Origin of the sequence: Brevibacillus sp. TJ4 (assembly GCF_044627595.2) — a bacterium.
GTDB lineage: Bacteria > Bacillota > Bacilli > Brevibacillales > Brevibacillaceae > Brevibacillus.
On sequence record NZ_CP185865.1, the window covers coordinates 519,044 to 575,372 of the forward strand.

The following is a 56,329-nucleotide window of genomic DNA, read 5'->3' on the forward strand; positions in this document are numbered from 1 at the left end:
AGCTGGCAGAGCAATCCGCCCAGTCGGCAGAGGAGATCAAATCGATTATTGAAAGCATCATGGAGCAATCCGAACGCAGCCGGGAGACAGTGAAAAACGGCAGTGTATCCGTCCTTCAGGGTACCGAAGTGGTAAAAGAAGCAGGGGAAGGCTTTGACAGAATCCTCTCTTATGTGACACAGGTAGCGGAGGGCATCGGCACGGTGAATCAGACCGTTCGGGAAGCCAATATGGGTGCGCAGGAGATCGCCAAATCGGTTACGGAGCTGGTGGCCTTCAATGAACAAATGAATGCGCACACCCAAAATGTCGCGGCGCTGATCGAGGAACAGACAGCGATGGCGAAGGAAATGCATTCGGCGACGGAAGCCTTGCACGAGCAGTCAAACGGACTGGAAGAGGTTGCAAAAGGTTTCCGGGTGTAATCGTCCAATCAACGAATTGCCTGCACCATCAATAACCCGCATGGAATGCTGCTTGTGCAAAGCGGCTTCCGGCGGGTTCTTTGTTTGCGCATTTGTCAGAAAGTATCGTTTAATCATACAATCATACATAAGAGCAAGGAGCCGAAAGAGGGAGGTCACGTTTTGCCGATCAAAAAGACACTGAACAAAATCAGAAAAGAAGAATCGACGCCGCGCCCCGTCCTGCACAATATCGGACAGGCACTGCTTGCCCTGGGCATCGGGATGCTGTTCGGAATCATCGCCAAATACAGCGACACCGTCCCGTCGAGCGAGGGCATCGGACGTGTCTGGAACATCGTCAGCAGTATCACCACCGACCTGGCGATATGGGTCTTATTGGCTACGATCATCGCCGCCTGGAGTCGCAATCCGCGAATCGGGGCGCTGAAGGTGTTTCTTTTTCTGGGGGGAATGTTGCTCTCCTACTATCTCTACTCGATGTGGCTGTTCGGTTTTTTTCCGCACTATTACTTTACCCGTTGGGGTATTATCGCGGTTGCATCACTGGTAGCAGGGTACCTCGTCTGGTTCAGCATGGGCAAAGGCTGGGTCGCTGCGCTCTGTGCCGCCACGCCAATCGGGTTTTTGATCACGACCGGATTTTCGTTCTGGTACGCGTACGACATCACCAAGGCGTTCGCGATTTTTTCAGCAATCATCCTGTTTTTTCTTCTGGCAAAAGACAAGATACAGCGGCTGCGCGTCTTCCCGCTCGTCATTCTGGTCGTGCTGTTCCTGCGACACTTCGACGTCCTGCCATACCTGTTCGGGGGAATGTAAGCAGGCTATCGTTTAGTTTGCAAATAAAGCAAATCAACACCGCAACCTTGTCACATTCCGACGGGGGAGCGGTGTTTTCGATTCAGGGAAGTCCGTTCGCAAAAATAGTCCCCATAACCCTAGTCCGAAACTAGAAAAAAATGGTATATTGCTGTCAAGCAGTATGAAATATGCGATTGACAAGGGAGGTTGTTCGGGATGTATCAAATGGACAAAGCCTTGTGTCAACACCTTCACAAATGCGACGACCCGCTGAAAAAGCATCTTTCCCAAGCGACAGGGGACGACCAGGAGATCACCGTTCTGCTGCAGCGCAAGACTGACCTCGACACGATGGGAACGGCTGCGCTGGACGAGTTCGTGTCCAATGTCGGCTGCACGGTCGTCAAGGAGCTGCCCATTATCGACGCCAAAGTCGTACGCGTGCCGCTCGGTGCATTGGGGCAGCTTGCCAGCCATCACCACATTCACCGCATTCACCTCGACCGCACGATGCATGCCTTGCTGGATACAGCGGCTCCGACGATCGGAGCCATTCCGGAGTGGGAATCCGGTCTGACCGGCAAGGGAGTGACCATCGCCATTCTCGATACCGGCATTTACCCTCACAGTGATTTGAAAAGCAGACTCGTCGGCTTTTACGATGCGATTCAAGGAAAAAAAGACCCTTATGACGATAACGGACACGGCACGCATGTAGCAGGCTGCGCCGCCGGCGACGGTAAAGCGAGCGGCGGCAAATACAAAGGCCCCGCCTACGAAGCATCTGTAGTCGGCGTCAAGGTATTGGACGCCAGCGGACAGGGCTCCGTCTCGGACATTATCGACGGCGTGCAATGGTGCCTGCAATCCAGGGACACGTTTGGCATCCGCATCCTCTCTCTTTCCCTGGGCGGTCCGGCCTATGAGTCGTACCGCAACGATCCGCTGTGCCAGGCATTGGAAAAGGCGTGGAAAGCGGGGCTGGCTGTCTTCGTCGCAGCAGGCAACGAAGGACCGAGTGCAGGTACGATCGGAACACCTGCCATTCATCCGCTGCTGATCACCGTAGGCGCTACCGATGACCGCAACAGCATCAGCGACAAAGACGATAGTATCGCTACATTCTCCAGCCGTGGCCCGACGATCGACGGTCTGGTCAAGCCGGATATTGTCGCGCCGGGCGTCAACATTATCTCGCTGCGCTCCCCCGGATCAACAATCGACAGGGCTTATCCGAGTCGAAGGGTCGACCAGCAGTATGTTTCTCTCTCCGGCACGTCGATGGCCACTCCGATCTGCTCAGGTGCGGCAGCTCTCCTGCTGCAGGCCAAGCCGAGCCTGACGCCAGACGAGCTCAAGGCGGCACTGCTGGATGGAGCGCGTGATCTGTTCCAATCTCCGCAAGACGCCGGAAAAGGCTACGTCGATTTGCAGGCGGCGCTGGAACTGATCGGGAGAGAGGGCAAACAGCCCCGAAGCACGCCGGTTACACCTCGACGTACCGTCGTCGCCTACACGCCGGCGATTGCCAGTCTTCTCTGGCAGGAGCTGGACGGGGCTAAGGAGTCGATCGAACTGGAAGTTCCACGCCTGACCGACATTCAGACGATTACCGCCGTAGCCAATGCAGCGCAGCGCGGCGTCCGCGTACGCCTCCTGATCGATGCGGCTGCTGCCGAGAATCGGGAGACGGTCCGCTTTCTGGAAGCAAAAGGGGTCGAGGTCGAGTCATTCAACAGCGTCAGCAGCCACAGCGGACAGCTTCACACGGCGATTGCCATATTCGACCGCACACGCGTCCTGATGGGCAGCGGCGCCTGGACGTACGAGGAATTGTTCGTAGCCCGGGAACACGCGATTTTGACCGACGACCCGCAAGTTACCGCTCCGGTTATGACCGTATGGCAGGAGGATTGGGAACAGGCCGGACAGTTCGTGCCATCTTCCGTCGCCGCAGCGGGCGGATGAGCAAAAACATAGGATCAAGATGGCCGAGTGCATGGCAGTCCTGGAAGTAACGGCACCCGAGCCGGATCGCATGATCAATGATTTCGATGAGATGGTAAAACGGGAAAGCGCCTCTATCGCTGGGTGCTTTCCTTTTTGTCATGCCGGAAAGGGAAGGGAGTGGCCGAATGATGGTGGAATTCTCCTACTACGAGCGAGACGAGTTGAATACGATTGTGGGAGAGGCGCTGTGGTGGGTGTGAGCATGACCAGCAGAGAATGCGTCTATCAAAAAGACAGGAGGCGTGGAGGCATGAGCGTACAAGCAGGTTCGTTTGCGATCAACCAGGAGCGGCTGCAACAGCGGATCAAGGCATTGGCCGAGATCGGGAAACTCGGGGAGACGGGCGTATGTCGGCTGGCCTTGTCGCCGGAGGACCGGGCTGGCGTGGAACTGGTCCGGGGCTGGATGGAGGAGGCGGGACTGGAAACGCGGATCGATCACTTTGGCAATCTGATCGGACGGTTTGCAGGAACGCACCCGGAGGAGCCGCTCCTGATGATCGGCTCGCACATTGATTCCCAGCCCTACGGTGGCCGCTACGACGGTCCGATCGGCGTCCTGGGCGGGCTGGAGGTCGTACAGACGATGAAAGAGCGGGGGATCACTCCCCGGCGGACAATCGAGATCGTATCTTTCTGCGATGAAGAGGGGTGCCGCTTTCAAAAAGGATTGTTTGGCTCACGAGGCATCCTCGGCCGTCTGGAACCGGAAGAGCTTGAGCGAGCGGACAAACACGGCGTGACGCGCAGGCAGGCGTTGCGAGAGTTCGGTTGCGATCCGGAAAAGCTGGAGGAGAGCCGCTACCCGGACGGCAGTATCGGTGCGTACCTGGAAATGCACATCGAGCAGGGACCGATCCTCGACAAGAGCGGGGAACCACTCGGAATCGTCACGGGAATTTCCGGTCCGCTATGGTGGACAGTAGAGATGGAGGGCTTCGCCGGCCATGCCGGTTCCGTTCCGATGAACATGCGGCAGGACGCGCTGCTTGGCGCAGCCAAGGTGATCACCGCGCTGCATGAGATTGCCGGCACCGATCCGTCAGCTCCGACTGTGGGGACTGTCGGGCACCTGGAAATTTTCCCGGACTCGCGCAACATCATTCCCGAACGCGTGAGGTTTACCGTCGATCTTCGCGATATTGATCTGGAGCGGCGCAATCAGCGGGAGCAGGAGCTGCGGGCAGCCATCGAGCGGGCGGCGCAGGAGGGCGGACTGACCTATACGATCACCGAGGATACGAACAGCGATCCCCGCTACTGTGCAGAATGGATCAAGGCGATCATGCGGGAGGAGTGCAGTGCGCTCGGAGTCGCAGCGCCCGAGCTGATGAGCGGTCCATTCCACGATGCACTTGCCCTCTCCTATGTCTGCGACTACGGAATGATCTTTGTCCGCTGCCGCGACGGAATCAGCCATAATCCCCGGGAATATGCTGCACCGGAAGACATCGCGCTGGGAACAGAGCTTTTGTATCGTACAGCTTTGCGCATTGCGTCGAAGGAGGCACGCTGACTGTTGGGAGCATCTGCCAAAATACCGGGACTAACGAACTAGTTAATAAGGAGTGCATTTTTCCGTAGGGGCAAAAACGGAGCGTACAGAGCGCCCCCTTTTTAGCTTGTCTGTACGCTGTTTTACTCATAGGAAAAAACGGCAAGAGTGAGCCGGCTAGTTCGCTTCGCAGGCTTGAGATTGTCGTTGCCTAAGCGAAGTTCTTCAATTGCCGTATGGGACAGGATATGCAAGACAAATAACCGCAAATGAGTTGGCGAACAACTGCTGCCGCCCGTCCAACTAAAGGACGGGCGGCAGGTTTTGTTTACAGAAAGTAAATGAAATTTTATGGAAAATTAAGACTAAAGTTGGGTTTTCTTTATTAATTATAATGGTAGAATGATGCAGTAACTGTAATTATATGGTTTGGAAGGAGGTGTTTTGGCATGCAATGGTTTCTGAAAGTCGTTAAGGATTATGCGGTTTTTGGTGGTCGAGCACGACGTAAAGAGTATTGGATGTATACATTGTTTTACGCAATTGGTTATCTGATTCTGTACATTTTGGAAAGCCTGATCGGTCTTACACAAGTTTTGACTGGCATTTATTCCCTTGCTCTTTTGTTGCCTTCTTTGGGGGTTACGATTCGCAGACTGCACGATACCGGCAGAAGTGGATGGTGGATTCTGATCTCGCTGATTCCACTCATCGGTGCGATTATTTTGCTCGTATTCTTGTGTCAGGACAGCAAAGGTTCGAACCAGTACGGCCCAAATCCAAAAGAGGAAGAAGCGGGCGCGCTCGTGTAATCGGATTGAAAAAAGCCTTTACCCTGTCAGCAGGGCAAAGGCTTTTTTCGCTTGTAGGCGTGCATGGCATCTCTTACACCATAATCTCGCAGATGTCGTTGGTAAACTGCACCGGGTCTTCCACAGGCAGCCCTTCGATCAGCAGTGCCTGGTTGTAGAGGAGAGCGGTATACAGTTTCAGCTTCGCCTTGTCGTGTTCGAAAGCGTCCTTGAGCGACTGGAATACTTTGTGCTGAAGGTTGATTTCCAGGACTTTGTTCGCTTTAACATTCTGGTTCGTGGGCAGCGCATTCAGGACTTTTTCCATCTCGATCGTCACTTCGCCCTCCGTCGACAGGCAGACGGGATGGCTGCGCAGCCGTTTGGACGCCTGGACCTTTGTAACCTTTCCTTCCAGCAGGCTGTGCATGTAGTCGAACAGTTCTTTGTTCTCGTTGTTCTGCGCCTCGGTATCCTTCTTCTCTTCCTCGGATTCCAGCCCCAAGTCGCCGCTCGATACGGAGTGGAACTCCTTGTCTTTGTAGGTACGCATCATCTTGATGGCGAATTCATCGATGTCTTCAGTCAGGTACAAAATCTCGTAGCCTTTTTCCGCGACGGCTTCCGTCTGCGGCAGCTTCTCGATGCGCTCAATCGACGCGCCGGTCGCATAATAGATGTACTTTTGCTCTTCCGGCATCCGCGAGACGTACTCATCCAGGGTAACCAGCTTTTTCTCCCTGGAAGAGTAGAAGAGCAACAGATCCTGGAGCACGTCCTTGTGGCTGCCAAAATCGTTGTAGACGCCGAATTTCAACTGGCGGCCAAACGCATTGAAAAACTGCTCGTACTTGTCCCGCTCGTTTTTCAGCATGGTTTGCAGTTGGCTCTTGATTTTGCTGGCGATATTTTTGGCGATCAGCTTCAGTTGGCGGTCATGCTGGAGCATCTCGCGGGAGATATTGAGCGACAGACTCTCGGAATCTACCATCCCTTTCACGAAGCTGAAGTGGTCGGGCAGCAGATCGCCGCACTTGTTCATAATCAGCACGCCATTGGCGTACAGCTCGAGCCCTTTCTCATACTCCTTGGTGTAGTAGTCAAACGGGATGTTTTCCGGGATAAAGAGAACAGCCTGATAGACGACAGCCCCGTCTGCGCTGATGTGAATGGACTTCAATGGCTTGTCAAACCCGTAGTGCTTTTCGCGGTAAAAATTCTCGTAATCCTCGTCGGTCAGCTCGCTTTTGTTTTTGCGCCAGATCGGAACCATGCTGTTGATGATCTGTTCCTCCTGGTACTGTTCGTACTCGCTGTCGCTGCCTTCCTTGAGCCGGCTTTTCGTGACATCCATTTTGATCGGGTAGCGGATGAAGTCGGAATACTTTTTGATAATCGCCCGCAGACGGTATTCGTCGAGGAATTCGTCGTAGTTCTCTTCTTCGCTGTTTTCCTTGATTTTCAGGGTGATCGTCGTGCCGACGGAATCGCGCTTCGCCGCCTCGATCGTGTAGCCGTCTGCGCCGGAGGACTCCCATTTGTACGCGCCATCGCCATGCAGCGCTTTGCTTATGACCGTAACCACGTCTGCCACCATGAAGGCGGAGTAGAAGCCGACGCCGAACTGACCGATGATGTTGTGCCCGTCCTTTGCCTCATTTTCCTGCTTGAATGCGAGCGAGCCGCTCTTGGCGATGACCCCCAAAAGGCTTTCCAGCTCTTCCCGGGTCATGCCGATCCCCGTGTCGAGGATGGTCAGCGTGCGGTTTGCCTTGTCGGGAATCACCTTGATGTAGTAACGATCTTTGTCAAAAACGAGACTGTCGTCGCTCAAGGCCTTGTAGTAGATTTTGTCAATCGCGTCGCTGGCGTTGGAAATCAGCTCGCGAAGAAAGATTTCTTTCTGCGTGTAGATGGAGTTGATCATCATCTCCAGCAGTCGCTTGGATTCGGCTTGAAACTGCTTCTTTTCCATAGAAAAACATTCGCTCTCCCTTCCAGAATCGAGATTGGGGTATGAATGGACAGGTATAGCAGCATGGTTAGCACTCTGTCTCCTTGAGTGCTATTCTTTCTTTTTTATAGCAATAACCGCTTTTTGCTGTCAATATCGTCTGCTATGCAGGGAGAGGACTATTTTGCCTGTGGGACTTTCCGCTTGCGAGTGGCGATGCGGATGACGAAAAAAACAATGCACAAAAAGATGCCTGTTGCCACTGCATCGACTGCCAGAGCTTCAAAATGAGTGGCAGATGTATCCCGGTAGAGCAGGGAGGCTGCCATGCCGCAGGTCTGAACTGCGAGCAGGATGAGCGTATCCAGCAGCGGACGGTACCATTTCGTACGTTTTCGCCAGTACGACTGTGAGCACACGATCAAAAAAATATTGGGCAGCACGATCAGGAAGGTCGGGGCATTGTCACTGAATACGCCGTCTTCAACCGGCCAGTGCGGCATCCACAAGCAAGCGACCAGGAAGTTGCATACGATCGTTGCGAGAAAGACCGGACGGAAGAATTTTGCATCGTTACGCGCCTGCTCGACGGCCTCCTGTTTTCTCATTCCTTCGCTTTGCCAGTCAGCCGCCGTATCATTCGTACGGAAGTCGGTACGAAAGAACGGCTTTCCACTGTGCGCGTCCTTTGGAATCTGTTCATATGCCTCCGGCAGGTGGGTGTGCTGGACGCGGTTCAGATTTTCCTCGGTGGTATACACCGGTATCTGCTGTTCGTAGAAGCGATGGATCCATTGATCCAGATAGTCCTGTCTGTTCTCGGAAAACATGGCATACTGCGTCCGGCCTTGCTCGTCGCGCCAGACCATGATGATTCTCGCGCCATTGGCGTAGTATCCTCGGTGATGTTGACCAGCGACGGAAACATAGCGAGTCAGCCTCCCGATCAGCACCTCGCTCATTTGCGAAAAGGAAATCAGATTTTCCTCTTTTTCTCCGGTCTTGCGGTTTATGACCAGCGTGTAATAGCCGTCTTCGCGCAGTTCCGTTTGTACGAGAAACGTATACTGAAGCTTGAGAAAGCGGGAGCCGAACCAGATCACCCAGATGAAAAGTACGAAGCAAAGGAAAAACACAAGAGAGACCGTCCAGTTATCCTCAACTGTCAGCATGTACAATCCTGCGCCCAAAAAGGCCAGACAGACGAGTCCCAAAAAGGCAAACAGCGCGGCGTGCGCATATTTGCTCCACGCCGGCAATTCACTGGAATACTTGAGGTCTTTCCCCCCGCGCATCTCAATCACTGCAATCTCTCCTCACCCTTTTTGTATGGAACTGTATACGATCTGCAAGGGCGGCGGGTTTCATCTCATCCCGCGGTTTCCGCCTGCCGGGGGAGAGTGAGGATGAAGGTGGTTCCGGCGTTTGGCTTGCTGTTCACCGCGATCTGTCCGCCCATCAGGTGGATCACGCGGTACGAGTAGGTAAGTCCGAGACCTGTGCCGGACGTTTTCGTGGAAAAGTAGATGGAGCCGAGGCGTTTGATCTGCTCCTGGTCCATGCCGATTCCGTTGTCCTCGATTTCCAGAATGATGTCGGTATCGACGGAGTGCAGCGTCAGGGTCACGCGACCGAATTGGGTATCCGAACAGGCTTCGATCGCGTTCTTGATAAAATTGACGAGCACCTGCTTGAAGGCGTCCGGGTTGGCTGTCACGTACAGGGGTGTATCTGGTTTGTAGAGCATCAGCTCGACGTTGTTCATATTGGCAAAGGGTATCATCACTTCGCGTATCAGCACGAGCTGTTCCGACACGTTCACGCGTTCGCTCCGGGCGGTGATCGGTTTGGAAATGGAGAGATATTCCGACAAGATGGACTCGGTTCTTTGCACTTCATGCAGGCAAATGGTGATGTACTGGCTGATCTTGGCCGTATCGTCCGGCGTTTCCTTAATCAGGGTGAGAAAGCCTTTTACGGTCGTCAGCGGATTGCGCACCTCGTGAGCGAGAGAAGCCGCGACATGACTCATCGTCGTCATTTTTTCGTTCTGGGCATGTTGCAAAAACACGCTTTTCTCTTCTGCTGACTTTTTGAATAGCGTGAGCAGCAGACAGGTGCCGAGACAATTTTGCACAGGAATGACCGAAATGTGGAACAGGAAATGTTCCATCACATAGTCCGGGAAGAACAAATAGGTCAGAATCAGCGGCTCGATGGAGAAAAAGATGCCTACCACAAGCGTCACCATAGCCCCGCGATGCTGCCGGTACAGATTGGCGATGGGAATGGAGAGGAAAAAGTTGTAGATCACGATAAGAATACCTGCCAGAGCTCCTTCCCCGCCCAGGTACATGCGATACGCGATAAATTCCGCCATCACGATCAGTCCGATTTTGATGCCGCCGAAGACGAGCGCAAAGAACAGCACGACGTAGCGAATGTCGAAGATGATGCCTTCGACAACGCTGGCAGAGAAGCTCATCGCCAAAAACAGGCAGAGAGTACTGGTGCCGAGTATGAAGCGCCGGCTGTAATTGGTGGCCTTGTCGCGGTAATAGAGGTGGAAAAAGACAAAGGGAATAAGGGTGAACGATAGTTGCAGGATCACTTCTTTTACAATTGGCACGAGGCATCACCGTTTTTTGCGCAGAATATAACGATTTTCCAATTTAGTTCAACACAAAACAGGCAATCTCTTTCTGAATATTGTAACTAGTTGTTAAAATGAAGTTAGCCGTTGACAGCGGGATACGCTTTCCCTTATATTCTGTATAGATTGGTATGAAGGTTCAAAAAATACTGTTTCTCTTATCCAGAGAAGGCTGAGGGACTGGCCCTATGAAGCCCGGCAACCTAGCACGTGCGGTCGACGACACTGCGTGCCAAGGTGCTAATTCCTACAGGTGAGCGTATGACTTGCCTGGCAGATAAGAGGTGAAGATCAAGCTGATTGAAGCCTCTTTCTGATATGAAAGAGGCTTTTTTGCGCGGTACTTTCCCTTCCCTGCGGTACAGAGAACGAATAATAGGGGGTAAATCGATATGAAAAAGCGTTTTAGTGTGATTAGTTCCTTGGTCGTCGGGCTGTCCCTGTTGGTGACGGCTTGCGGAAGCGGCGGCAGCGGAGGCAGCAGCACCGGAGCAGGCGGGGATGGCGCCGCGCCAGCCGAAGAACAAGGCAAGCGAATCGCGCTGGTCATGCGCCAAAACGTGGGTACTTTCTCCGCCCAGTACATCAACGGCGTGAAAGCAGAAGTAGAGAGAAACGGCGGCCAACTGACCGTATTCAATGCCGATACTGACTTGTCGAAAATGGCTTCCAATCTGGATGCAGCAGTCAACCAGAATTTTGACGGCATCCTGATCGACCACGGTACGGCAGAAGCGCTGCAGCAAGGTACACAGAAAGCGGTTGACAAAAACATTCCGGTGGTCCTCTTCGACACCGACATCGATATTCCGGGCGTACCTGTCGTAGAGCAGGATGACCAGAAGCTGGCAGAGCTGAGCCTCGAAAAGATGGCTGAAGATATCGGCGGTCAGGGCAATATCGTAAAAATCTGGGTCGCAGGCTTTGCCCCGATGGAAAAACGTCAAATTACCTATGAAGCATTCCTGAAGAAATATCCGGACATCAAGGAAATTGCCGCATTCGGCAGCGCGACAAACAACACCGCCCTGGACACGCAATCGCAAATGGAAGCGATCCTGCGCCAATACCCGAACAAAGGGGATATTACTGCGGTGTGGGCAGCCTGGGATGAATTCGCCAAAGGAGCTACTCGCGCGATCCAGCAAGCTGGACGCACCGAGATCAAAGTATACGGTATCGACCTGAGCGACGAAGACTTGCAGTTGATGCAGGAAGCCGATTCCCCGTGGAAAGCGACAGCAGCCGTAGACCCGTCCAACATCGGCCGTGTACACGCAGAAACCGTGTTCAAGCTGATTAACGGGGAGCAGGTGCCGGACAAAGTGCAGTTGAATCCGGTGCTGGTGAAGCAGGATGACCTGCCGACCGACAAAAAGGTTACGATGGGCGACTTGTCGGAATACGTGACCGAATGGGGTAAATAAGCAAGGCGCGTGCAAAACTGGAGATTCCCGCCGTTGTCGTCAATGGACGGGAATCTTCCTATTATAAGGGGGTGTATCCATGTCCCACTTGAACATGACAGGAATCAGCAAACAATTCTCAGGAGTCCCGGCGCTTCGCTCTGTTGATTTTGAGGTGAAGGCGGGCGAGGTACACGCACTTCTCGGAGCAAACGGGGCAGGCAAGAGCACGCTGATGAAGATTTTGACCGGCGCCTATCAGGCGGATGAAGGGACGATCTCCATCGAGGGCCAGCAGGTGCGCATCGAATCTCCGCAGGACGCCAAAAAACTCGGCGTGCAGTGCGTCTATCAGGAAGTGGATACCGCTCTGATTCCGTATCTGAGTGTCGCGGAGAACATTTTGCTCGATCAGATGGTCGCCTCCAAGGAAAAAGGCTTGATCCGCTGGCAGCAGCTCTACGACCAGGCGGAGGCGATTCTCAAGGACTTTGACTTTGTCATTCCGGTCAAAAAGCAGGTGGAGGAATGTACGCTGTCGGAAAAGCAGTTGATCTTGATCGCCCGAGCCGCTGCCCAGCAGGCCAAGTTCGTCATCTTTGACGAGCCGACCGCGCCGCTGAGTACACGGGAAAGCGAGCGGCTGTTTCGCATCATCGATCAATTGAAACAAGCAGGTGTAGGGATTATCTACATTTCTCACCGCCTGCCGGAGATTTTTCAAATCTGCGACCGGATTACAGTGATGCGTGACGGACAGCGCGTGTTTACAGGGGAGACGCAGTCGACCGATATGGACGAAGTAATCTCGCATATGCTGGGCAAAAGTTTTTCCGAGGAGTTTCCCAAGCTGGAGGTGCCGATTGGCGAGCTGCTGCTGGAGGCAAAAGGTATCCGGGGCGGCAAGGTTCGCGGTGCAGACTTGAGCGTGCGCGAAGGGGAGATCGTGGGTATCGTCGGCCTGGTCGGTGCAGGCAAGACGGAGCTGGCACGGCTGCTGTTCGGCGCGGACCCGCTGGAGGCGGGCGAGCTGGCGATGAAGGGCAAGAAGCTGCAGGTGCGCTCTCCCAAGCAAGCAGTGGAATCGGGCATCGTACTCGTGCCGGAGGAAAGGCGCAAGGAAGGCATTTTTGTCGAGGAGTCGGTCAAGCACAACCTGTCCGTCGCGACGCTCGCCAAATGGTCGGTATTCGGGTTCGTGCGCAACAGCCTGGAGACCTTGCAGGCGAACGAGCTGATCAAACGGGTAGGCGTGAAGACAGCCGACAGCAATTTGTTGGTCGGTTCGCTCAGCGGCGGAAACCAGCAAAAGGTCGCGATCGGAAAATGGCTGGATACCGAGGCATCGCTGTTTTTGTTTGACGAGCCGACCAAAGGTGTGGACATCGGGGCAAAAAGCGACATCTACCGGCTGATCGGCAGGCTGGCGGAACAAGGCAAGGGCGTCTTGTATTTTTCCTGCGAGTTCCCAGAGGCAATCGGGATCGCCGACCGGATTCTCGTCATGTGCGAAGGGAAAATCGTCAAGGAATTCGCGCGCAACGAGGCGACACAGGAGAAAATCATGTATTACGCCAGCGGAGGTGAGTAATGTGGAAACAGCAAAAAAATGGAGTTTGTTCGATCTCGTCTACAAATACGGAACTGTCGCCGTCATCGTCATTGTCATTTTGTATTTCAGCCTGACGAATCCGTACTTTTTTACCTATGACAACATTACCGATATTTTGCGTTCGATCTCGATCGTCACGTTTGTCGCGATTGGCGTCACCTTTTCGCTGATCGTCGGGGGCTTTGACCTGTCTGTCGGTTCCACCGTATCGCTGACTACGGTAACGGTCGCTTCGATGATGGTCTGGTATGAGCAAGGACCGTTCGTCATTTTGGCTGTGCCGATTTTGCTCAGTCTGCTGGTCGGACTGCTCAACGCCTTTCTCGTCGTGAAAGTCCGCATTCCCGACCTGCTGGCGACGCTGGCGATGATGTACATCGTCAACGGAATTCACATGACCTATTCGAAAGGCTACTCGATTTATACGAACATGCCGATGCAGGACGGGACGATGGCGCCGGGCAAATTTGCCGACTGGTTTTTGTGGCTGGGCCAAGGGAAGATTTTGTCCCTGCCTGTCCCTGTGATCCTGACGTTTTTGCTCGTCGTCATCACCCATATCTACGTGACGTACACCAGACAAGGACGGATGCTCTACATGGTCGGGGGCAATCTGGAGGCGGCTCGCCTGTCTGGGATTCCGGTCAATCGCTACCGGACGCTGGCGTATGTGCTGTCCGGACTGTTTGCCGGGCTGGGCGGACTGTTGCTCGCTGCGCGGATCGGTACGGGGCAGGTGAGTGGCGGCAGCACCATGCTGATGGACGCTGTCGCGGCGGCCTTCGTCGGTTTCTCCGTCTTTGGCGCGGGCAAGCCGAACATGTTCGGTACGTTCGTCGGGGCGATTCTGATCGGTGTGCTGCTCAACGGGATGACGATGCTCAATTTGCCCTATTACGCCTACGACATCGTCAAAGGGACGGTACTTGCGCTTGCTTTGGCGGTAACGTACTACCAGTTGCGGCGCAAGCGGAACGGGTAGGCTGTCCCGGGTTGCACATGAATTTTTGATAGTGAAATAAGCTGCCATCTCTTCAGGATTTGCTGCGCGTGCAGCAGGTTGGATGATTGGCAGCTTTTTTGGGGTACTGGCGTGGAAAGCGAATGTTTGCGTGATACGTTATAATGGAAGGAATGATGCGTACGGCAGATGAACGGAGGAAGAAGGCGGATGGCCAGAAGAGAGATACAAGTAAAACGGATGCTCCAGTATTTTGTCGATGCCACAGTCGAGCTGATCGAGGAGGAAGGCCTGGCACATGTGAGTGCCCGCAAAATCGGTGATCGCGCCGGCTATACCAGCTCGACCATCTACAACTACTTTGAAGAGCTGTCCCATCTTATTTATTTCGCTTCCATGCGGCTGGTGAAAGATTATTTGCAAGAGCTGCCCCTGTATCTGGCAAAGGGCGACACGTATGTGGAGAAATACGTCCTGAGCTGGGAGTGCTTTTGCAAACACTCTTTTGCCAAGCCGGACATTTATCACGCCCTGTTTATTGCCGACTTGGGGAAAAAGCCGCAGGAGATGCTGGAGCACTACTTTTCCATCTACTCCAGCGATTTGATCGGCTTTCCCGAGGAGATCAAGCCGCTCTTGTACGATCCGGACCTGACCTCTCGCAGCAAAGCGCTGTTGGAACTGGCGAAAAAGGAACGCTCGCTTTCCGATGAACGGATCGAAGAAGTAAATGAAATGGCGGTATTGATCTGGGAAGGAATGATGACAACCGTACTGAACAAGCGGCGTGATCCTGACCCGGATGCAGCCGCGGAAAAGACGATGAAGTATATCCGAACGGTAATGAACACACTATAACTAGCGATGATAGGGGCTTTCTGCCGCAGTTTTTGGCAATTGGGGAGAGTGCCCTTTTTTCGTCTTGACCCTGCTATCGATTCGCGCGATACTGTTGTTATGAACGCGTTCATTTTATGATCGTTATCATAATTTTGGCTCCATGAAGGGGTGATCCAAATGGTATCGCAATCCAGAAGAACAAGTGGATTGATCGACTGCGACATCCATCCGGTTTTGAGCAATTTTGACGAACTGGTTCCGTACCTGGATGAATCGATTCAGCAGTATATGAACATCGGCAAGTTTGCCAAAGGCGCACTGGCCAAGCAAAACAGCGGTTCGTTCAAATTTCCGGCTTCTCCGTACGCCAATCCGCTGCCTGTTCCGCTGCGTGCGGATGCGTTTCCGCCCAATGGCGACATTCCCGGAAGCGATCCCGCATTTTTGGCCCAGGATTTGCTTGATCGCTGCCATGCCACATATGGTATTCTAAATATCGGCCACGGGACGATGGCTGCCTTTCACAATGTTGAAGTGGCGGATAAGTACACATCGGCTGCCAATGATTGGCTCTATGACAAGTGGATCAAAAGCGATCCCCGCTACCGCATGACGATGGAAGTCACACCGCTTGATCCGGTGGCGGCGGTCAAAGAGATTGAACGCATCGGCAAGCGGCCGGAAATCGTCGGAATCAATCTGCACTGCGTCAACATCCCGCTGGGCAAACGCCATTACTGGCCGATCTACGAGATCGCCGAGGCTTACAACTTGCCGATCGTGCTGCACCCGGATGCGGAAGGCACAGGGGATTACGCCGCTGCTGCGGGAGTAGGACCGGCTTCGACCTATATGGAATGGCATACCGCACTTTCGCTGATCGGTCAGCGAAATGTGATCAGCCTGGTATGTGACGGGGTATTTGAGCAGTTTCCCAACCTGAAGGTAAACTTCATCGAGTACGGATTTTCCTGGGTTGCCCCGACGATGTGGCGAATGGACAAGAACTGGAAGGCGCTTCGACACGAAGTACCGTGGCTGAAGCTTTTGCCCAGCGAATACATCCGCCGCAATATACGCTTCGGCACACAGCCGATCGAAGAACCAAGCCGCCCCAAGGATCTTGTCGAGCTGATCCACATGATCGGAGCGGAGCACATGCTGCTGTATTGCAGCGACTATCCGCATTGGGACGGGGACGAGCTGGATCGGGCATTTCTCCACTTCCCGGAAGAACTGAAGCAAAAGATTTTTTACGACAATCCGCTGGAAGCGTTCCGGTTTTAGGGAAAAGGGGGAGGTCCGGATGAAAATGAAAGAGAAGCATCGCCTGCTCGTCTGCCCTGTAGAGGAATTGCCCGAGGGAGGGCGAAAGCTCCTGGAAGTAGACGGAGTGGAGATCGGCCTGATTCGCGCAGAGGGTGTGTGCTATGCCTTCCGCAATAGCTGCCCCCACCAGGGAGTGCCGATGCTGTACGGATCGGTTGTGGGTACGATGCTGCCGTCCAAGCCGCATGAATACGTGTACGGCCACCACAATGAAATCATTCGTTGCCCGCTGCATGGCTGGGAGTTCAATTTGAAAACAGGAAAAGCGGTGTTTTCTCCTGACGTTTCCCTCAAGACGTATGAAGTGCGCGAAGAGGAGGGCTTCGTCGTCCTGATGCTGGACAGACAGCCTGCCCAGTTTGCACACAAAGCGTTTTCCTGTATTCTCTCGGCTTCTTCTTGAAAAAAAGATTGACGGTTCAACGAAAGATGGAGATAATAAAAGCCGTAGTAAACCAATCGGATATAAAGATAGATAAGTGGAGGAAAAACATGAAAAAATCAATTCTTACCCTCGTTGTAGGACTCGTCACGGCTCTGACTGTGACTGCTTGCGGCAGTGGTCAGCAAGCCGCTCCGGAAAATACATCTGGCACTGGAGCAGAAGGCCAGACAGAAACGCTGAAAATCGGCGTTATGGGCGGTGCCGAAGAAGAGATCTGGAAAGTAGCCAAGGAAGTGGCGGCAAAAGACGGTCTGGAGCTGGAACTGGTTCCGTTCAACGACTACGTCCTGCCGAACAAAGCGCTGGATAACGGCGATCTGGATGCCAACGCATTCCAGCACGTTCCGTACCTGGAAGAGTTCAATGCCAACCACGGTACCAAAATCGTGAAGCTGGCTGACACGATCAACTTCCCGATCGGGATGTACTCCGAGACGATCAAGGACGTCTCCGAACTGAAAGAAGGCGATCTCGTAGGTCTGCCAAACGACCCGAGCAACCGCGCACGCGCACTGATCCTGTTTGAGAGCGCTGGCCTGATCAAGCTGAAAGAAGGCGTAGGCGTAAAAGCGACGGTTCTGGACATCGCAGAAAATCCAAAAAACCTGGAATTCAAAGAGCTGGAAGCAGCTTTCATTCCGAAGTCCCTGGGCAACATGGCAGCAGCCGTCATCAATACGAATTTCGCGATTGATGCAGGTCTGGTTCCGACCCGTGACTCGATCTTCATGGAGCCGAAAGATTCTCCATGGGTCAACATTATCGCTGTTCGCGAAGGCGAGACAGACAAACCAGTATTCCAAAAACTGGTTAAAGCATTCCAATCCGATGAAGTGAAGCAGTTCATTACGGAAAAATACGGCGATTCCATGGTCGCAGCCTGGTAAGCGCCAGCGAATAGCATGACATCTACAGGTCTCTTCCGTTTTGGAGGGGACCTGTTTTGTATAATAGACAGATGAGGAGGGGGAGCAAGGATGAAGCGTACATACGATGTTATCGTAATCGGCGCCGGTTCCATGGGGATGGCAGCGGGCGCGTTTTTGGCCAGGCAGAATGCCGACGTATTGCTGATCGACGCTTTCGATCCGCCGCACACGAACGGCAGCCATCACGGGGATACGCGCATGATCCGGCACGCTTACGGGGAAGGAAAAAAGTACGTCCCGCTCGTGCTGCGTGCGCAAAAGCTGTGGCATGAACTGGAGGAAGAGACAGGCAGCCGCCTGTTTGAGCGCACAGGGGTACTGGGGCTGGGAAATGCCGAGTCCGCCTTTTTGCAGGAGGAAATCGCGAGTGCCAAAGAATTTTCGCTGCCGCTTGAGGTGCTGTCGGCCGATGAAATCCGCCGCCGCTGGCCGGGGATACACGTCAGCGACGAGATGATCGGGGCATTTGAGCCGGATTCGGGGTTGCTTTACAGTGAAGCGTGCATCCGTGCCTACCGGGATGTGGCCTTGCGTCACGGGGCCGAGCTGTTGACTCATACCCGCGCCGATGCGATCGACTGTCATGCCGACAGTGTCACGGTACGCACGACAAAAGGAGAGTTCCACGCAGCCCGCCTGATTGTCACGGCTGGTGCCTGGACAGGTACACTTTTCCCGGAACTTTCCCTGCCCGTGCGTCCCTTCCGCAAGACGGCTGTCTGGTACGAAGCGGACGAGTCGCAGTACGGTCTGGGGAAATTGCCGTCTTACTTCATGGACTTGCCGGGTCAGCGTTTCTACGGATTCCCGAGCATTGCCGGGTCAGGTCTGAAGGTGGGCAGCCACGATGCCGGCAAGGATGTCGATCCCGATCAGGTGGATCGGCGGTTCGGCGCGGAACCGGATGACGAGGGGGAACTGGCGGGAATCGTCGAGCGATTTTTCCCTGGTGTTTCCCGGCGGGTGAAAAAGGGGCAGGTCTGCCTCGTAACCTGGACGCCGGATCACGATTTCATCATCGACCGCCATCCTGAGCACGCACACGTCTTGCTGCTCTCTGCCTGCTCCGCGCACGGCTTCAAGTTTGCCAGCGCGATCGGAGAAATCGCCATGCAGATGGCGTTGTTCGGCAATTCGCAGATGGATATGTCCGCCTTTTCGCTGCGCCGGTTTCGGTAGGCGCGATCAGGAAAGTAGCGTGAATCGACGAGCAGACACGTTTTTGCATGCGTGTCTGCTTTTTTCGTTGCATCCCCTTTTTGAAAAAGATGCGGAATGTTGGTGGAAAACCATGTATAATTGGTAAAATAATGAAAACCTCACGGGTGATTACATGAATCTGCATTTTACCAAAAAAGAGCGGTATACATTGTCAGCGCTGCTGGCGGTCCCTGTGCTGCTGACTACTCTTTTGACCTATCCCAGCTACCATGCTTTCAACGCGACCGGCGACATCGTGCCCATCAGCGAGCTGGGAATAGACGGACATGTGTATTTTACGTATATCCAAGGGGGAATCACCGCGAACAACCTGGAAAAGATCGCGGTGCAGATTCGCTATCTCGGTAAAGACGTGCATTTCGAGCCAGTCAGCAGGGAGTACGCGCAAAGCGATGACGAACGGGAGATGATCAGTGGGTACTACAAGGATATGGTCGTCTCCAATGCGATCGAAGTAGCCGGCTTTTCGCCCGATGAGACGGCCGATCAGGATGAGAAGTACGAGCATATTCTGGAGTTGGCCAGCGAATACCACGGCGATTCGTTCGGGCTGATGGTGGCGATCGGACTTGTCGAGGAGGAGCTGGGCGAGGACTTTTCCCGGGGAGGCAAGTACAAAATTGCCGGGACAGGCACGATGGAGTTCGACGGTATGGTCGGCTCCATCGACGGAGTCCATGAGAAGCTGCTGACAGCGGAAGAGCACGGTGTCACACACTTTTTGCTGCCCAAGGACAAGGAGAGCTACTACGAGTATTACGAAGGTGTGAGCAATCAGGAGGAAGCGGAACAGTACCAGCGCAGCCGCAACCCCGACATGCAAATCGTTCCGGTGGAAACGCTGGACGAGGCACTGGACTATTTGAGACGATTGCCGTAGCGGCGAGAAGAGAAGGGGAAACAAGCAATGCAGGAAAAAGTGGAGGCATCAGGCAAGTATTTGTTCGTGTTTTTGCTGGTACATGCAGCAGCGACTTTTCTCAGCTTTTTGTTTAGCTGTATCGAGACGTTAGCCGAAGACGTCTATCTGGAGTACGTGCTGTCTATCGACATCGTGGTTGATTTGTTTGCGTACATCGTCTATTGGATGATGCTCATTCTCTATCTGGTCTGGATCTGGCGCCTGCACAAAGAGTATCGCCAGCTCGCCCCCAACTACCCGGTTACTCCCGGAGGGGCACTCGCGCGAATTTTGATCCCGTTCTACAGCATTGTCGGCATGTGGACGGTCTATTCCATCATGGCCCGTTTTCTGCGCGGCTACGATGAAATGACGGCGCGTTACGGGATGCGGATTCGTTTTCTGATCCCGTTTTATTACTTTGCGCATGTGCTCAGCAGTCTCGTCACCCGTCTGGCAGCGAGTCAGGAAGGAGCCATTTGGTACGTTTGGATGACGGGTAGTGATCTGCTCGCCACTTTGTCGTACCTCGCGATGTTTGTAGCGGTTTCAGCCGGATTGCGGGCAGTGCGGGAGCATCAGCAGCAGATGCAGAGTAAGGCGGAGGAGAACACGACAGACACAGGAGAGCCAGGCATCACGAGCGCAACGCCCGGCGAGACGACCAGAGCGTAGCGGAGTACCGGCTTTTGCGGGGATACCCAGGTTTTGGAAGCGGATGAAAAACAGGAGGTCAGGCGAATGGAGTGGAATTATTACAATACGTTTATCGCAGTCGCACCCGACTGCCCGGTCGACTGCGGGACCGTTCCGCCCGATCGCCAGGGTGGAATGACCAAGCCGCGCATCGAGTTTGAGCTGCTTTCGAAGCAGCCGTATACATTTACGCAAAAAGAGCTGTTGTTTGAAGTGTACATGCGGCACAAAGGGTTTGTGCCAGCAGATGAAGCGGAGGCCGTTCGTCTGCGGGAAGAGTTTTTCGCCAAACCGAAGGCGTGTATGCGCGCGTCCATGCTGCCGAAAAAATACGGCTGGGGCATCCATTTTGACGAGGCGGGGAAAGCGGCGCTGTTTCCCGTGGAATCGCCTGCGTACCGGGAATTTGCGGAGGGCGAGAAAAACGGTGTACAAGTAGTGGCGGCGATGCGCAACAAGCGGGAGAGTGTGCGTGAAGCGTAGCAGGCGCCAAATGAGCGGCCATCTCCATCAGCAAGGACAACATCGCACAGGGAGGAAAAAAAGAGTGAAAAAATGGCTTTCGACCACCATGATGATCGCGCTGCTTGCAGGCGGGAGCCCGTCGGTATTCGCCAATGAACAGGCGGAGTTCGCGGCACAACAAAAAGCAGAGTACGAACAGCGCATCTCCCACCTGTTAGAAAAAGGCGAATTCAAGCTGGCATTGCAGTTGCAACTGGAACTGCTGGAGCGTTTTTACGACAAGGAAGACCGCACGCAAATCGACAGGCTGGGCAAGCTTTTGGTCGAAAACGATGTAAGCGGAATTACCACATTGGTAGATGGAAAACTGTTGGAGGCGGACGCCGTGCCGTTTGTTCAGGAAGGCCGGACGATGGTGCCGGTTCGCGCGATCAGCAATGCGCTGGACGCCGAAGTCACGTGGAATGAGGCTGAGCGGTCCGTGTTGATCCAAAGAGGCGAAGATAGCATCACGCTCTACGCCGATAAAGCGGAAGCCCTCGTCAACGGTCAGCAGGCAAGGCTGGACAGCGCTCCGCTGATACGAGAAGACCGACTGTACCTGCCGCTGCGCTTTGTAAGTGAGCAGTTGGATGCACAGGTGCAATGGCAGGAAGAGGGCAAGGTCGTCATCATCGACGACAAGAACACTGCGCCACAAGAACCGGATACGCCGGACGTCGCGGATGCCCCTCCCGCCGCCAGTGAACCGGAGAGATCGAACAGCTACGGCTTGAGCTGGCCGGGTCTGGGTCAGGGGACTGCGTATTTGTTTGCACAAAACAGAGAGCTCTTGTCCATGCTGGGTTTGACGGCGGATGAGCTGCAAGCCGAGCTGCGGGCAGGCAATACGATTGCGGACATTGCCGATGACCAGGATGTGGATGTCGATGACGTGATCGATCTCTTGCTGGAGCAGGCGGAGGAGCGGGTCGCCGACCAGGTGGAAGACGGCAGGCTGACCGAGGATGAAGCCGAGAAGATCAGGAGAAATTTGAAATCCGATATCGAAGACCTGGTGGAGCGCGGCTTGTAGACCAGTGAAAAAGAGGCTCTTTTCCTTACCGGGAAAAGGAGCCTCTTTCTTTCCACGCTCTGAAAGATTACAGTCTCGTCAGCATTTTGGCAAAAAGTGCAGCACGGACCGGCAATTGGTCGATCTGAATGTGCTCGTATTCGGCATGCGGTCCTTCGCCGACGGCCCCCAGACCGTCCAGGGTGGGGATTCCGAGCGCCGAAGTAAAATTGCCATCGCTGCCCCCGCCTGCCGGTTCTTCCTGCAAGGCAAAGCCGAGCTCTTGAGCACATTCGGCAGCGAGACGGAAGAGCTGTTCGGTCTGCGCGGTACGCACCATCGGCGGGCGGTTCAAACCGCCGGTCACGTTCAGTGTAATCCCCGGATGATGCGGTTTTCGCTCCATGATCGCCTGGGTGATTCGTTCGCCTTCCTCTTTGCTGGTGACGCGCAAATCGATCGAGAGGGTGGCGTGGTCGGCGACGACGTTGGAACGAGTCCCGCCCTGGGCGACGCCGACGTTGAGCGTCGTGCCCTTGGCGTAATCGGTGAGGCTGTGCAGGAACAAAATCTGGTGTGCCATCTCCTGGACAGCACTGATGCCATCCTCATGGTGATTGCCGGCATGGGAGGCTTTCCCGGTGATCGATACGGTGAAACCGCCGGTGCCTTTGCGCGATGTTTTCACGGCACCGCTTTTCGCTGCGGCTGGTTCCGGGACCAGGACGACCGCGCTTTTTCGGGCTTCTTCTTCGATGAGTGCACGCGATTTTTTGCTGCCTAGTTCCTCATCTGTAGTGCAGAGGAAGACTACTTTTTTCCCCAGTGAAACCCCCAGATCGTGGCACGCCTTGACTGCCCACAACGCCTGGACGATACCGCCCTTCATGTCCAGCACGCCGGGACCGTATGCCTTGCCACCCTCCACGCGCCAGCCGATCCGGCCGATATCCCACACCGTGTCCATATGCCCGATGACGAGAATTTGTTCGCTTCCTTCTCCATATGTAAAACGAAGCGGATTGCCCACTTCCGCATGCGGGATTACTTCGGCAGATAGCCCCAGATGCTTCTGAAACAGCGACTGAAAGACAGCCCCGCATTGATCGACGCTCGCTTTGTCGTGCGTCGGCGACTCAGCCTTGACGACACGTTCCAGATCGAGCAGAATGTTCTCTTTTTGTTCTTGCAAATAACGGTAAAGGTCGGGCATACAGATGATTCCTCCTCGTTGCTGGGTAGTAGCAAAGTATCTGTCATTTTCAGAATAATTCCTTTATTGCATACAATTTCGCTGTAAGTGATGCAATTCCTCTTTAGCCAGAGTAAGATGTGGAGCGCCAGCCGCGAGCCAAGGCGGCTTTTTGTTTTTTTCTGGAAGAAAACAGACTTGAATTGGATGATTTTGTATGAGATACTTGTGCAACAACGAGAACAAGTGTTCTTATTTTGGCAAGGAGGGAAGCACATGTCTTCACATGCGACAATGAACACCGATCTGCTCCGAGAGATGGTGTGTGAAAACTGCCCGGCGACTGGTTGGGGAAAACGTACGCGCTGCCAGGTGCACGACCAGCACGTAGGGAACATTCAGGCTTGCCCAGAATGGGACAAGTATGTTCGAGAGCAGCAGGAAAAGGAGAAACAGGCAAAAGGCGGAAGGACGGACATCCGCGAACGCGAACAGGAGCCTGCGCTGTCACTGATGCAGCGGACGGAGGACGACATCCGCGATTACCCATATATGCAGATTGAAGTCATGCGGATACAGCGCTATTTGCAGGAGAGTGGACAAGCAATGGTGGCCAGCTACGGATTGGAAGCGGCTTTGCCCAAGGGACAGGGACGACACGGGGACAGCACCTACGTCGAGGCCTTGCGCCGGGAGCGAAAGTGGAAGCGGCTGCAGAGCCTGCAGCATAAGATCGAGCGGATCGACAGGGCCTTGGAGCAAATCGGCGACGAACAGGAACGCCTGGTGCTGGAAGCGTTGCTCGACGGCGACAAGAACAATCTGATCGCCAGGGAAATCGGCGTCTCCCGACAGCGGTACTACGAGATCAAGCGACGTGCCGTGATGAAGCTGGCGGAGGCGATGGAACGGCAGGAAGGCGATCTGTACTGAACACAAGTTGACACAACTTTACACGAACATACGTTCTGCACAATGCGAACACGTTTCGGTTATACTTGAGCCAAGCGAAACGAATAGCGAGACAAACCAAAAGCCATCTGGTGGAAAACCAGGTGGTTTTTCGTTGTCCAAAGTGGAGGTGGGTGTGATGTACAAGTCCGGCAAACAGATAGTCGAGCGCAAGCAGGCGCAGCTCCCCCGGTGGCACAAATGCCACGGCTGTGTATGGGGCAGCGTGCTCCAGCAAAAAGTGCTGTGCATGCGACTGCCCTGTGTGCGCGACAGGTCAGCAGGCAAGCAGGGGTGTCTGTCGAGCAGGGAAGGATGAGGCCAGGCATGACGAGGCACAGACAGCGAGCCGCAGGAACATCGCGCTCGCTCCCTGCTCGACGGGCACTGCTCGTCAACAATCAGCGAAGGGTGATCGGAGGTGGAAGGCATGGTACATCCGCAAAAGCGAGTAGCACAGACAGGGAGAGGCTCTCCGCGACAAGCAGGCTGGAAGCATGGCGAGGCCAGGAGGTGGCGAAGTGGAGCGTGAGCGCGCAGTTCTTCTGGAGCTGGTAGAGGAGGCGTTTCCCGAACTGGATATATTGGTCAGCCTGGATCGCTGGATGGCGCACGATTTTACCGCTCCCATCGTCTTCGTTTCCGCGCAAGGCGTGATGGAAAAGGAGCACACCCCGGATTGCTATCAGGTAGTGGCTGATGCCGGACTTTCCCTGCATTATCCCCAGGCAGACGGGGCGTATCAGCCGATCTCGGCGGAGCCGCTGCGCCAGTTGCTGAGAAGCCGCGGCTACAGCTTCCGCAGCAGGTCAGGCGATACCTTTATCGAGATCGACAGCAGCACGCTGCGGATTTGGACAGACCGCAGAGACCGGACGGACATTACCTTCCGTTTCTCGTATTACGCGGATGTTCCCAAAATCGCAGTGCCCAAAATCAATTATTTTGACATCCAGAAAAACTAGCATGCCCAAAACGAAAAAATAGACAAGAAAGAGGCGGTGTAATAGCATGACGATTCAACGTGAACGGCCGGGCGTAACGGTCGAACTGATTGCCAAAGCAAAAGAGCGCGTATTGCCAAAAAGCGGTGTCGTACTGGTACCGTACCAGGCTGAATGGGGAGCGCCCGACACGCTGGTGACGATGGCTTCCTACGAGGAGCGCGTAGCGGAAACCTTTTCCGAAGTAGACACGGTAGAGCTGGCAGCGGAAGGAGGAGCAACGATCCTCGGCTACCGCATGACCAATGGTGCCGCAGTCGCCGCTTCCTACGAACAGCCGGAAGCGGTTCGCATCGAGGCGCTGTACCCGGGCCTGCGCGGCAATGATCTGGAGATTTCCATCACGCCTTCGACAGCAGAGCCCGGCAAGCAGGAGCTGCAGGTGTTCGGTCCGATCTCCACGGAAAAGTTTTCCTTTGCCGATGCCGACGAACTGGAGGCAAAAACAAAGCAATCGATGTACGTCCGGGCGGCGAAAACGGGCGATGCGGCGATTAGCCCGACACCTCCAGTCGCGCTCGTGGGCGGAGTGAGCGGCTCTGCCGACCTGACTGCCGCCACAGCCACGAAGCTGTTTGCAGCGGTGGCCGGTGCCGACTTTGACACGATGTACCTGCCGTTTGCCGATGCAGCGGTACAGGCGGCGGCGAAGCAGTTTATGAGCGATCGCCGGACGTTGAGCAAGAAACTCGGCACACTCGTCATCGGCGGCAGCGAAGAGAACGACGACAACATGGACGCGCATACGGAGCGTTCCGTCGCGCAAAATGCCCGCTATGTCGTCAACACGGCGATCGCGGGTCAACACAACAACGGCAAAACGTACAGCAGCCTGGAGTGGGCGGCTTGGGTGGCTGGCATGATCGCCGCAACACCGGCGCATGAATCGCTGACCGCCGTTGTGGTGCCGCTGAAAAAGGCGCGCAAAGACTGGGGTCACAGCGAAATTTTGCAAGCACTCGGCACAGGCACACTGATCGCCACCCGCGACGGCAATGTGTACATCGTGGAAAGCGCGGTCAATACCTTGTCTGTGATCGGCAACGGCGAACGCGAGGATTACGGCAAAATCCGCGTCAGCATGACCCTCGACCAGATCGTCAACGACATTACGAGCGTCGGCAAAAAATACAAAGGCAAGCTGAGCAACAACGATTTGGGCGGAGCCGTCTTCGTCTCCGCTGTCCATTCCTACCTCGCTGAGCGGGAACAGCAGGGCGCGATCGACAGCGGCTGGAGCTTTGTCGACCAAAAGAATGGCGTCGGCGACCGCAGAGGCTTCTTGCTGTCGGCAAAACCGCTTGATGCAATTGAATACTTTACGATTGACTGGGAGGTGCTGTAAGTGGCGATTGCACGTGATATCAAACTGAAAAACTGCCAAATTTACGACGAGAATGGCGATCCGATCTACGGAACGATGGAAGGAAAAATGGTCCTGAAGGTGGAGTACGGCGATACCAACCGCCTGCAAAAAGGAAAAATCCAGACGATTAACGACTGGCATGTAGAGGTGACGCTGAAAATTACCGCGACCAACGCTGCGCTGAAATACTACTGCGTCGAGCAGTTGACCCAGGGCAAGACCCCGGTGCTGCCTTTCTTGATCGGCGAAATGCTGGACAAGGAAGCGGGCAATTACGAGCGTGTGCGTGTCTCCAACATCGTCCTCAATCCCGAGGAGATCACACTGTGGGAGGCAAAAGCGGACGGCACCGACCACGCTACGTACGATCTTCGCGGCATGTCCAACGAGAAGCCGGAGTACCTGGACGCATTGCCGGAATACAGCGAATAGGAGGAACTGCGCGTGAACAAGCTGGAAAAATACTTGGCGAAGGCGAATGAGCAGGCGCCGCGCAAGGAGATTACCGTCGTCGTCGACGGCGAGGAGTGGAAGGTCAGACAGCTCAACCTGTCCGAGCTGCGCGAATGTGAGCGCATCGCCGACAAAGGGGAGCAGACGGACTGGTTTCTCTACAACGACGCTCGCCTGGTCAAAGCGACCGAGCACGATTTCCCCTGGAATCACGATGAATTGAAACGAGCCTACAAGGCGGGAACCAAGTACGAGCTGGTGGAAAAGCTGTTCCGCGACAGGCCTGCTGCCTACGCCCGGCTGCTGCAGGCAGTGCGTGAAGCAAACGCAGGCATCACCGAAGAAGAAGCGGTGGAAGAGGCAAAAAACTGATTCGCACTGACGGCGAGGCCTGGCATTTGTGCCGCGCCTTTTTGATGGGGCGGGGCCGGCCGTCAGAGCTGTTGGAATATGACGTGGATCGGTACAAGCAGAAGCTGTTTCTGTTTGCGTGCCAGCTCATCGAAAGGGAAGAGCAAGAGCGGGAGAAGGGATAGCTTCTCCTGCCCCTTTGCTTGCACGCACATGCAATGCGCTCGGGCATCATGGAGGAGCCTCGAGAGAGTTTTCTTCGTGAGAACGAGCAACGAGGAGGTGAGTACAGATGCTTACCATTGATACATTTCGCACGGAGCTGCGCCAGTTTGACAGCGCGTTTCGCCAGTTCAACCAGCAGCTTTCCAGGCAGAGCAGTCAGGCGGCCACCAGCCTTTCTAGGATCAAACGGGAGATGCAGGCCATCCGCGCAGAGGCCGACCGCATGTACGGCAAGCAGATCAAACTGCGGATCGATCTGGACGATCGGGCGTCGCAAAAACTGTCGGAGGTCAAGCAGACCCTCCAGGGACTTCAGCAGTCGGGACAGTCAGGCGGCTTTGCCGAGAGCGTGGACAAATTTTTCGATTCCGTCAAAAGGCTGCAAGGGGTGGCCAACACCTTCGCTACGATCACCGTTGGGGGAAATATCGGCGGGATTATGACCGATGTCGAGGCCAGCTACAAAGAGCTGGGGCTGTATGCGGCGCGTGGCAAGGACCAGCAGGAGATCGAGGCGTTCAAGACGCTGGCGAACGAACTGACGACGCGAAATCCGTACCTGAGCAAACAGGAAGCGATGGCTTTGATTGCGCGAAGCGAGCAGCTCGCTCCCGAAGACGGGGTGGCCTTTGCCAAACAGGCGGCGACGCTCGGGGTCACGACCCGGCTTACTTCTGCGGAAGCGGCGAAAATGATGGGGACGCTCAGCAAGACGACCGGGGTCGAGGATGCAGAGCGACTGGCTGACGCGATCCAGTACATGAGCAACAATCTCCCGGAATTTACCGGCAAGCACATGGATGTGCTGCTTTCGTACAGCAAGCAGGCGGCCGCGGACCCGGACAAGGCGGTGAAGCTGGACACGCCGGAGAAACTGGCAGCCATGGTCGTGGAAATGGAAAAGCGCTTTGCGGGGCAAATGACGGGTCAGGACCAGAGCGAGGAGTTCAAGGCGATCGCGAACAACATTGCCGCAGGAGCGATTGCGCTCCCGCAGCAAGGAGCGACACAGACGGCGTATCAGTCGGCGTTTGACGCTGATTCGCTGCTTGCCTACAAGCAGGCGCAAAACGAGGCCCGACAGTCCCTGATCGATCTGGGCATGACGGTGGCCGACGATGTGGCTCCGGTGTTGAAGGAGTTATCCAGCGGCGTCAGGTCGTTCACAGATTTTCTCAACGGAATGCCGGATTGGGCGAGAATAGGTCTTGAGCTGGGAGTCGCGGCAGTCGGAGCAGCGGGTGCACTGACCTACCTGGCGGCACGGGTCGTTACCTTGGGAAGCGAACTGCGAAATATCGGGCAAATGATTGGCAAAGGCAGGGGTACTGCTGCTGTTCCAGACACCTCGCCAGCGCCTTCCGTCGGCGGGAACAGCCAGGGCAAAGGCAAGGGGAAAGCCACAGGCAAGGGCAAAGGGAACATCGCCCAGCCACCGAAAGCTGCTCCTTCCTCCTACGGGGGCAATGAAGCAGGTGGGGGACATGCCAGCTCAGGAAAATCAAGCACCAAGACGAGTCCATCTGTCTCAGGAAAAGCAGTTGCGACCGGTCCCAAGCAAGGCATTGCGCTGGAGACCGATCTCGCCAAAGCGGCGAGCGGGTCGGGAGGCTGGCTGCGCAAAGGGCTGAGAAGATTGCCGTTTGTCGGTGCTGCTTTGGGCGGCGTGGACATCTTGCAGTCGGAAAACAAGCTGGAGACGGCTGCCCGCGTCGGTTCGCAAGCGATTGGCGGCTGGGGAGGCACAGTGGCCGGTGCCGCCGTCGGAGCTGCGGTCGGTTCCGTTGTACCGCTGGTCGGCACAGCCGTCGGCGGCGTGGTTGGCGGGCTGATCGGCGGAATCGGCGGTTCGATGGCAGGGGACTACCTGTTTGACAAGGCCAAATCGTGGTGGCAGGACGAGCCGAAACCATCCGTCGCGAAGGCGCCCGCACGCGTCTCTTCCCCGGCTTCGCCTGTCGGTTTGACCGCGCCCCAGATCTCTCCAGCCGCGAGGACGCAGGAGACGCCGCGCAGCGTCTCGCTCACGATTCCCCAGATCACGATTCCGCTGCATGTCGGCGGTGTGCTGCAAGACGTCCCGACCATGCTGAAAATGCTGAATGACCCGACAGTGGGACAGCGGATTCAGAGAATCGTGGAAAAGGCGCTGCTGGACGCGCTGGAGACGAGAGGAGGAGTGGCGACATGATTCGCATGCAAGGCAAGTACACCTTGACCTTCCCCGTTACCCCCGCGGAAATCCAGTTTCGCGGGTATGGCAACGACACGGAAAGCACGACGTCGATTACGTTGGACAGCTACAACCGGATTTCCGGGAGACGTCCCAAGGCAATCGCTTTTGACTTTTTCCTGCCGGGGGATATAGAAGCTGGCTTCATTGAGGTGCAAGGCTACCAGGGACCGCGTCCGTGGCTGGCGGGGCTGGATCGTCTGACCGGCTCTGAGGTGCTGTTGACGATCGACGAGCTGGACCTGGCCTGGAATGTGCTGATCGGCCCTTGCGACGGGCGTTTTTCCGGGAAACAGGTGGATTACTACGGCTCCATCGAGCTTCCGCTTTTTAGCAAGGACGAGTTCGTAAGCTGGAGCAACCAGACGCAGCTTCTCAGCCCCAGCTCCGTCGTGGTCAAACAGCAGGCGGCACGCCCGAACACGAGCGGGAAGACGGCGCAGAAGACAGCCAGGCAATCGGCACTTCACGTCCCTTCCGAGCAAGTGCAGGAGGCAAAGCGGGATGCGATTTCCCGCAAGCTGGCCAGTACGAACCGGGCGATCGGGGCATAAGGAGTGGGTGGCATGAAAGTCATTTACGGGAAAGAATCGACCCGCTATGAATTGACCCCGGCCGTGAGCGAGCTTTCCTGGACTTCGTCGCGGGGACAGGTCAGCCAGTCCTGCGAGGTTCGAGTGAGGGCAGCCCCGCCGTTAGAGGCGGCGGGGTTTCTCATGCTGTTTTCCGGTACGGAGCTGAAAGAGTCGCAGCAGTTTTTTCACGGGCCGCTGGTCAATCCGAGTCGGGATGACAAAACGGGCGACCTGACCGCCACCGCATATGAACTGAGCTGGTTTTTGCAAAAAAACGAGTTCTCCCGCATCAAAGTAGACGGAGATGCAGGGGACGAGCTTCGACGCATCATCCGCTCGACGGGCATTTCCTTCGATTGTCCGAAACTGGGCTTCGTCGTCAAGGAGCGTCTGTCCCCGCAGTCGTACACCGCTTTGTTCACGCAGTGGATGGAGCAGGCGTACGAGAAAACGGGTGTCCGCTACTTTCTGCATCACACACGGGACAAGCTGAGCGTCGTGCCAGAGGGAGGCAATGGTACTGTTCCGCTGTTTCAGGCGAGCATGCTGGACAGCAGCACGACCGGGGAGAGCATTGAGGATGTGTACACGGTGGTGACGGTGGAGCGCTACCGGGACGACAAGCTGATGAGAAGCGTGACCAGGGAAGAGGCGGGATTGATCCGCAAGATCGGGCGGATGCAAAAAGTAATCGACGCCGGTGAGGAAACCAACCTGGACGCGGTCGCAACCAAACAGTTGCGCGAGCTGTCGAAGATCCCCAGGACGCGCTCGATTACCGTCAAGCACAGCGACGATCAGGCTGCCCGGCTGCGCGCAGGCTGGCTCATCCGCATCCGGGAACGCGACGCGAGTACGACCGAGTGGATTGTGACCAGCAGCCAAAGCCACTGGAAGGGTGGCCTTTATACAGTAAACCTGCAGTTGGAAAGGAGGAGCTGAACATGTATTCCGTACTGGCGAGATTGCGGCAAGCGGCCCAGGAAGGGATGACGGATACGCAGTGCGAGTTCGGCCAGTTGCTCTCCCTGTCGCCGCTCTCCGTTAAACTGGACGAGGACCCGGCTCCATTGGAGGAGTACGAACTGGAGGTCTTGCGCTCGGCCAACCTGACGAGCGAAGACATCGGCAGTAGGGTAGCCCTGATCCGCTGCACCAATGGGCAGTACCTGTTGTGCGGGGTGGTGAGATGATGTTTCCGCAACTCAATGGGCAGGAGGCCGGGCTGATCCAGTCGCCCGACTCTCCCATCCCGTGGACGTACCGTTTCGATTGGCAGACCAGGCAGTGGAAGCAAGGCCCGGACGGCAGGTATGTTCGCACGGCGACCTACGCGGAATACCTGGCGGAGACGGCCAAAAAAATCCTGAACACGCGCCGCTTTCGCTATGCGATCTACTCGGAGCGCTACGGCGTCGATTTTCTCAGCGAGATCGGCAGGGTCAAGACCGGACTGTCGCTGGCCGTCATCCGCACCCAGGCCGAGGAAGCATTGGAAGCGCACAGCGAGATCGAGCGGGCGCAGGTGGTCGACATGAAAATCGAGAACAACCGGATCACGTTTTATCTGGAGCTGCTCGGAAGCAGAGGCAGCACGAAAACGGAGGTGGACGCATGGCAACGCTAACCAAACCGGAAATGCCGATCCTGCGGGAGACGCCGGACCAGATTTATCAGCGGATGGCAAACCGGATGGCACAACTGGCGAACGAGCGGGGCGACACCCCGCCCGCGACCGAAGAGGGCGAGCTGTTCTACGACCTGCTCTACCCGTTGGCAGAGGAGATCAGCGAACAGCAGCAGCTTTTGGAGTACGCCTTTTTGCAGGGCTTTTTGCCGTGGGCAGACGGGGAGTATCTGGATGCGCACGGGATGTTTTTTGGGCTTGAGCGGCTGGAAGAGGAGAGCGATGACCAATACCGGGAGCGCCTCGTCGAGCGCGCGCGTTCCGAGCAGGGCGATGGACGCCGGATCGACTACGAACGCTGGGCGCGCAACATCGAGGGTGTAGGTGGTGCTATAGCGATCGAAAAAGCACGGCATGATCTTTCTATCGATGTCTACATTACCGACCTGAACGGGCAACCGGCAAGTGTCGAACTGGCCCAGCAGGTGCAAACGAAGCTCGAGGAGAGACGGCGAGCGCTGCATGATCTGCAGGTACTGCCGGCCAACATTTACGAGGTGGAAATCTCTGTTCAGCTCGTAGTAAGCAAGGACGCCGTACTGGATACGGTGAAAACCGAGATCACGCGGCAAATTGAAACTTATTTGAAGGGGCGCAGGTCGATTGTGTACCAGCAAATCGGTTCGCTCTTTTTTGTGGATGGGGTTATCGATTTTACTCACTACACATTGAACGGCGCGACCAGCAACCTGGTCGTAGAAGGTGATGCTGTCTCCATTCTCAAACTGGCGGTGACGACATGATCCCGGATCGATACACGCAGGTGCTCCCCCCGTATTGGTATGAAAACGAGGTGGCGAATTACCATTTTACCGGTGCATCCTCCTCGATTGACGACTTTGATGAACGGCGGAGAGAAATCGCACAGCAGTTTATCCCTTATCGTGCCACCTGGGGGCTTGACTACTGGGACTGGCTCTACTTCGGCAAGAAGCAGACATCCACGCCCAATGAACGAAGGCGCAACTTGCAGCGGCAGCACTGGGCGTATCTCGGTTTTACGCCAAGCGTGCTGCGGGCTATCGGATTGACTGCGTCACCGTCGAAAAAGGTGGAAATGGTCGAGGATTTTGAGCAAAAAGTGATTCGCTATGCCCATTCTGCTGACGAGTCATTTGACTACAACCACGCCATACTGGCGGTAGAAAAAATCCGTCCGGTGCATTGCAATGGAGTTGCGTTTGAACCGGTGAGCGGGGACACGCTCACGTTTACGATCAATGCACTCGCTGGCATGAAGTCCTACCATACAGCAGGAGAATTTCGTGTGGGAATGACTCCGATCAAGTGGCAAGAGGAGGTGAGTCTGTGATACATCCCGATTATCTGACGACTGCACGAGACGATTTGTTGGAGCGTTTGCGCGGTGGCAGTCTGCTCGTCAACAATGAAATTCCCCTGTCGCTGGATGGAATGGCGATCTCCTCACACCCAATTATCGGGTTTCAAAACGGAATTGCCCTGCAAGTGCAGGCGCATATTCAGTCGATCCCGCTTGTTACCAATTTGAAGCTGCTCACGGCAAACGGAGTGACTGTCGCAGAAAAAAATGTGTATATCGAGAGCAAGGGCGCTCAGTTTGTGACCGTAACCTTTGTCGTGCAGGTGAAAGGAGGCATGTAGGATGAGCTATCAGGCGAAGCTGGATTGGGCGTACGATACGCCGGTCACGGAGGATAACATCAATCGTTGGGAGCAGGGCATTCTCGACGCACATCTTGAATTGGAGGCACTCAAGCCGCGTATGGCAGAGGCGGAGACACGGATCAAGGCGCTGGAAAATGCCTTGACCAACGATTTTCGCGACAATCGCTTTGTCATCAACTTTGCTACTTTGGAAGGCTTGCGCGTGTCGCAGGGGTGGTATGACGAAGTGAACGGGAGATTGGTGATTAAGTGAGAGCGTGAAGTAACTTTTGATAGTGATTCAAACAGAAAGGAGCGGGAAAATGCCGAGCATTTCAAATACGTTTCCGGAGAGTACTTCTCGCGCACAAACGCGAACCTTGAGTATATTGAATTTGAAGTCAGTCAGTCGTGTCACGGTTAATACAGGCAGTGTCAGCTATTCGGTCAGTGGAGAAACGATTACGTTTACGTTAAGCGGCGGTTCAGCATCCCGTACTGTGCAAACGGGAGGGAGTCCGGCTGGGAGTATGCAGTATTCAGGGGTGTACCCCGCAACTGCCGTTGCTTATTTTGATTGTGTAACCTTAGCAGGTAGAAATCAATGGATCTTTGATACATCGAGTGGACCCGTAAGTCCGCAAACAAGACATGTAGTTGTAGGTGAATATTCAGGAACAATTAGCTACCAATCAAGTGTAAATGATAATTTGATGACTTCATTTTTGAATAGAATGAATAGTCTGGGTAATAGTTCATGCTCACCCCTTGGATCGAGAACTTCAATAACAGGGACTTTGAATTGCAATTACTCAGGCGTACTTTCGAAGCCAGATACGAGAAGCTACACCTCATACTATCAGTATAGAGTAACGGTCGAATATGAGATCAACACTGCACCCACCATATCCCTGCTGTCACCAGACAACAATCTCACATTACCTGAAGGCGCTACATTCTCAATTCAAGGTAGCGCAACCGATACGGACAGCGGCAATGTTATCACCGTCAAATACAAAATCAACAACGGCACTGCCAGGGCGATTGCCTCCAATGTCTCAAATGGAAGCGCGCCTCTTTCTTTTACCCATACGCTGACGTACAGCAACAAACGCATCCGCGACGGCGCCGCCGATGCAACAGGCAGCGATCTTGCGGAAAATACCAACCATACCCTTACCGTCTGGGCAGAAGACGATCAGGGAGGCAAAAGCAGTGAGATCACTCGCACTTTCCGCGTCATCCACAACCGTGCCCCTATAATTTCCGACGAAAACAGAGATTTGGGCAATGTTGAGGCCATTCCTGTTATCAGCTACTCTGTGAACGAGCCTGAGCAAAATCCGTTTACGGTTACAGAGAAGATCAACAATCAGACTATCCGTACTTTTTCAGGTGTGGCTGGGCAGGAAGAACAGCTCACCATCCCCCATGATATGTGGATTCGTCTTGAGCCAGGGGTACCGCATACGATCTCTGTGACGGCAACTGACAACCAAGGCATGTCATCGACACGAAGTTTCACGTTCACTCGGCTGGTTCAGGAGATCATGCTGGATGGCCTGGTTGAACCATTTGAGACAGATATTGCAGCGGAGCGGATTCTGCTTACCCCGGACTGGCAGCTGCCGCTTGGAGCAGAGGTGCTGGTCGAGGTCTGCAACAATGCCTTTGATGATGAACCTGTATGGGAAGACTGCACAATTCCGGCCAAAATGGGACGTGGGTACGCATTTTTGAACACGGAAAAAACAGCAGATAAGTGGGGAGTCAATTTTCGTTTCCGCATCAGAAAAGGGTCTTCCACGAGTGAGACCAGTTTTTCAGGAATCGGGGGTGCGTACGATGTCCATTAGACGCTACCGGGAAAGACCTCTGACAGAGGTGCAACGCGAAAAGGCAGAGCAGCAATTGCCGCTAAATATGCTTGGAAAGGAACTGACGACTCTCAAACTGATGCTTATGAAGCGGGAAGCACGGATTCAGAGCTTGGAGCAGGAGCTTGCTGCAGTCAAACATGAACTGCTCCAGATCAAAGGAGGGGAGGGCGCATGACCTTTTGGAAACTTGCATATGAGATGAAGTGGGTGGATGCGGCCTTGTTGCGCCAGGCTGTACAAACGGAGGACAACCCATATGGCGAAATTACGCCCGAAGAGTTCGCTGCAATTACAGGAGAAAGGTATTGATTCTTCCTCCCGTTATGGACGTTTTCAAACCGAAAATGCCTTGCTGTTGATCGGCAAGGCATTATTTCTTTTCTGTACGAGAAGATTCGCAAATGAAGGAGGCAGGCCATGAACATTCTGCAGTCTTTGCACAACGTAGCAACCCCCGGCAACGGCTGGGCGGCGACAGCAGGGGCTACCTTGACCCCGCTGCTGCAATACCTCTACGGCAGCGACCGGCAGGATATTTTGGTCGTGCTGTTCGTCTTGATCGCGCTGGACTGGCTGACGGGCGTGTTTGCCGCGAAAAAAGACATGAGCTATTCCTCTGAGTACGGGCTGAGCCGGATTCCGCGCACGCTGTTTCTGCTCTCCCTGCCCGCAGTCGCCAACCTGCTGGACCGGGTAGCCGGGACGCCGGGCTTTCTCTTTTTCGGCGTGACCTTCGGCTTGATCTACCACACCTGGACGAGCCTCGCCGCCAACGCCTTCCGCGCAGGCTGGCCGCTGCCGGAAGCGATCGTCAAACTGGTCGGCTCGGAGATCAAGGCGAAGGCAGACCGCGCCGCGCAGAAAAAATAGCACAGACCAAAAAAAGCACTACAAGCCGCCATCTGGTACAATAAGGAGATCGTACACCCGCACGAGACTATGCGTGCGATAGAGGAAAAAACCACTCGTGCAGCTTGCGGCTTGAATCGGAGTAGGAAAGGGATGGTTCGCGTGTTGATCTGGATAAACGGCGCATTTGGTTCCGGCAAATCGCAGACAGCCTATGCCTTGCACAGACGAATACCCGATTCCTTTGTGTTTGATCCCGAACACGCGGGCTTCTACATCCGGAGGAACATCCCGAAGGAAGCGTCCCGGCCCGATTTTCAGGATTATCCGCTGTGGCGCGAGATCAATTACGCGATGCTGGCGTACATCAAGCAAGAGTACAGCGGGACTGTCATCGTGCCGATGACGATCGTCAATCCCCGGTATTTCGAGGAAATCGTAGGAAGGCTGAGAGAGGATGGACACACGGTCCGCCATTTCACCTTGTGCGCTTCCAAGGACGTCCTGCTAAAAAGGCTGCGAACCCGGGGAGAAGGAAAACATTCCTGGGCCGCCCGGCAGATAGATCGCTGCATGGAAGGACTATCCGCTGACGTGTTCCGCGAACATGTGCAGACAGACGATTTGACGGTAGACGCTGTAGCCGAGAGAATCGCATCCATCGCGAATATTCACCTGCAACCGGACACGCGAGGAAAGATCCGAAAAGCGACAGACCGTCTGGTTACACAAATCAGGCAAATCCGCTTTTTTTCCTAAAAACAAATCGGGAACATCCGTATGAACCTCATCTTCCAGTGAGGTTCTTCTTTATTGTGTACAGCCATGCAAAAAGGAGTGACGAGACTGATGCAGATTACAGAGCAGCTTTTAACCAACAAAAATGCCCGCCCGCACATCCCGATCACGCCCAAAGGTCTCGTGATCCACTGGACCGCCAACGAGCGAAAAGGGGCGGACGCCCAGGCCAACCGCAGCTACTTCAACCAGCCGACGACGATTGCGAGCGCACATTACATCGTCGACGACAAGCAGATCATCCGCTGTGTGCCGGAGGGCGAGATGGCGTACCACGTCGGCGCGAAAACGTACAAAGCGGAAGCGTTGACCAGGCTCAGTTCCTACCCCAACAACTGCACGATCGGCATCGAGATGTGTGTCAACCAGGATGGCGACTTCCGGGCGATGTACGAGCGAACGGTGAAGCTGGCGGCCGATATTTTGCAGCGATATGGCTGGTCTGTGGATAACTTGTGGCGCCATTTTGACATCACGGGGAAAAACTGCCCGGCTTATTTTGTCTCTGACGCGTACGCCCAGCGCTATTTCGGGCAGAGTGCCGCCGCGTCCTGGGGACAATTCAGGAAAGATGTCCACAACTTGCTAACAAATTATCCACAAAAATCACAGGGTACTGTGGATACATGCAATCTCCAGATTGGTCTGCGTGCTGCGGGTTATCTCGAAAACGGCGTGTCGTATGTGCCGGTTCGCATGGTTGCCGAAGCTGCAGGTGGAGTGGTGGAGTGGGAGCCGCACAGCAAAACAGTGCGCGTAAACGGCAAGGAGATCGTCTCACGGATCGAGGGCGGGACTGCGTATGCGCCTGCGCGGGAACTGGCGGCTGTGCTGGGCATGGAGGCAAGATGGGAGGCCCAGAGCAAAACCGTTATCCTGGAAAAGTAAAAAAGGGAAGCGCATGAAGCGCGTTCCCGAAAGAGGAGAGGTCGTACCGTAGGTTATCCCTGTCTGTTTTGCAGTGAAATATCCGCGCCCAGCACGCCTTTTTGCCCGTGTTCGTCCTCCAGACGAAGTGAGATCGTCACGCACGGTCGTTTGGTAATCGCCGACAGATACGGTGCCGAGACGAAAAACCCGTCCTGCAAGGCGCCGCCAAACCAGGTGCGCCGCTTCGCATTGAGGATGCCAGCTTCAGGCAGGGAGTGGAGAAAGTCGCCGTCGATGTTGTTCAGCCAAACAGCCTCCAACTCCTCGTTTTCCTCGATCCAGCGCTGGAAGAGGTGTTGCAGTTCATGGGCCGGTGTCGTCATAAGATGGGGCTGGTTGGCCCACCCTTCCAGCTTTTCGCGCCAGCGCTCCGACAGTTCCGTCGTCAGGGCACTGGTATCCACATACTTGGGCATCACATCCGTGCGCTGACGGAATGCGACCGAAAATTCATCCGAGATGCTGCTCAAATGTTTGCTTGCTTCCAGCAGTTGCTTCACGATTCCGTTCTGGCTAGCCGAGATCGCCTGCACATCGGTGGCGAGCCGGGTGCTTTCCTTCGACTTGTTGAGCAGATGGGTAAGCTGTCCGGTCATGGTCTGCACCGTCTCTACCTGCTTGTGGCACGAGTTTTCATTTTCCGAGATGACTTCCTCCAATAGCTGAAATTGCCCCTGCACCTCTCCCAAGGAGCGCTGTGCTTCCTCCAGCTCCTGCTTGTTCCCCGCGATCAAGTTCTGGTTTTCCTGCAATACCTCGAGCACATCCTGCGATGCGTGCTGGATGCTGTGCATCAGCGGATCGATTTTGAGCAGATGCAAGCTGCTTGCGTCAGCCAGTTCTTTCACCTGGTTGGCGACGGCAGCAAAGCTGCTGCCTTGATCTTCTGACTGTGCCGATTCGATCGCTGCATTCATCGCCAACACATTCGTTTGCTTCACCATCTTTTTCACCAACAGTTGCAGTTCGGTCACGAGTTGGATTTGTTCCAGCAAAAAGTGGAGCGATTGGGAGGTGCGCTGGGTGTTTTCCGCCAGGCTGGCGAAGGTTTGCGTCGTGTGAGTCAAGGCTTTGGCGGCTGAACCCAGTTCCTGTTCACACACGGCGTTTCGTTCCCGCATGGTTTTGGCCTGGACCGAGGCTTCTTCCGCGCGGTGCTGCACCGATTGCAAAAAGTGGTTCAGCGTCTCCACACCATCCAATGTCTCCGTCTGATTGCGCACGATCGTTTCGCTCATGGAGAGCACGTTGCCCGATACTTGTTCGATTCTCCCCGATTCGTTGAAAATGCGCTCGACGATGGACTCCAGCCGATCTGCCGCAACCAGGATGTCGCCGGTCAGATGTGAGGTGTTGTCCGTGCTTTCGGAAGCGGATGGATTTTTGTACGCATTGACAATTTTCAACAGCAGGCCCAATCGCCTCATCCTCCCACCACAATAATGTTATGTTTATGTTATATAATCTTACATTACCGGAAGAGGCGCTGACAAGAGCTTCGCTGATTTGAATCGCCAGTTGTCGTAACCAACTTGTAATAATTTCTTTAAATGGCAATTGACCTGATTGTATAATATTGATAGCGAGAATAAGTGTTTACCAAACAATGGGGTGAAGACGAGTGCCCACGGATCAAATTAGCGCTTTTATCGAAGCACACATAGACGAACTGGTACAAAAGTTTCGACATCAGGCAATTTTGGTAGAGCACGATCTAAGAAAAAATAGCGATCAATCGAATGCCCGTACATTGTTTCAGATGATGACGGGTTATCTTCGTTCGATGACTACGTTAGAGGAGATCAAGCAGTTCGCATTCAAGGTAGCGCAAGAACGCAAGGCAGTACGGGTAGACATCGGGGATTTTGTTTCCAACATTTGCTTGGGCAGAAGGCTGGTGTTAGAGCTGCTGATAGAAGGCGAGCTGCCCACTGAATTGCGTTTGAAAGCGTTGTCAAAAATCAATGAATGTTTTGATACATTTCTGGTACATTCTGTATCCCATTATACCGATTTGAAAAACAATGATTTGAAAGAAAAGCAGATGTTTATCGAACGCTCCCACAAGGACAAGCTGACGATTTTGGGACAGATGGCATCGAGCTTTGTCCATGAATTCCGCAATCCGCTGACGTCAATTATCGGTTTTTCGCGTCTGCTAAAAGAGGATTATCCCGATTTGCCGTATGTAGATATTATTCAAAACGAACTGAAACAGCTCAACTTCCGGATTTCCCAGTTCTTGCTCGCTTCCAAGAAGGGCACCGTCGACCAAAGATTCGAAATGGTGCAGATCCAAAGTCTGATAGACGAAATCCTGGGCTTTTTGTATCCGGCGATCGTGGACGTCAATGCCGATATCTTGTGCGAGATCGACCCGGTATGCACCGTTTCAGGCAGCCGGGACGAGGTGAGGCAGGTGTTGATCAACATTATTTCGAATGCTCTGGACGCCTTGCAAAAAGTGCAGGGCCACAAGCAGATCGTCATCCGTGCCACCCAGTCGGTGGATATGACCACGATCCGCGTCTCCAACAACGGCGTGCCGATCCCTGCCGACCTGTTGCCGCTGATCTTTGAACCGTTCTTCACCACAAAGGAAACAGGGACAGGCATCGGACTGTACGTCTGCAAAGAGATTATCGAACGGCACAACGGGACGATCAATTGCGAGTCGACCGAGGATCAGACGACCTTTTCCATGCACTTTCGTCTGCCTCCTCCCCATTAGCAAAAAAAACAGGCTGCATCGGTTCCGCCCGATTACGCCTGTTTTTTTCTACGTTCTATTTCTTCGGTGACCACGAATGCAAGGTCGTCATTGCCAAACAAGGACAGCACGCCTAGCAACGTGGCGTCGGGAATCTCCTCAGACTCTTCCTTTGGAACCGTGTTGGCCATCATTTGCGCGAGCAGGGGATTCTCGGCTTGTTTCGGGTAGGCGCGGCTGTACAGTTCGCGTGCATCCAAATCGTGATTGACGCACCATTGCGCAAAGACGAGAACCATCATTCCCTCATCGCGCTGGTACGCCTGGATCATCTGTTGCTCCATTTCTTTTTGGTCCATGTGTACGCTCCTCTTCAACGGGTACATCTATTGTAAAGAAAGAGCGGGAATAGCTGCAAGAGTGAAAGACATTTACGCCTTAGTTCGATTTTCGGGTGTGGTTCTGCAGAACGGGAAGCAGGCGAGTGCCCTTGCTCATCTCGCTTTGGCAGAGTGGACAGGTGGGACTTTCTTCAAATGAAAAATTGTCCCTCATCCAGCATGAGCAGTTGTCATTGCTGCATGCCCATACGTCGATTTCTTCTTCTTCGATCGGTTCCATTGCTTTTTTCGCGAAATACACATGAACGCCCCCTTTATTTCAATTCTATCTTAATGTGTGATACAAACCCAGCAAATATACCAAGATTCTTCTCGTTTTCCAGCAAAGAGCTCTAAATAACAGCACAAACAGGGAATAAATCGACCGCTCCGAATCACAATAAACCTTGGAAGTATGTTGAGCTGCGGAGGGCGTCCCTTGCAAGAAGACAAAAAGCTTGATTTGATCTCGATTGCGTCAATTCCGTTGATTATGACCTTGGGCAATTCGATGCTGATCCCGATTTTGCCCACGATCCAGAAAAAGCTGGCGATCTCCTCGCTCCAGGTAAGCCTGATCATTACGGTCTACTCTGCGGTCGCAATCGTACTGATTCCGATTGCTGGCTATTTGTCCGATCGCTACGGCCGGAAAAATATCATCATCCCGAGTCTGATTACGACTGCCGCAGGGGGAGCGATCTCCGGCTTTGCTGCCTGGTTCATCGAAGATTCCTACTGGCTGATCCTGTTGGGGCGTTTTTTTCAGGGGATCGGAGCGGCAGGCTCGGCTCCCATCGTCATGCCGCTGGTCGGGGACATGTTTCACCGCGACGATGACGTCAGCAGCGGTCTCGGTGTGATCGAGACTGCCAACACATTGGGGAAGGTGCTCAGTCCGATCTTGGGCGCGGCTTTGGCGACAGTGCTTTGGTATCTGCCGTTTTTGGCGATTCCGGTCTTTTGCCTGATTTCGATTGTCTTGGTGATGTTTTTGCTGAAGGCGCCCAAAAAACAGGAGAAGCCCAAGCAATTTCGCCATTTCCTCACCAACGTCAAAGATATTTTCAAGCAGAAGGGAAGATGGCTGTACGCCATTTTTGCCATTGGCTGTATATGTATGTTTGTAGTCTTCGGCGTGCTATTCTACCTCTCCAGCATGCTGGAGGACAGGTACGGGATCGATGGAGTCTACAAAGGGCTGATTTTGGCGATACCCTTGGGCATGCTATGCACGGCTTCGTTTTTGACCGGCAAGCTGATTGGCAAAAACAAACGGTTGATGAAGTGGGTGACGTTCTTCGCTCTTCTCGTGCTGTCGGTCTCCGTATTTTTGACCGGCTGGGTCACAGGACTGCCCTTGACGATCCTGGGGCTCGTTTTTAGCGGTCTGGGGATCGGCGCGTCGCTGCCTTGCCTCGATGCCTTTATTACCGAGGGAATCGAAAAAGGTGAGCGCGGAACGATTACGTCCATATACAGCAGTATGCGTTTTATCGGTGTCGCCGCCGCACCGCCGATCGTCTCGCTCCTGATGGAGCAATCGCGAATGGCGCTGTTTTTGACGTTTACCTCCGTTTCCCTGGTGGCTGCGATCCTGAGCCTGCTTGCGATCAGGCCGAGCCAAAAAACGCGGGAAGACGACCGCGAAAAAATGGTCAAGCAGGTCATACACGATTTGTTCGGAGAAAAGAATCTGGAGCGGCTGAAGTAAACGGCAGGGCAAATCGCTGTGGACGTCAGGCGGTTTGTCGGGTAAGCTGGCAGAAGCGTCAGTGTTGCGCCGGACTGTGAAGCCGCTGACGCGAGGCGAGAAGAAAGAGGGAACACGGATGAACGGCAAAAATCGCAAGGATGTTCTTCCCGGACTCGAGGTCGAGATCGTGCTGAAACAGGACCAGCGGACGGGAAAACGAACGCGCGGCATCGTCAAAGATATTTTGACCAACTCGGCAACGCATCCGCACGGAATCAAGGTTCGCCTGACGGATGGCCAGGTTGGACGCGTGCAGGAGATTGTCAAAAAAGAGCAATAGAAAAACAAAACGGGGGACTTTCACGGGTGTTGCCAATCTGTTGAAGGTCCCTGTTTTTTTGTGTGTGAGGCGCTGTCAGCGGTACCAGGCAAAGTTGGTACTGCCTGGTGGCGCCCGTTTTTTTTATAGTGGGTGTAAAGTAAACGAGATAAGGAGTAATCGCCCCATGACCAAGGCAAAAGTCGGGCTCGCCTACTATGGAATACTGTCCGTGCTCTTTTTGGCCGGAAGAATGTACATCATCGAAGCAAACAACATGCGGCAAGGCCCTGTCCCTACAGAAGCCTTCCAGCGATTGTTCGATTGGGTACATCTGTTTTCCTATTTTTTTGTGGTACCGCTTTTGATAATCGGGCTGGTGGCCACGATGTCCTGGACGAAACGAAAAGGCTTCTCCATGCCGCTCACAGTCACCCTTTGCCTGCTGTATGCTGTCCTCGCATTTCTGGCTGGCATCGTACTGAGATTCGCATTCGTGCTCATCTTTTACGGATTCGCGCCGTGAGATGACGTCTGCCAAGAGCAGAAATACACAAAAAACGAACCTCGATCCCGCAAAGGAAGAGGTTCGTTTTTTTTTGCGCGTTTGAACTGCCTCGCTCACTCTGTTGTCTTCTTTGGTACATAATCAAAGATCTCGTGAGACTCGAAGGAGTCGATCAGGCGCGAGAGCCAGTCGTAGTATTCCAGACCGTTCTCCATGCGCTCGATGCTCAACTCCACCCGGCTCGCAAGTTCTTCCGAAAGCTCTCCGGTTTCCTTCAGCGCGTACAGCTCTTTGAGTGATCTTTTCAGCACCTGGACATTTTGCTCGCAGGCATGTCGCCATTTTACCGAAAAGAGGTCGATAAAATTCTGATACCAATCCAGATTTATCTCATAATGGTCTTTCCGTGTCCCTTTTTTCCAAATTTTCCCAACCATGTTTAAGTCCATCAATGTGCGTACGCCCGTGCTCATGCTCGTTTTGCTCATACCGAGCGCCTCGCCCATTTCATCCAGCGTCATAGACTTGTCCTGAAACAGCAAGGTGCCGTACAAGAGGCCCGTAGACATCGTGACACCGTACAGATCCATGTTGCGGGCTAATGATTCGATCACGCGTTCCTGAGCCTTCTCGAGGATTTTTTCCTGATTGATATCCATTGTGAAAGAAGCAGCTCCTCTAGCAGATTCCTGATGAATAGATTGTACGTGTAGGTAGGTAAAATGTAAATGGAGATGTAGCACAGGATATACGAGGAATCCTGAGAATACGGTAAGAAACGTGCGTAAAGTTTTTTCTGAACGTACGATACGGTCGTTTTTACGAGTATACCCAATTTGAGGCAAAAACAGACTACCGATACAATGAGAAGAGTCTCAAACGTCCGGAACGCGGGCAGAAAGTTTGGAGGTGAACATATGCCCAAGATTCAAGTAGAAAATTTGACGAAAGTTTTTGGTCGCCAGCCGCAACGTGCGCTGCAAATGCTCAAGCAAGGGAAAACCAAACCGGAGATCGCAAAGGAAACGGGTCTGACGGTCGGGGTGAACCAGGCGAGCTTTGAAGTGCACACTGGCGAAATTTTTGTCATTATGGGACTTTCCGGGAGCGGGAAGTCGACGCTGGTTCGGTTGTTGAACCGTTTGATCGAGCCGACGGAAGGGCGTATCCTCATCGACGGCGAGGATATCGTTCGCATGAACACGGAAGAATTGCAAAATGTCCGTCGCAAAAAACTGGGCATGGTCTTTCAGAAATTCGCTTTGTTTCCACACCGAACCGTGGTCGAGAACGCGGCGTACGGTCTGGAGGTGCAAGGCATTCCGAAAACCGAGCGCTTGAACAAAGCGAAGGAGTCGCTCGCCCTGGTCGGTCTCGCCGGCTGGGAGGACAGCTATCCGGACCAGTTGAGCGGCGGGATGCAGCAGCGTGTCGGTTTGGCCCGCGCTCTGGCCAACGATCCTGACGTGCTGCTGATGGACGAAGCGTTCAGCGCGCTCGATCCGTTGATCCGCAAAGATATGCAGGATGAACTGCTGGAATTGCAAAGCACGATGCAGAAAACGATCATCTTTATTACCCACGACTTGGACGAAGCGCTCAAGATCGGGGACCGGATCGCCTTGATGAAGGATGGGGCGGTCGTGCAGGTAGGAACGCCGGACGAGATTTTGACCAACCCGGCCAACGAGTACGTGGAGCGTTTCGTAGAAGACGTGGACCGTTCCAAAATCCTCTCCGCCGAGCATGTAATGAAGCGTGCGGAGACGATCACGCTCGACAAGGGGCCGCGCGTCGCGTTGCAGTTGATGCGGGACAGAGGGGTTTCCACCTTGTACGTCGTGGACAAACGCAAAAAGCTGCTCGGCGTGTTGACAGCCGACGCGGTGAATCAGGCGCTGAAAGACATGTTGCCTCTCGAGCAGGTGCTGCGCACAGAGGTGCCGACAGTGTCGCCGGATAAGGTGCTGAACGAACTGTTTGACCTGGTTGCCTTTTCCGATGTACCGGTAGCGGTGACGGGCGAGCAGGAGCGGCTGTTGGGCGTGATCGTCAAAGGTTCGCTTCTCGGCGGCCTGGCTGGAAAAGTCAACGACGAAGGCAAGGACAAAGTGCCGGCTGACGCAGTAGGGGAGGTGACCGCAGATGAGTCAATGGGTGCCCAAACTACCTCTTAATGAGTGGGTGGAAGTCGTCGTCGATGTGATGGATGCCCGATTGGGATTTTTGTTTGATCTGATTTCGGCTGGGATTGGCGGTACCGTTTCGCTGTTTCATCTGATCTTGACCGGATTGCCGTTTTGGGTACTGCTGATCGTATTTACATTCCTTGCGTACAAGACAAGCAGGCTTTCCATTGCTCTTTTTACCTTTATTGGGCTTTTGCTGATCCAAAATCTCGGCTACTGGAACAATTCGATGGAGACGTTGGCACTGGTGCTGACGGCAGGTTTGATTTCCATCATCATCGGGATACCGGTGGGAATCTGGTGTGCCAAGAAAGATTCGGTGCAAAATGTGATTACGCCGCTGCTCGATTTCATGCAGACGATGCCGGCGTTTGTCTACCTGATCCCGGCGATCTTCTTCTTCGGTCTGGGACAGGTGCCGGGCGTGATCGCATCCGTCATTTTTGCGATGCCGCCGACGATTCGCCTGACCAATCTGGGAATCAGGCAGGTTCCGGCAGATTTGATCGAAGCGGCGGATTCATTCGGTTCCACGTACTTCCAAAAGCTGCGCAAAGTGCAGCTGCCCATCGCCAAGACAACGATCATGGCCGGGATCAACCAGAGCATCATGCTGGCACTGTCCATGGTCGTCATCGCTTCCATGATCGGGGCCAAGGGGCTGGGGGCCGATGTATACCGCGCCGTGACGCAGATCAACATCGGGGCCGGATTTGAAGCAGGATTGGCCATCGTCATTATCGCCATTTTGCTGGACCGCATTACCCAAGGTGTAGGAAAGAGAAAAAAAGCGTAGGAGGGGTTTTTATGAAAAAGAGTACCTGGAAGGGTGTAACGATTGCCGCATTGTCGCTCAGTTTGTTGATGGTAGGTTGCGGAAACGGGCAGCAGCCGCAGGAAGGCAACCAGCCTGCGGAAAACAGCGGAGAAGCTGCACAAGGCAGCGTCGGCGATCTGGTAGATTACAAAATCATCGGGATTGACCCCGGCGCCGGGCTGATGAAGGCGACAGCGAATGCGATCACAGAATACGGCCTGAATGACTGGGAGCTGGTGGAAGGCTCTAGTGCAGCCATGACCGCTGCCCTGACAAAAGCGTACGAAAAGCAGGAGCCGATCATCGTGACAGGCTGGACGCCGCACTGGATGTTCTCCAAGTTTGACATGAAATACCTGGAAGACCCAAAAGGCGTTTTCGGTGAAGACGAGCAAATCCACACCATTGTCCGCAAAGGTCTGAAGGATGACCAGCCGAGCGCGTATGCGTTCCTCGACAAGTTCGAGTGGGAGACGGCCGACATGGAGAAAGTGATGCTGGACATCATCGACGGCAAAAGTCCGGAAGCGGCTGCTGCAGACTGGGTAAATAGCAATGAAGAAAAAGTAAACCAGTGGGTGGAAGGCATCGAGCCTGCGGACGGTCAAAAACTGACGCTCGCCTATGTGGCTTGGGATTCCGAGATCGCCAGCACCAATGTCGTGAAGACAGTGCTGGAACAAAAGCTGAATTACCAGGTTGAACTGAGCCAGGTGGAGGCAGGTCCGATGTGGATCGGCGTATCCAATGGCGACGTGGACGGCATGGTTGCAGCGTGGTTGCCGACGACGCACGAAGACTATTACAGCAAGCTGAGCGAAAACGTCGAAGACCTCGGTCCGAACCTGAACGGAACCAAGCTGGGTCTGGCTGTTCCGACCTATATGGACGTCAACTCGATCGAAGATTTGAAATAACGTCGAATCACGCACCGCCGGATTTTGTCTGGCGGTGCTTTTTTGTGCGATCAAACGTACAGCAATGGCTATCGCCTGCGCCCAAAGGCTTGGTCTTGGCTAGTTTTCTTTTGAAAAAACCGGGCATGAGCGCTCTTGGGACGAGAATAGACTACAGTAGAGAGGTTGCAGTCCGGGAGGGTGCCGTGGAGGAGTATGTAAATCTGTTTGTGGCCAAGTACGGGTATGCGGGGATTTTTTTCTCCCTGACGCTGGGGGTCATCGGTTTGCCGATTCCCGACGAGGTCTTGATGACGTATGCCGGATATGCCGCAGCACGCGGCATCCTGTCCATGCCGCTGGCGTTTGCCAGTGCGTTTTGCGGGGCGGCGCTCGGTTCGACGATCAGCTACGGGGTAGGCCGAATTTGGGGCCTGCCCTTGCTCGCGTGGCTGGGTCCCTATGTGGGCATCACCGCAGCAAGGCTGGCGAAAACGCAGGGACTGTTTGGCCGGTACGGATCGCTGTTGCTCGTCGTCGGCTACTTTCTTCCGGGAATTCGTCACCTCAGTGCCTATATCGGCGGCATGTCCGGGCTGAACGTGCGCCGCTTTGTCCTGTTTTCCTTTACCGGTGCGTTTTGCTGGAGCATGACCTACTTGCAGGTTGGACTGGCGTTGGGGAAGGATTGGCTCCGCTTCGTTGTCTATGCCCGCCATTACGGCTTCTGGCTGTTTGTGATGATCGCCTGCATTGCCGCCGGCTTGTACGTGATCAAAAAAAGCAGACTGGATGAGCCGTAAGCCTGCGTTGACACATGCCCGCAGAGGGTGTATCCGACCTTTTCCGTCTGTTTTGCTGGTGTGGGCAGGGGAAGGCTTGTATCATTGGGGGTAAGACGGGGAGGGAGAAAAGATGCAAGCATATCAGTACGTGTGTCCGACTCGCATAGAGATGGGTTTCGGAAAGTCACAGGAGCTGCCGGCGATTTTGCAATCCGTACAGGCCGGCTCGTCGATTTTGCTGGTGAGCGATCCCGGCATCATCCGCGCTGGGCTGGTCGAGCCGATTCAGTCGTCGCTGGAACAAGCGGGCTACACGGTAACACTTTTTGACGCGCTCAGCCAAAATCCACGCGATACGGAATGTCTGGCTGGAGCAGCACTGTTCCGCGAGGTGTCGGCGCAGATGGTGCTGGCGATTGGCGGCGGCAGCGCGATGGATACGGGAAAGGCGATCGCCTTGATCGGTCCGAATGGCGGCACTCCTGCCGAGTACGCAGATGGACATTTGCCGTATGAACGGATTGCGCCGATCGTCTGCGTCCCGACAACAGCAGGGACAGGCTCGGAAGTGACGCGCTCGGCGGTCATCACCGAATCGGCGACCCACCGCAAGATGACGTTGAAGCACGCTGCGCTGCGTCCGACGCTGGCGATTCTCGATCCGGCGCTGACCTACAGCGTTCCGGCGGCAGTCACGGCGGCTACCGGAGTAGACGCTCTGGTGCACGCCATCGAAGGCTATACGTGCAAAGTGACCAACCCCATATCGCAAGCCTTCGGGGCGCGGGCGATGGAGAAAATCGTCAAGGCACTGCCCTCTGCCTACGCGGACGGCAACAATGCCCAGGCCCGGTACGACATGCTGGAAGGCAGTCTGCTGGCGGGCTTGTGCTTTGGCTCCGCCGATGTGGCTGCTGTCCACTGTCTGGCGGAAGCGTTGGGCGGTATGTACGACACTCCGCACGGCGTAGCCAATTCCGTTTTTCTGCCGCATGTGCTGCGCTTCAATGCGCAGGAAGACAAGGCGCTGCACGCCAGATTGTCCCGCTATATGGGCTTTGCCAGCGATAGCGATGCCGACGATGAGGCCTGCGACAAGCTGGTCAGCGGCATCGAGAGCTGGACGGGCAGTCTCGGCATTCCGAAGCTGCGCGATTTGCCGGGTGTCAACGAAGCCGACTTTCCCCGCATCGTCGAGCTTTCTGTGCAAAATGGCTCGACGCCAAGCAACGTGCGCAGCATAACAGCGGCGGACTACATGCGCATTTTGCAGGAGGCGTATCAGGCGCAGTAAGACCAGGAAAGTTTCATAAACTCGTTCTGCAAGCAAGAGAAGCTCTCCTTTGCCGGACGCAGACCAGAGCGGAGAATGAAAACAGGCTTCTCCCGCTACGACTTCTTTCTCGGCAGCCGAAAGCTACGGAAGCGTTTTGTTCCGTAGCTTTTTTGCAGGCGATACTACCCGCGCTGGTCGGTTGCGGCAGGTGTTTCTTCCGTGCTTCTCGATTTGTTCAAAATGACGATGCCACCAATGACCAAGGCAAGCGCGAACACTTTCATCCCGCTCAGATGCTCAGCGAAGAGCAGCACTCCGATGATCGCCGTCAACGCCGTACCGATGGCGGACCAGGTCGCGTATGCGGTAGAGAGCGGGATGTGTTTGAGCGCGAAGCTCATACAGACAAAGGAGATGAGAAACCCGGCTGCTACCCCGATGGACGCCCATAAGATGGTAAAACCATCGGAAAATTTCAGCATCGTCGAGCCAAACGCTTCCGCGAGAATGGCCAAAGTCAGGAACATGACTGCTTGTTTCATCGTTTCCCTCCGTATTATTTCTCCAGATTCAACAACACCAGCCCGACAACCAAAATAGCCAGCCCGGCAATTCCTTGCTTGTTCAGTTTTTCCCGAAACAGGTAGACGCCGACCATCACCGTCAAAATCGTTCCGACGCCGCTCCAGGTGGCGTACACCAGCCCCAGCGGCAAATCTCGCAGGGCGAGAGCCAGCATGTAGAAGGCAGAGCCGTATCCCGCGATGACGCCGAGCACCGGCAGCGGCCTGGAAAAGCCGTTGGAGAGCTTCAGCATCGAGGAGCCGAACACTTCGAGGACGATCGCCAAAAACAGCAAGGTGTATGCGATCAACATGGGGCATCCTCCCTGAGCATGGCCTGAAGCTGGGCCAGTACGCGGCTTTGTTCTTCCCGGCTCAGCGGGTCGAGGTCGAACATCCTGGAAAAGAGCAGGCCATCGCACACGAGCCGTACGATCAAGCCTTTTTCCAGAGGAATGTGTTCTTCCGCCATTTTCTCCCGAAGCAACCGGTAATCGTCTTCCCACATCGCCAGCACCTCTCGGTAGTTGGCGATAGCCGCGAGAAGGCTGGAATCGGCACAGTAGTCTTCCGGATCATCGATTTGCGTAAAAGAAGCGCTGGCGTAGGCTTGCACGTAGCTTCCTGTTTTTGCGTACTCCTCGTCAAGCCGCTTCTGAAAGACGTGCAGGCTCTGTTCATTCAGCCCTCGGACCAGTTCCTCCTTGCTGCTGAAATGATACAGCAGACCGCCCTTGCTCACGCCGGCCTCGGACGCCACGGCCTCCAGTGTCAAATTGCCAAGTCCTCGTTGCTGGATGACTCTGGCGGCGGCTGCCAGCAAGTCTGTTTTTTTAATCATCGTTGCCCCTCCACTTCCGACCGTCTGGACGGTTTTTATTCTACCGGAAGAGGGGAGCAGACACAATGCTGTTTCGTGCGGCGTTTGTGAATTTGCGATTTCCCCATTTACATCCCGAACATCCATTCGTACAATAACCTACAAGTAGGTGATAACCATGGACAGAAAAAAACAGATCGGCGAAATTCTCGAACAACTGAAAACCGACGAGCGCTTTGCCGCCAATATTGCGCATTGGAGAACGATCCCCAGTCGCGAGGCAAAAAGCGTTCCTTTTCCCGCGAATTTGGATGCACGTATTCAGGAGGCGTTGGCGCGCCGAGGCATTCCTTCGCTCTATACACACCAGGAGACGTCCTTTCGCCACGTGATGGCAGGAAAAAGCATCGTCGCCGTCACCCCGACTGCCTCGGGAAAAAGCATGTGCTACCACTTGCCTGTGCTGCAAACATTGTCGCAAGATCCGCAGGCCCGCGCACTTTACCTGTTTCCGACCAAAGCGTTGGCGCAGGACCAGAAAAGCGAGCTTCACGAGCTGATCAACGAGATGGGACTTTCGATCAAGTCGGAAACGTACGACGGGGATACCCCTGCACAGATTCGGCAGACGGTGCGCAAGGCAGGCAATATCGTTATCACCAACCCGGATATGCTGCACTCCGCCATTTTGCCGCATCACACCAAATGGGTTTCCTTTTTTGAGCATTTGAAATACGTCGTGATCGACGAACTGCATACATACCGCGGCGTATTCGGCAGCCACGTGGCCAATGTCATCCGCAGGCTGAAGCGGATTTGCGCCTTCTACGGCAGCCGGCCGCAGTTTATTTGCACTTCCGCGACGATCGCCAATCCGCGGGAGCTTGCCGAGCAACTGACCGAAGAAGAAGTGGTGCTGGTCGACAACAACGGCGCACCGGCGGGAACAAAGCATTTTGTGTTCTACAATCCGCCTGTCGTCAACCGGCAGCTCAACATCCGGCGCAGCGCCACGCTGGAGGCGCGCGACATTACCGAGCAGTTTCTCGTCAATGGCATCCAGACGATTTTGTTTGCGCGCAGCCGTGTCCGCGTGGAGATTTTGCTGACGTACCTGCAGGAGCTGATCAAGAAAAAGCTCGGGCCGAAGACGATTCAGGGCTATCGCGGCGGCTATCTGCCCAGCCAGCGCAGGGAGATCGAGCGCGGCTTGCGCAGTGGCGAGATTCTCGGCGTCGTCAGTACCAATGCGCTCGAGCTCGGTGTCGACATCGGGCAATTGCAGGCGTGTGTGATCACAGGCTACCCCGGTTCTGTGGCGAGTACCTGGCAGCAGGCGGGGCGTGCGGGCAGACGGCAAGGCGAGTCTGTAGTCGTCATGGTCGGCAGCTCGACTCCGCTCGACCAGTACGTCATTTCCCATCCCGAGTATTTTTTCGAGCGCAGTCCCGAGACGGCACGGATCAATCCGGACAACCTGATCATTCTCGTCGACCACCTCAAATGCGCCGCCTACGAGCTGCCTTTTCAGGAAGGAGATCGCTTCGGCCGGGCGGAGATCGTGGAAATCCTCGAATTTCTCACCGAGGAACAAGTCCTGCACTACGCGCGGGGCAAGTGGTTCTGGATGAACGACTCGTTTCCCGCCCACAATATCAGCTTGCGTTCCGCTTCCCAGGAAAACGTCGTAATCATCGACATCAGCGAGCGCGGCAACGAGCGGGTCATCGGGGAAATGGACCGCTTCAGCTCGATGACACTGCTGCACGAAGAAGCGATCTACCTGCATCAAGGACGGCAATACCAGGTGGAAAAGCTCGACTACGAGGAAAAGAAGGCATATGTACGCGAGGTGCAGGTCGACTACTACACGGACGCCAACCTTGCCGTGCAGTTGAAGGTGTTGGAGCAGGACCAGTCTCGCCACCACGCCCAAAGCGCCTTTGCCTACGGAGAAGTATCGGTCCACGCGATGGCGACGATTTTCAAAAAGATCAAGTTCGAGACGCATGAAAATATCGGCTCCGGACCGATCCATCTGCCCGAAGAAGAGCTGCACACAAACGCCGCCTGGATTGCTTTTTCCGATTCGCTGCTGGAGACAGTCGGGGCGGAGGATACCGAACGGGGACTGGTCGGCCTGGCTCACGTGCTGCAACACGTCGCACCGCTCTTCGTCATGTGCGACCCGATGGATTTGCATGTGATCCCGCAGCGCAAAGCCGTTCACTCCCAACAGCCGACGATCTTTTTGTACGACCGCTACCCGGGCGGCATCGGCTTGAGCGAGCAGGTATACAAGGAAATGGAGACGATTCTCAGCCAGGCCGAGCAGTTGATCACGTCCTGCGCCTGCGCATCGGGCTGTCCCTCCTGTGTCGGAGCGACAGACGACGGAAGCAAGGAGCTGGCACTGACCCTGCTGCGCGTTGCCCAGGGAGGGAGTACGTATGTCACTTAAAGCAAAGCTGCAGCGGATGAAGGGACATCTCGTGCAGGAGACGGACCAGAAGCGGCAGGTGCCGCCGGATGCCGAGCCTGCTTCTGCTGCTCGTTTATCCGAGGACGCAGCAGTGCAGACAGACCTCCGGCAAGGCGAGCAGCCGGACATTCCCTTGCTGGAGGAGTGGCAGAAGCTGCAGGCCAAGCCGTACATATGGGAAGGCGAGTACGTGATGATCCGCGAAGTCGCCTATCCGATCGGGCAGCGCCACGGAGCGTACGCCTTTTCCCAGCTTGCCGAGACCATCTCCGCCTGGGAGGCGTCCGGCAGACAGCATCCGTTGTCAGCAGCAGGGCGCCATGCCGAAGACCTGCTCTTTTTTGACACGGAGACGACGGGGCTGTCCGGCGGTGCGGGCAATACCGTCTTTTTGCTCGGATACAGCCGTCTGGAGGGAGATCGCGTCATCGTCCGCCAGCACTTCCTGCCCGCTCCGCATGCGGAGGTCGCATTGTACCGTTCGTTTCTGGAGCAGGCGCAGCAGTCCTCCCACCTCGTCACCTTCAACGGCAAGTCGTTTGACTGGCCACAGGTGAAGACGCGGCATACGCTGATCCGCGACCAGGTGTCCGCTTTGCCTTCGTTTGGCCATCTGGACCTGCTGCACGGCGCGCGGCGACTGTGGAAGGACGAGCTGGAATCATGCCGCCTGTCCTTGATCGAGCAGGAAAAATTGCAGGTCACGCGGGAAGACGATCTGCCGGGCTATCTCGCGCCGATTCGCTACTTCGACTTTCTTCACAGCAAAGACCCCGCGGTGATCGAGGGCGTACTTCGCCACAACGAGTGGGATGTGCTCTCCCTGATTACACTCTACATCCACGTCTCCCGGCTGCTGCTGGAGCAGGAACGGAGCGCAGTCACCGTCGAGGAGCGCTTCGCCGTCGCCAAATGGTACGACGCCTTGGGCGAGCAGGAAGCGGCAATCGCCTTTTACCAGCAAGTGGCTGACAGCGGCCATCCGTGGAGCGGCAAGGCGAAACTCGCACTCGGCCAACTGTACAAAAAGCAAAGGGATTGGCAAAAGGCACTGCACGTATTCGAGTCCTGCATCGCGCAAAACGCTCTCGTCCCCGACGAGGTATACGTCGAGGCAGCCAAGCTGCATGAGCATCAGTACAGAGACTGGGAAAAAGCGCTGTTTTACACGAAGCAGGCATATGAGCAATGGAAGCGGCGGGCCGCCCTGTTGCGCCACAAGTCGAAGGACGAGGCGCTTGCCTACGAAAAGCGGATCGCCCGCCTACAGCAAAAACTCGGCGGAAATGGAGCAGAACAGACAGAGATGGGCGATTTGCTGGACGGGTTAATTACGTAGAGCTATTCCCGTTTTGCGCTGCAGTCCCTGTTTGCTATAAAAATTAGGAATGATTTCCTGCGAAAGATGAACCAAAAATCCCCTCTCATCATTTCGAAAAACAGAGTATACTTTGTATTGCGCAAACGCGCCGAATACAGAAAAAAGGGTGGGTTAACCACGTATGGAGCCTTATCTTGAGATCCTGTTTACTGTGTTGCAAATTATCGTAGGGGGGATCGGCGTCTATCAGATCATGCTTGGTTTTGTGGGCTATTACAGAAAGAAAGAGACAAAGAAACATCCGGCTCAAAAATCATTTGCGATTCTGATTGCAGCACACAACGAAGAAGCGGTCGTAGGGGCTCTTTTGGAAAACCTGAAAAAACTGGACTATCCGCAGGAGCTCTACGACACGTTCGTCATCTGCGACAATTGTACGGACCGTACGGCGGAGATTGTCATGGCTCACCAGGTTCGGGCGATGCAGCGCTTCGACCCGGTGAAAAGAGGAAAGGGGCATGCCATCGAATGGATGCTGGAACAGCTTTGGCAGGAAAAGCGCAGCTACGATGCCGTCGTCATTTTGGACGCCGACAATCTGGTCAGCCCTAATTTCCTTTCCGAAATGAACGAGAAGCTGGTCGATGGCAAGCAGGTCATCCAAGGGTATCTGGAAACGAAAAATCCGTACGATTCCTGGGTCAGCCTCTCGTACGCCCTGATGTACTGGTATATGAATCGGGCCTGGCAGTTGTCGCGCTATCAGTTGCGCCTGCCCAACAACCTCGGCGGCACCGGGATGTGCATTACGACCCAGCTTCTGAAGGAAATTGGCTGGGGCGCCAATTCGCTGACGGAAGATATTGAATTTACTGCCCGCTGTGTCGAGCGCAACATTTACCCTACGTGGGCGCACGATGCGATCGTCTACGACGAAAAGCCGATTGATTTGGCCAGCTCGATGCGGCAGCGGCTGAGATGGATGCAGGGCCATTTTTACTGCGCCCGCCAGTATTTTTTCCGATTGGTCAAACTCGCGATGAAAAACAGAAACTTCGCCCAGTTGGATGCATCGCTGTATTTGTTCCAGCCGTTTCGCTTGCTGCTCTTCGTCGTGTACAGCCTGATGCTCTACTTTCAGGTGGCGACATCCGCGTTTGACGACTGGGGCATTCGGGAAGTGTTGCCGGACTGGTTCTGGGTTGGCATGGGCGTGTTCTTTTTCTTGCAGACGCCGATCGTCCTCCTGATCGAGAAAAAGCCGCTCAAAGCGATTCTCGGTTACATCCCGTATCAATTTTTCCTGCTGACCTGGCTTCCGCTGGCGGTGTATGCCTTTTTCACCAGCAACAATACGCAGTGGAGCCACACCCGGCATACTCGAGCGATCCGGATCGAGGAGCTTTCGAAGTAACGCAATCAATATGAATGGGAGAACAAGGTGCTCCTCGTATGC

General features: G+C 54.7%; 61 protein-coding genes and 1 riboswitch (1 of these 62 only partly in view). Of the genes, 50 read left to right on the top strand and 11 right to left on the bottom strand.

Going from position 1 to position 56,329, the window contains the following annotated elements; translation table 11 throughout:
- The 5 genes from ACAF76_RS02350 to ACAF76_RS02370 form a co-directional block, all read left to right on the top strand.
- On the top strand, window positions 1-425 hold the end of the coding sequence (locus tag ACAF76_RS02350; protein WP_400162443.1) for a methyl-accepting chemotaxis protein. 1,324 nt of this gene lie to the left of the window's left edge; only the last 425 of its 1,749 coding nucleotides appear in the window; the start codon falls outside the window, past its left edge; its stop codon occupies window positions 423-425.
- A gap of 162 nt (window positions 426-587) precedes the next feature.
- Window positions 588-1,247: a hypothetical protein gene (locus ACAF76_RS02355; RefSeq protein WP_400162444.1), complete on the top strand. Its 660-nt coding sequence runs from the start codon at window positions 588-590 to the stop codon at window positions 1,245-1,247.
- Window positions 1,248-1,445: 198 nt separating this feature from the next.
- Complete coding sequence (locus ACAF76_RS02360) at window positions 1,446-3,197, top strand: S8 family serine peptidase (RefSeq protein ID WP_400162445.1); 1,752 nt, start codon at window positions 1,446-1,448, stop codon at window positions 3,195-3,197.
- 292 nt (window positions 3,198-3,489) lie between these two features.
- Window positions 3,490-4,755: a M20 family metallo-hydrolase gene (locus ACAF76_RS02365; RefSeq protein ID WP_400162446.1), complete on the top strand. Its 1,266-nt coding sequence runs from the start codon at window positions 3,490-3,492 to the stop codon at window positions 4,753-4,755.
- Window positions 4,756-5,183: 428 nt separating this feature from the next.
- Window positions 5,184-5,546 carry a DUF805 domain-containing protein gene (locus tag ACAF76_RS02370; protein ID WP_400162447.1) on the top strand — a complete coding sequence of 121 codons (363 nt, stop codon included), beginning with the start codon at window positions 5,184-5,186 and terminating at the stop codon, window positions 5,544-5,546.
- 73 nt (window positions 5,547-5,619) lie between these two features.
- Here the strand turns inward: ACAF76_RS02370 and htpG are convergent, their stop codons facing one another.
- From htpG to ACAF76_RS02385, 3 genes are all read right to left on the bottom strand, one after another.
- The gene (gene htpG / locus ACAF76_RS02375) at window positions 5,620-7,500 is read right to left on the bottom strand and encodes a molecular chaperone HtpG (RefSeq protein WP_400162448.1); all 1,881 of its coding nucleotides are present in this window, start codon (window positions 7,498-7,500) and stop codon (window positions 5,620-5,622) included.
- 158 nt (window positions 7,501-7,658) lie between these two features.
- A complete protein-coding gene (locus ACAF76_RS02380; protein WP_400162449.1) occupies window positions 7,659-8,783 on the bottom strand; it encodes a hypothetical protein in 1,125 nt (374 codons plus the stop codon).
- 65 nt (window positions 8,784-8,848) lie between these two features.
- Window positions 8,849-10,108: an ATP-binding protein gene (locus ACAF76_RS02385; RefSeq protein WP_400162450.1), complete on the bottom strand. Its 1,260-nt coding sequence runs from the start codon at window positions 10,106-10,108 to the stop codon at window positions 8,849-8,851.
- Between the two features lie 179 nt (window positions 10,109-10,287).
- A riboswitch (SAM riboswitch) is annotated at window positions 10,288-10,416 on the top strand.
- Between the two features lie 108 nt (window positions 10,417-10,524).
- Between ACAF76_RS02385 and ACAF76_RS02390 the strand changes: the two genes are divergently transcribed.
- The 12 genes from ACAF76_RS02390 to ACAF76_RS02445 all read left to right on the top strand — a co-directional run bounded on the left by ACAF76_RS02390 (window position 10,525) and on the right by ACAF76_RS02445 (window position 22,012).
- Window positions 10,525-11,559, top strand: a complete 1,035-nt coding sequence (locus ACAF76_RS02390; protein ID WP_400162451.1) for a sugar ABC transporter substrate-binding protein — start codon at window positions 10,525-10,527, stop codon at window positions 11,557-11,559.
- Window positions 11,560-11,638: 79 nt separating this feature from the next.
- Window positions 11,639-13,129, top strand: a complete 1,491-nt coding sequence (locus tag ACAF76_RS02395; protein WP_400162452.1) for a sugar ABC transporter ATP-binding protein — start codon at window positions 11,639-11,641, stop codon at window positions 13,127-13,129.
- Between the two features lies 1 nt (window position 13,130).
- Entirely contained in the window at window positions 13,131-14,132 is a 1,002-nt protein-coding gene (locus ACAF76_RS02400; RefSeq protein ID WP_400162453.1) for an ABC transporter permease, read from the top strand.
- Window positions 14,133-14,321: 189 nt separating this feature from the next.
- Window positions 14,322-14,969: a TetR family transcriptional regulator gene (locus ACAF76_RS02405; protein ID WP_400162454.1), complete on the top strand. Its 648-nt coding sequence runs from the start codon at window positions 14,322-14,324 to the stop codon at window positions 14,967-14,969.
- A gap of 159 nt (window positions 14,970-15,128) precedes the next feature.
- Window positions 15,129-16,238: an amidohydrolase family protein gene (locus ACAF76_RS02410; RefSeq protein WP_400162455.1), complete on the top strand. Its 1,110-nt coding sequence runs from the start codon at window positions 15,129-15,131 to the stop codon at window positions 16,236-16,238.
- 19 nt (window positions 16,239-16,257) lie between these two features.
- Complete coding sequence (locus ACAF76_RS02415; RefSeq protein WP_400162456.1) at window positions 16,258-16,683, top strand: Rieske (2Fe-2S) protein; 426 nt, start codon at window positions 16,258-16,260, stop codon at window positions 16,681-16,683.
- A gap of 89 nt (window positions 16,684-16,772) precedes the next feature.
- On the top strand, window positions 16,773-17,612 hold the full coding sequence (locus tag ACAF76_RS02420) for a MetQ/NlpA family ABC transporter substrate-binding protein (RefSeq protein ID WP_400162457.1): 840 nt from the start codon (window positions 16,773-16,775) through the stop codon (window positions 17,610-17,612).
- A 90-nt stretch (window positions 17,613-17,702) separates the two neighbouring features.
- Window positions 17,703-18,833 (top strand): N-methyl-L-tryptophan oxidase, encoded by a 1,131-nt coding sequence (gene solA, locus ACAF76_RS02425; protein ID WP_400162458.1) that lies wholly within the window; start codon window positions 17,703-17,705, stop codon window positions 18,831-18,833.
- Between the two features lie 154 nt (window positions 18,834-18,987).
- Entirely contained in the window at window positions 18,988-19,755 is a 768-nt protein-coding gene (locus ACAF76_RS02430) for a S16 family serine protease (protein WP_400162459.1), read from the top strand.
- Between the two features lie 27 nt (window positions 19,756-19,782).
- Complete coding sequence (locus ACAF76_RS02435; RefSeq protein WP_400162460.1) at window positions 19,783-20,451, top strand: hypothetical protein; 669 nt, start codon at window positions 19,783-19,785, stop codon at window positions 20,449-20,451.
- A gap of 66 nt (window positions 20,452-20,517) precedes the next feature.
- A complete protein-coding gene (locus tag ACAF76_RS02440) occupies window positions 20,518-20,955 on the top strand; it encodes a DUF6157 family protein (RefSeq protein WP_400162461.1) in 438 nt (145 codons plus the stop codon).
- Window positions 20,956-21,019: 64 nt separating this feature from the next.
- The gene (locus tag ACAF76_RS02445; protein WP_400162462.1) at window positions 21,020-22,012 is read left to right on the top strand and encodes a copper amine oxidase N-terminal domain-containing protein; all 993 of its coding nucleotides are present in this window, start codon (window positions 21,020-21,022) and stop codon (window positions 22,010-22,012) included.
- 67 nt (window positions 22,013-22,079) lie between these two features.
- Here ACAF76_RS02445 and ACAF76_RS02450 read toward each other — a convergent pair whose 3' ends face one another.
- Window positions 22,080-23,204 carry a M20 family metallopeptidase gene (locus ACAF76_RS02450; protein WP_400162463.1) on the bottom strand — a complete coding sequence of 375 codons (1,125 nt, stop codon included), beginning with the start codon at window positions 23,202-23,204 and terminating at the stop codon, window positions 22,080-22,082.
- A gap of 255 nt (window positions 23,205-23,459) precedes the next feature.
- Here ACAF76_RS02450 and ACAF76_RS02455 point away from each other — a divergent pair, with 255 nt between their 5' ends.
- From ACAF76_RS02455 to ACAF76_RS02555, 21 genes are all read left to right on the top strand, one after another.
- A complete protein-coding gene (locus tag ACAF76_RS02455; protein WP_400162464.1) occupies window positions 23,460-24,116 on the top strand; it encodes a hypothetical protein in 657 nt (218 codons plus the stop codon).
- Window positions 24,117-24,249: 133 nt separating this feature from the next.
- Window positions 24,250-24,453, top strand: coding sequence for a hypothetical protein (locus ACAF76_RS02460; protein ID WP_400162465.1), 204 nt, complete (start codon window positions 24,250-24,252; stop codon window positions 24,451-24,453).
- A 202-nt stretch (window positions 24,454-24,655) separates the two neighbouring features.
- Window positions 24,656-25,099, top strand: a complete 444-nt coding sequence (locus ACAF76_RS02465; protein WP_421617405.1) for a hypothetical protein — start codon at window positions 24,656-24,658, stop codon at window positions 25,097-25,099.
- Between the two features lie 46 nt (window positions 25,100-25,145).
- Window positions 25,146-26,483 carry a phage tail sheath subtilisin-like domain-containing protein gene (locus ACAF76_RS02470; RefSeq protein ID WP_400162467.1) on the top strand — a complete coding sequence of 446 codons (1,338 nt, stop codon included), beginning with the start codon at window positions 25,146-25,148 and terminating at the stop codon, window positions 26,481-26,483.
- Window positions 26,484-26,936 carry a hypothetical protein gene (locus tag ACAF76_RS02475; protein WP_400162468.1) on the top strand — a complete coding sequence of 151 codons (453 nt, stop codon included), beginning with the start codon at window positions 26,484-26,486 and terminating at the stop codon, window positions 26,934-26,936.
- Window positions 26,937-26,948: 12 nt separating this feature from the next.
- Window positions 26,949-27,329, top strand: a complete 381-nt coding sequence (locus ACAF76_RS02480) for a hypothetical protein (protein ID WP_400162469.1) — start codon at window positions 26,949-26,951, stop codon at window positions 27,327-27,329.
- 271 nt (window positions 27,330-27,600) lie between these two features.
- On the top strand, window positions 27,601-29,724 hold the full coding sequence (locus tag ACAF76_RS02485) for a hypothetical protein (protein ID WP_400162470.1): 2,124 nt from the start codon (window positions 27,601-27,603) through the stop codon (window positions 29,722-29,724).
- Window positions 29,721-30,320, top strand: a complete 600-nt coding sequence (locus tag ACAF76_RS02490; protein WP_400162471.1) for a hypothetical protein — start codon at window positions 29,721-29,723, stop codon at window positions 30,318-30,320. The genes ACAF76_RS02485 and ACAF76_RS02490 overlap by 4 nt, the downstream gene beginning before the upstream one ends.
- A 12-nt stretch (window positions 30,321-30,332) precedes the next feature.
- On the top strand, window positions 30,333-31,283 hold the full coding sequence (locus tag ACAF76_RS02495; RefSeq protein ID WP_400162472.1) for an XkdQ/YqbQ family protein: 951 nt from the start codon (window positions 30,333-30,335) through the stop codon (window positions 31,281-31,283).
- A 2-nt stretch (window positions 31,284-31,285) separates the two neighbouring features.
- Window positions 31,286-31,534 carry a hypothetical protein gene (locus ACAF76_RS02500; protein WP_400162474.1) on the top strand — a complete coding sequence of 83 codons (249 nt, stop codon included), beginning with the start codon at window positions 31,286-31,288 and terminating at the stop codon, window positions 31,532-31,534.
- Window positions 31,534-31,968 carry a DUF2634 domain-containing protein gene (locus tag ACAF76_RS02505; RefSeq protein ID WP_400162475.1) on the top strand — a complete coding sequence of 145 codons (435 nt, stop codon included), beginning with the start codon at window positions 31,534-31,536 and terminating at the stop codon, window positions 31,966-31,968. The genes ACAF76_RS02500 and ACAF76_RS02505 overlap by 1 nt, the downstream gene beginning before the upstream one ends.
- Window positions 31,956-32,771 (top strand): baseplate J/gp47 family protein, encoded by an 816-nt coding sequence (locus tag ACAF76_RS02510; RefSeq protein WP_400162476.1) that lies wholly within the window; start codon window positions 31,956-31,958, stop codon window positions 32,769-32,771. The genes ACAF76_RS02505 and ACAF76_RS02510 overlap by 13 nt, the downstream gene beginning before the upstream one ends.
- Complete coding sequence (locus ACAF76_RS02515; protein ID WP_400162477.1) at window positions 32,768-33,340, top strand: hypothetical protein; 573 nt, start codon at window positions 32,768-32,770, stop codon at window positions 33,338-33,340. Before ACAF76_RS02510 ends, ACAF76_RS02515 begins: the two co-directional genes overlap by 4 nt.
- Window positions 33,337-33,651: a hypothetical protein gene (locus ACAF76_RS02520; RefSeq protein ID WP_400162478.1), complete on the top strand. Its 315-nt coding sequence runs from the start codon at window positions 33,337-33,339 to the stop codon at window positions 33,649-33,651. Before ACAF76_RS02515 ends, ACAF76_RS02520 begins: the two co-directional genes overlap by 4 nt.
- A 1-nt stretch (window position 33,652) precedes the next feature.
- A complete protein-coding gene (locus ACAF76_RS02525) occupies window positions 33,653-33,928 on the top strand; it encodes a hypothetical protein (RefSeq protein ID WP_400162479.1) in 276 nt (91 codons plus the stop codon).
- A 49-nt stretch (window positions 33,929-33,977) separates the two neighbouring features.
- A complete protein-coding gene (locus tag ACAF76_RS02530) occupies window positions 33,978-35,510 on the top strand; it encodes an Ig-like domain-containing protein (RefSeq protein ID WP_400162480.1) in 1,533 nt (510 codons plus the stop codon).
- Window positions 35,500-35,709 carry a hypothetical protein gene (locus tag ACAF76_RS02535; RefSeq protein WP_400162481.1) on the top strand — a complete coding sequence of 70 codons (210 nt, stop codon included), beginning with the start codon at window positions 35,500-35,502 and terminating at the stop codon, window positions 35,707-35,709. The genes ACAF76_RS02530 and ACAF76_RS02535 overlap by 11 nt, the downstream gene beginning before the upstream one ends.
- The gene (locus tag ACAF76_RS02540; RefSeq protein WP_400128436.1) at window positions 35,706-35,843 is read left to right on the top strand and encodes an XkdX family protein; all 138 of its coding nucleotides are present in this window, start codon (window positions 35,706-35,708) and stop codon (window positions 35,841-35,843) included. The genes ACAF76_RS02535 and ACAF76_RS02540 overlap by 4 nt, the downstream gene beginning before the upstream one ends.
- A 108-nt stretch (window positions 35,844-35,951) precedes the next feature.
- A complete protein-coding gene (locus tag ACAF76_RS02545) occupies window positions 35,952-36,404 on the top strand; it encodes a phage holin family protein (protein ID WP_400162482.1) in 453 nt (150 codons plus the stop codon).
- A 132-nt stretch (window positions 36,405-36,536) separates the two neighbouring features.
- Window positions 36,537-37,142, top strand: coding sequence for an AAA family ATPase (locus ACAF76_RS02550; RefSeq protein WP_400162483.1), 606 nt, complete (start codon window positions 36,537-36,539; stop codon window positions 37,140-37,142).
- A gap of 90 nt (window positions 37,143-37,232) precedes the next feature.
- Complete coding sequence (locus ACAF76_RS02555; RefSeq protein ID WP_400162484.1) at window positions 37,233-38,069, top strand: N-acetylmuramoyl-L-alanine amidase; 837 nt, start codon at window positions 37,233-37,235, stop codon at window positions 38,067-38,069.
- A gap of 53 nt (window positions 38,070-38,122) precedes the next feature.
- Here the strand turns inward: ACAF76_RS02555 and ACAF76_RS02560 are convergent, their stop codons facing one another.
- Window positions 38,123-39,529 (bottom strand): methyl-accepting chemotaxis protein, encoded by a 1,407-nt coding sequence (locus ACAF76_RS02560; protein ID WP_400162485.1) that lies wholly within the window; start codon window positions 39,527-39,529, stop codon window positions 38,123-38,125.
- Between the two features lie 203 nt (window positions 39,530-39,732).
- On the opposite strand from ACAF76_RS02560, the gene ACAF76_RS02565 reads away from it, so the two are divergent.
- On the top strand, window positions 39,733-40,842 hold the full coding sequence (locus ACAF76_RS02565; protein ID WP_400162486.1) for a histidine kinase N-terminal domain-containing protein: 1,110 nt from the start codon (window positions 39,733-39,735) through the stop codon (window positions 40,840-40,842).
- 32 nt (window positions 40,843-40,874) lie between these two features.
- On the opposite strand, the gene ACAF76_RS02570 is transcribed toward ACAF76_RS02565, so the two are convergent.
- Window positions 40,875-41,180, bottom strand: coding sequence for a hypothetical protein (locus tag ACAF76_RS02570; protein WP_400162487.1), 306 nt, complete (start codon window positions 41,178-41,180; stop codon window positions 40,875-40,877).
- 79 nt (window positions 41,181-41,259) lie between these two features.
- On the bottom strand, window positions 41,260-41,463 hold the full coding sequence (locus tag ACAF76_RS02575) for a cold-shock protein (RefSeq protein WP_400162488.1): 204 nt from the start codon (window positions 41,461-41,463) through the stop codon (window positions 41,260-41,262).
- A gap of 177 nt (window positions 41,464-41,640) precedes the next feature.
- Here ACAF76_RS02575 and ACAF76_RS02580 point away from each other — a divergent pair, with 177 nt between their 5' ends.
- The 3 genes from ACAF76_RS02580 to ACAF76_RS02590 all read left to right on the top strand — a co-directional run bounded on the left by ACAF76_RS02580 (window position 41,641) and on the right by ACAF76_RS02590 (window position 43,742).
- The gene (locus ACAF76_RS02580; protein WP_400162489.1) at window positions 41,641-42,915 is read left to right on the top strand and encodes an MFS transporter; all 1,275 of its coding nucleotides are present in this window, start codon (window positions 41,641-41,643) and stop codon (window positions 42,913-42,915) included.
- Between the two features lie 118 nt (window positions 42,916-43,033).
- The gene (locus ACAF76_RS02585) at window positions 43,034-43,237 is read left to right on the top strand and encodes a YwbE family protein (RefSeq protein WP_400162654.1); all 204 of its coding nucleotides are present in this window, start codon (window positions 43,034-43,036) and stop codon (window positions 43,235-43,237) included.
- Window positions 43,238-43,403: 166 nt separating this feature from the next.
- Entirely contained in the window at window positions 43,404-43,742 is a 339-nt protein-coding gene (locus ACAF76_RS02590; RefSeq protein ID WP_400162490.1) for a hypothetical protein, read from the top strand.
- 95 nt (window positions 43,743-43,837) lie between these two features.
- Here ACAF76_RS02590 and ACAF76_RS02595 read toward each other — a convergent pair whose 3' ends face one another.
- Window positions 43,838-44,383, bottom strand: coding sequence for a GbsR/MarR family transcriptional regulator (locus ACAF76_RS02595; RefSeq protein ID WP_400162491.1), 546 nt, complete (start codon window positions 44,381-44,383; stop codon window positions 43,838-43,840).
- Between the two features lie 258 nt (window positions 44,384-44,641).
- Here ACAF76_RS02595 and proV point away from each other — a divergent pair, with 258 nt between their 5' ends.
- The 5 genes from proV (at window position 44,642) to ACAF76_RS02620 (ending at window position 49,705) form a co-directional block, all read left to right on the top strand.
- Entirely contained in the window at window positions 44,642-45,901 is a 1,260-nt protein-coding gene (gene proV / locus ACAF76_RS02600) for a glycine betaine/L-proline ABC transporter ATP-binding protein ProV (RefSeq protein WP_400162492.1), read from the top strand.
- A complete protein-coding gene (locus tag ACAF76_RS02605; protein ID WP_400162493.1) occupies window positions 45,870-46,709 on the top strand; it encodes an ABC transporter permease in 840 nt (279 codons plus the stop codon). Before proV ends, ACAF76_RS02605 begins: the two co-directional genes overlap by 32 nt.
- 11 nt (window positions 46,710-46,720) lie before the next feature.
- A complete protein-coding gene (locus tag ACAF76_RS02610; RefSeq protein ID WP_400162494.1) occupies window positions 46,721-47,647 on the top strand; it encodes a glycine betaine ABC transporter substrate-binding protein in 927 nt (308 codons plus the stop codon).
- Between the two features lie 185 nt (window positions 47,648-47,832).
- Window positions 47,833-48,429 (top strand): DedA family protein, encoded by a 597-nt coding sequence (locus ACAF76_RS02615; protein WP_400162495.1) that lies wholly within the window; start codon window positions 47,833-47,835, stop codon window positions 48,427-48,429.
- A gap of 112 nt (window positions 48,430-48,541) precedes the next feature.
- On the top strand, window positions 48,542-49,705 hold the full coding sequence (locus tag ACAF76_RS02620) for an iron-containing alcohol dehydrogenase (RefSeq protein ID WP_400162496.1): 1,164 nt from the start codon (window positions 48,542-48,544) through the stop codon (window positions 49,703-49,705).
- Window positions 49,706-49,869: 164 nt separating this feature from the next.
- Here the strand turns inward: ACAF76_RS02620 and ACAF76_RS02625 are convergent, their stop codons facing one another.
- The 3 genes from ACAF76_RS02625 to ACAF76_RS02635 are packed head-to-tail and all read right to left on the bottom strand — an operon-like array spanning window position 49,870 to window position 51,091.
- A complete protein-coding gene (locus ACAF76_RS02625; protein WP_400162497.1) occupies window positions 49,870-50,229 on the bottom strand; it encodes a DMT family transporter in 360 nt (119 codons plus the stop codon).
- A 14-nt stretch (window positions 50,230-50,243) separates the two neighbouring features.
- Window positions 50,244-50,564 carry a DMT family transporter gene (locus ACAF76_RS02630; protein ID WP_400162498.1) on the bottom strand — a complete coding sequence of 107 codons (321 nt, stop codon included), beginning with the start codon at window positions 50,562-50,564 and terminating at the stop codon, window positions 50,244-50,246.
- The gene (locus ACAF76_RS02635; protein ID WP_400162499.1) at window positions 50,558-51,091 is read right to left on the bottom strand and encodes a TetR/AcrR family transcriptional regulator; all 534 of its coding nucleotides are present in this window, start codon (window positions 51,089-51,091) and stop codon (window positions 50,558-50,560) included. The genes ACAF76_RS02630 and ACAF76_RS02635 overlap by 7 nt, the downstream gene beginning before the upstream one ends.
- Before the next feature lie 157 nt (window positions 51,092-51,248).
- Between ACAF76_RS02635 and ACAF76_RS02640 the strand changes: the two genes are divergently transcribed.
- The 3 genes from ACAF76_RS02640 (at window position 51,249) to ACAF76_RS02650 (ending at window position 56,287) form a co-directional block, all read left to right on the top strand.
- Window positions 51,249-53,531 (top strand): DEAD/DEAH box helicase, encoded by a 2,283-nt coding sequence (locus tag ACAF76_RS02640; RefSeq protein WP_400162500.1) that lies wholly within the window; start codon window positions 51,249-51,251, stop codon window positions 53,529-53,531.
- Complete coding sequence (locus ACAF76_RS02645; RefSeq protein ID WP_400162501.1) at window positions 53,521-54,891, top strand: ribonuclease H-like domain-containing protein; 1,371 nt, start codon at window positions 53,521-53,523, stop codon at window positions 54,889-54,891. The genes ACAF76_RS02640 and ACAF76_RS02645 overlap by 11 nt, the downstream gene beginning before the upstream one ends.
- A 163-nt stretch (window positions 54,892-55,054) precedes the next feature.
- Entirely contained in the window at window positions 55,055-56,287 is a 1,233-nt protein-coding gene (locus tag ACAF76_RS02650) for a glycosyltransferase family 2 protein (RefSeq protein ID WP_400162503.1), read from the top strand.
- The last annotated feature ends 42 nt before the right edge of the window (window positions 56,288-56,329 follow it).

Excerpts from the sequence above, each read along its gene's own strand:
- ACAF76_RS02360 (WP_400162445.1), top strand. The coding sequence starts at position 1,446 with ATGTATCAAATGGACAAAGCCTTGTGTCAACACCTTCACAAATGCGAC.
- ACAF76_RS02365 (WP_400162446.1), top strand. The coding sequence starts at position 3,490 with ATGAGCGTACAAGCAGGTTCGTTTGCGATCAACCAGGAGCGGCTGCAA.
- ACAF76_RS02370 (WP_400162447.1), top strand. The coding sequence starts at position 5,184 with ATGCAATGGTTTCTGAAAGTCGTTAAGGATTATGCGGTTTTTGGTGGT.
- htpG (WP_400162448.1), bottom strand. The coding sequence starts at position 7,500 with ATGGAAAAGAAGCAGTTTCAAGCCGAATCCAAGCGACTGCTGGAGATG.
- ACAF76_RS02390 (WP_400162451.1), top strand. The coding sequence starts at position 10,525 with ATGAAAAAGCGTTTTAGTGTGATTAGTTCCTTGGTCGTCGGGCTGTCC.
- ACAF76_RS02395 (WP_400162452.1), top strand. The coding sequence starts at position 11,639 with ATGTCCCACTTGAACATGACAGGAATCAGCAAACAATTCTCAGGAGTC.
- ACAF76_RS02405 (WP_400162454.1), top strand. The coding sequence starts at position 14,322 with ATGGCCAGAAGAGAGATACAAGTAAAACGGATGCTCCAGTATTTTGTC.
- ACAF76_RS02410 (WP_400162455.1), top strand. The coding sequence starts at position 15,129 with ATGGTATCGCAATCCAGAAGAACAAGTGGATTGATCGACTGCGACATC.
- ACAF76_RS02415 (WP_400162456.1), top strand. The coding sequence starts at position 16,258 with ATGAAAATGAAAGAGAAGCATCGCCTGCTCGTCTGCCCTGTAGAGGAA.
- ACAF76_RS02420 (WP_400162457.1), top strand. The coding sequence starts at position 16,773 with ATGAAAAAATCAATTCTTACCCTCGTTGTAGGACTCGTCACGGCTCTG.
- solA (WP_400162458.1), top strand. The coding sequence starts at position 17,703 with ATGAAGCGTACATACGATGTTATCGTAATCGGCGCCGGTTCCATGGGG.
- ACAF76_RS02430 (WP_400162459.1), top strand. The coding sequence starts at position 18,988 with ATGAATCTGCATTTTACCAAAAAAGAGCGGTATACATTGTCAGCGCTG.
- ACAF76_RS02435 (WP_400162460.1), top strand. The coding sequence starts at position 19,783 with ATGCAGGAAAAAGTGGAGGCATCAGGCAAGTATTTGTTCGTGTTTTTG.
- ACAF76_RS02440 (WP_400162461.1), top strand. The coding sequence starts at position 20,518 with ATGGAGTGGAATTATTACAATACGTTTATCGCAGTCGCACCCGACTGC.
- ACAF76_RS02450 (WP_400162463.1), bottom strand. The coding sequence starts at position 23,204 with ATGCCCGACCTTTACCGTTATTTGCAAGAACAAAAAGAGAACATTCTG.
- ACAF76_RS02455 (WP_400162464.1), top strand. The coding sequence starts at position 23,460 with ATGTCTTCACATGCGACAATGAACACCGATCTGCTCCGAGAGATGGTG.
- ACAF76_RS02470 (WP_400162467.1), top strand. The coding sequence starts at position 25,146 with ATGACGATTCAACGTGAACGGCCGGGCGTAACGGTCGAACTGATTGCC.
- ACAF76_RS02485 (WP_400162470.1), top strand. The coding sequence starts at position 27,601 with ATGCTTACCATTGATACATTTCGCACGGAGCTGCGCCAGTTTGACAGC.
- ACAF76_RS02490 (WP_400162471.1), top strand. The coding sequence starts at position 29,721 with ATGATTCGCATGCAAGGCAAGTACACCTTGACCTTCCCCGTTACCCCC.
- ACAF76_RS02495 (WP_400162472.1), top strand. The coding sequence starts at position 30,333 with ATGAAAGTCATTTACGGGAAAGAATCGACCCGCTATGAATTGACCCCG.
- ACAF76_RS02500 (WP_400162474.1), top strand. The coding sequence starts at position 31,286 with ATGTATTCCGTACTGGCGAGATTGCGGCAAGCGGCCCAGGAAGGGATG.
- ACAF76_RS02505 (WP_400162475.1), top strand. The coding sequence starts at position 31,534 with ATGTTTCCGCAACTCAATGGGCAGGAGGCCGGGCTGATCCAGTCGCCC.
- ACAF76_RS02510 (WP_400162476.1), top strand. The coding sequence starts at position 31,956 with ATGGCAACGCTAACCAAACCGGAAATGCCGATCCTGCGGGAGACGCCG.
- ACAF76_RS02515 (WP_400162477.1), top strand. The coding sequence starts at position 32,768 with ATGATCCCGGATCGATACACGCAGGTGCTCCCCCCGTATTGGTATGAA.
- ACAF76_RS02525 (WP_400162479.1), top strand. The coding sequence starts at position 33,653 with ATGAGCTATCAGGCGAAGCTGGATTGGGCGTACGATACGCCGGTCACG.
- ACAF76_RS02530 (WP_400162480.1), top strand. The coding sequence starts at position 33,978 with ATGCCGAGCATTTCAAATACGTTTCCGGAGAGTACTTCTCGCGCACAA.
- ACAF76_RS02535 (WP_400162481.1), top strand. The coding sequence starts at position 35,500 with ATGTCCATTAGACGCTACCGGGAAAGACCTCTGACAGAGGTGCAACGC.
- ACAF76_RS02540 (WP_400128436.1), top strand. The coding sequence starts at position 35,706 with ATGACCTTTTGGAAACTTGCATATGAGATGAAGTGGGTGGATGCGGCC.
- ACAF76_RS02545 (WP_400162482.1), top strand. The coding sequence starts at position 35,952 with ATGAACATTCTGCAGTCTTTGCACAACGTAGCAACCCCCGGCAACGGC.
- ACAF76_RS02550 (WP_400162483.1), top strand. The coding sequence starts at position 36,537 with ATGGTTCGCGTGTTGATCTGGATAAACGGCGCATTTGGTTCCGGCAAA.
- ACAF76_RS02555 (WP_400162484.1), top strand. The coding sequence starts at position 37,233 with ATGCAGATTACAGAGCAGCTTTTAACCAACAAAAATGCCCGCCCGCAC.
- ACAF76_RS02570 (WP_400162487.1), bottom strand. The coding sequence starts at position 41,180 with ATGGACCAAAAAGAAATGGAGCAACAGATGATCCAGGCGTACCAGCGC.
- ACAF76_RS02585 (WP_400162654.1), top strand. The coding sequence starts at position 43,034 with ATGAACGGCAAAAATCGCAAGGATGTTCTTCCCGGACTCGAGGTCGAG.
- ACAF76_RS02590 (WP_400162490.1), top strand. The coding sequence starts at position 43,404 with ATGACCAAGGCAAAAGTCGGGCTCGCCTACTATGGAATACTGTCCGTG.
- ACAF76_RS02595 (WP_400162491.1), bottom strand. The coding sequence starts at position 44,383 with ATGGATATCAATCAGGAAAAAATCCTCGAGAAGGCTCAGGAACGCGTG.
- proV (WP_400162492.1), top strand. The coding sequence starts at position 44,642 with ATGCCCAAGATTCAAGTAGAAAATTTGACGAAAGTTTTTGGTCGCCAG.
- ACAF76_RS02605 (WP_400162493.1), top strand. The coding sequence starts at position 45,870 with ATGAGTCAATGGGTGCCCAAACTACCTCTTAATGAGTGGGTGGAAGTC.
- ACAF76_RS02610 (WP_400162494.1), top strand. The coding sequence starts at position 46,721 with ATGAAAAAGAGTACCTGGAAGGGTGTAACGATTGCCGCATTGTCGCTC.
- ACAF76_RS02620 (WP_400162496.1), top strand. The coding sequence starts at position 48,542 with ATGCAAGCATATCAGTACGTGTGTCCGACTCGCATAGAGATGGGTTTC.
- ACAF76_RS02625 (WP_400162497.1), bottom strand. The coding sequence starts at position 50,229 with ATGAAACAAGCAGTCATGTTCCTGACTTTGGCCATTCTCGCGGAAGCG.
- ACAF76_RS02630 (WP_400162498.1), bottom strand. The coding sequence starts at position 50,564 with ATGTTGATCGCATACACCTTGCTGTTTTTGGCGATCGTCCTCGAAGTG.
- ACAF76_RS02635 (WP_400162499.1), bottom strand. The coding sequence starts at position 51,091 with ATGATTAAAAAAACAGACTTGCTGGCAGCCGCCGCCAGAGTCATCCAG.
- ACAF76_RS02640 (WP_400162500.1), top strand. The coding sequence starts at position 51,249 with ATGGACAGAAAAAAACAGATCGGCGAAATTCTCGAACAACTGAAAACC.
- ACAF76_RS02645 (WP_400162501.1), top strand. The coding sequence starts at position 53,521 with ATGTCACTTAAAGCAAAGCTGCAGCGGATGAAGGGACATCTCGTGCAG.
- ACAF76_RS02650 (WP_400162503.1), top strand. The coding sequence starts at position 55,055 with ATGGAGCCTTATCTTGAGATCCTGTTTACTGTGTTGCAAATTATCGTA.